The 55,337-nt window shown below is 63.5% G+C and carries 64 protein-coding genes, 1 pseudogene and 1 riboswitch (1 of these 66 running past the window's edge); of the genes and pseudogenes, 12 read left to right on the forward strand and 53 right to left on the reverse strand.

Translation table 11 applies throughout. The features are described 5' to 3' along the window. On the reverse strand, window positions 1-187 hold a 187-nt coding region (locus AR540_RS21935), incomplete at its 3' end, for a pyridoxal-phosphate dependent enzyme (RefSeq protein ID WP_153014302.1). 263 nt (window positions 188-450) lie between these two features. Here AR540_RS21935 and AR540_RS21940 point away from each other — a divergent pair. From AR540_RS21940 to AR540_RS26710, 4 genes and pseudogenes are all read left to right on the forward strand, one after another. Continuing rightward, the gene (locus AR540_RS21940; protein WP_059232123.1) at window positions 451-693 is read left to right on the forward strand and encodes an exodeoxyribonuclease VII small subunit; all 243 of its coding nucleotides are present in this window, start codon (window positions 451-453) and stop codon (window positions 691-693) included. Further along, the gene (locus AR540_RS21945; RefSeq protein WP_059232124.1) at window positions 690-1,568 is read left to right on the forward strand and encodes a polyprenyl synthetase family protein; all 879 of its coding nucleotides are present in this window, start codon (window positions 690-692) and stop codon (window positions 1,566-1,568) included. The genes AR540_RS21940 and AR540_RS21945 overlap by 4 nt, the downstream gene beginning before the upstream one ends. Window positions 1,569-1,718: 150 nt before the next feature. Then, a complete protein-coding gene (dxs, locus tag AR540_RS21950; protein WP_059232125.1) occupies window positions 1,719-3,668 on the forward strand; it encodes a 1-deoxy-D-xylulose-5-phosphate synthase in 1,950 nt (649 codons plus the stop codon). Between the two features lie 1,771 nt (window positions 3,669-5,439). Then, window positions 5,440-5,952 (forward strand): annotated as a pseudogene (locus AR540_RS26710) (methyl-accepting chemotaxis protein); the annotation flags it as partial. Here the strand turns inward: AR540_RS26710 and ribA are convergent. The 10 genes from ribA to nrdR all read right to left on the reverse strand — a co-directional run bounded on the left by ribA (window position 5,953) and on the right by nrdR (window position 13,860). After that, window positions 5,953-6,573, reverse strand: a complete 621-nt coding sequence (gene ribA, locus AR540_RS21960; protein ID WP_059232127.1) for a GTP cyclohydrolase II — start codon at window positions 6,571-6,573, stop codon at window positions 5,953-5,955. 341 nt (window positions 6,574-6,914) lie between these two features. After that, on the reverse strand, window positions 6,915-7,520 hold the full coding sequence (locus AR540_RS21965) for a retropepsin-like aspartic protease family protein (protein ID WP_236712113.1): 606 nt from the start codon (window positions 7,518-7,520) through the stop codon (window positions 6,915-6,917). 53 nt (window positions 7,521-7,573) lie between these two features. After that, window positions 7,574-8,083 (reverse strand): phosphatidylglycerophosphatase A family protein, encoded by a 510-nt coding sequence (locus AR540_RS21970; RefSeq protein ID WP_059232129.1) that lies wholly within the window; start codon window positions 8,081-8,083, stop codon window positions 7,574-7,576. 22 nt (window positions 8,084-8,105) lie between these two features. Further along, window positions 8,106-9,062, reverse strand: a complete 957-nt coding sequence (gene thiL, locus AR540_RS21975; RefSeq protein WP_059232130.1) for a thiamine-phosphate kinase — start codon at window positions 9,060-9,062, stop codon at window positions 8,106-8,108. Between the two features lie 14 nt (window positions 9,063-9,076). Beyond that, window positions 9,077-9,556, reverse strand: coding sequence for a transcription antitermination factor NusB (gene nusB, locus AR540_RS21980; RefSeq protein WP_027599169.1), 480 nt, complete (start codon window positions 9,554-9,556; stop codon window positions 9,077-9,079). An 8-nt stretch (window positions 9,557-9,564) separates the two neighbouring features. Further along, a complete protein-coding gene (ribH, locus tag AR540_RS21985) occupies window positions 9,565-10,041 on the reverse strand; it encodes a 6,7-dimethyl-8-ribityllumazine synthase (RefSeq protein ID WP_007161209.1) in 477 nt (158 codons plus the stop codon). Window positions 10,042-10,150: 109 nt separating this feature from the next. Continuing rightward, window positions 10,151-11,239 carry a bifunctional 3,4-dihydroxy-2-butanone-4-phosphate synthase/GTP cyclohydrolase II gene (gene ribBA / locus AR540_RS21990; RefSeq protein WP_059232131.1) on the reverse strand — a complete coding sequence of 363 codons (1,089 nt, stop codon included), beginning with the start codon at window positions 11,237-11,239 and terminating at the stop codon, window positions 10,151-10,153. Window positions 11,240-11,249: 10 nt separating this feature from the next. Beyond that, a complete protein-coding gene (locus AR540_RS21995) occupies window positions 11,250-11,912 on the reverse strand; it encodes a riboflavin synthase (protein WP_059232132.1) in 663 nt (220 codons plus the stop codon). A 141-nt stretch (window positions 11,913-12,053) separates the two neighbouring features. Continuing rightward, window positions 12,054-12,212: riboswitch (FMN riboswitch) on the reverse strand. Between the two features lie 56 nt (window positions 12,213-12,268). Then, window positions 12,269-13,393: a bifunctional diaminohydroxyphosphoribosylaminopyrimidine deaminase/5-amino-6-(5-phosphoribosylamino)uracil reductase RibD gene (ribD, locus tag AR540_RS22000; RefSeq protein WP_059232133.1), complete on the reverse strand. Its 1,125-nt coding sequence runs from the start codon at window positions 13,391-13,393 to the stop codon at window positions 12,269-12,271. After that, the gene (gene nrdR / locus AR540_RS22005; protein WP_007161213.1) at window positions 13,390-13,860 is read right to left on the reverse strand and encodes a transcriptional regulator NrdR; all 471 of its coding nucleotides are present in this window, start codon (window positions 13,858-13,860) and stop codon (window positions 13,390-13,392) included. The genes ribD and nrdR overlap by 4 nt, the downstream gene beginning before the upstream one ends. A 179-nt stretch (window positions 13,861-14,039) precedes the next feature. Here nrdR and AR540_RS22010 point away from each other — a divergent pair, with 179 nt between their 5' ends. The 3 genes from AR540_RS22010 to trxA all read left to right on the forward strand — a co-directional run bounded on the left by AR540_RS22010 (window position 14,040) and on the right by trxA (window position 16,086). Continuing rightward, complete coding sequence (locus AR540_RS22010) at window positions 14,040-14,504, forward strand: YbaY family lipoprotein (protein ID WP_059232134.1); 465 nt, start codon at window positions 14,040-14,042, stop codon at window positions 14,502-14,504. Beyond that, window positions 14,501-15,148, forward strand: a complete 648-nt coding sequence (locus AR540_RS22015) for a class I SAM-dependent methyltransferase (protein ID WP_059232135.1) — start codon at window positions 14,501-14,503, stop codon at window positions 15,146-15,148. The genes AR540_RS22010 and AR540_RS22015 overlap by 4 nt, the downstream gene beginning before the upstream one ends. Before the next feature lie 68 nt (window positions 15,149-15,216). Continuing rightward, the gene (gene trxA, locus AR540_RS22020) at window positions 15,217-16,086 is read left to right on the forward strand and encodes a thioredoxin (protein ID WP_059232136.1); all 870 of its coding nucleotides are present in this window, start codon (window positions 15,217-15,219) and stop codon (window positions 16,084-16,086) included. A gap of 125 nt (window positions 16,087-16,211) precedes the next feature. On the opposite strand, the gene AR540_RS22025 is transcribed toward trxA, so the two are convergent. Beyond that, window positions 16,212-16,565 carry a hypothetical protein gene (locus tag AR540_RS22025; protein WP_059232137.1) on the reverse strand — a complete coding sequence of 118 codons (354 nt, stop codon included), beginning with the start codon at window positions 16,563-16,565 and terminating at the stop codon, window positions 16,212-16,214. A gap of 122 nt (window positions 16,566-16,687) precedes the next feature. Here AR540_RS22025 and AR540_RS22030 point away from each other — a divergent pair, with 122 nt between their 5' ends. The 5 genes from AR540_RS22030 (at window position 16,688) to AR540_RS22050 (ending at window position 20,504) form a co-directional block, all read left to right on the forward strand. Beyond that, window positions 16,688-17,239: a ZrgA family zinc uptake protein gene (locus AR540_RS22030; protein ID WP_059232138.1), complete on the forward strand. Its 552-nt coding sequence runs from the start codon at window positions 16,688-16,690 to the stop codon at window positions 17,237-17,239. A 7-nt stretch (window positions 17,240-17,246) separates the two neighbouring features. Next, on the forward strand, window positions 17,247-17,954 hold the full coding sequence (locus tag AR540_RS22035; RefSeq protein WP_059232139.1) for an ABC transporter ATP-binding protein: 708 nt from the start codon (window positions 17,247-17,249) through the stop codon (window positions 17,952-17,954). A 1-nt stretch (window position 17,955) separates the two neighbouring features. Then, on the forward strand, window positions 17,956-19,209 hold the full coding sequence (locus AR540_RS22040) for an ABC transporter permease (protein WP_059232140.1): 1,254 nt from the start codon (window positions 17,956-17,958) through the stop codon (window positions 19,207-19,209). A 14-nt stretch (window positions 19,210-19,223) separates the two neighbouring features. Then, window positions 19,224-19,718 (forward strand): DUF3299 domain-containing protein, encoded by a 495-nt coding sequence (locus tag AR540_RS22045; protein WP_059232141.1) that lies wholly within the window; start codon window positions 19,224-19,226, stop codon window positions 19,716-19,718. A gap of 96 nt (window positions 19,719-19,814) precedes the next feature. Continuing rightward, entirely contained in the window at window positions 19,815-20,504 is a 690-nt protein-coding gene (locus AR540_RS22050) for an OmpW/AlkL family protein (RefSeq protein ID WP_059232142.1), read from the forward strand. Window positions 20,505-20,750: 246 nt separating this feature from the next. Here AR540_RS22050 and AR540_RS22055 read toward each other — a convergent pair whose 3' ends face one another. The 41 genes from AR540_RS22055 to rplA form a co-directional block, all read right to left on the reverse strand. Next, on the reverse strand, window positions 20,751-21,680 hold the full coding sequence (locus AR540_RS22055; RefSeq protein WP_059232143.1) for an NAD-dependent epimerase/dehydratase family protein: 930 nt from the start codon (window positions 21,678-21,680) through the stop codon (window positions 20,751-20,753). Continuing rightward, complete coding sequence (locus AR540_RS22060) at window positions 21,673-22,572, reverse strand: sugar nucleotide-binding protein (RefSeq protein WP_059232144.1); 900 nt, start codon at window positions 22,570-22,572, stop codon at window positions 21,673-21,675. The genes AR540_RS22055 and AR540_RS22060 overlap by 8 nt, the downstream gene beginning before the upstream one ends. An 87-nt stretch (window positions 22,573-22,659) precedes the next feature. Beyond that, window positions 22,660-24,849, reverse strand: coding sequence for a YccS family putative transporter (yccS, locus tag AR540_RS22065; RefSeq protein ID WP_236712112.1), 2,190 nt, complete (start codon window positions 24,847-24,849; stop codon window positions 22,660-22,662). A gap of 160 nt (window positions 24,850-25,009) precedes the next feature. Continuing rightward, window positions 25,010-26,467: a catalase gene (locus AR540_RS22070; RefSeq protein WP_059232146.1), complete on the reverse strand. Its 1,458-nt coding sequence runs from the start codon at window positions 26,465-26,467 to the stop codon at window positions 25,010-25,012. A gap of 191 nt (window positions 26,468-26,658) precedes the next feature. Then, the gene (gene rplQ / locus AR540_RS22075; protein WP_007161227.1) at window positions 26,659-27,048 is read right to left on the reverse strand and encodes a 50S ribosomal protein L17; all 390 of its coding nucleotides are present in this window, start codon (window positions 27,046-27,048) and stop codon (window positions 26,659-26,661) included. 44 nt (window positions 27,049-27,092) lie between these two features. Continuing rightward, on the reverse strand, window positions 27,093-28,094 hold the full coding sequence (locus AR540_RS22080; protein ID WP_027599182.1) for a DNA-directed RNA polymerase subunit alpha: 1,002 nt from the start codon (window positions 28,092-28,094) through the stop codon (window positions 27,093-27,095). A gap of 22 nt (window positions 28,095-28,116) precedes the next feature. Beyond that, on the reverse strand, window positions 28,117-28,737 hold the full coding sequence (rpsD, locus tag AR540_RS22085) for a 30S ribosomal protein S4 (RefSeq protein ID WP_059232147.1): 621 nt from the start codon (window positions 28,735-28,737) through the stop codon (window positions 28,117-28,119). Between the two features lie 16 nt (window positions 28,738-28,753). After that, entirely contained in the window at window positions 28,754-29,143 is a 390-nt protein-coding gene (gene rpsK, locus AR540_RS22090; protein WP_003281811.1) for a 30S ribosomal protein S11, read from the reverse strand. Between the two features lie 30 nt (window positions 29,144-29,173). Beyond that, the gene (gene rpsM, locus AR540_RS22095) at window positions 29,174-29,530 is read right to left on the reverse strand and encodes a 30S ribosomal protein S13 (protein WP_059232148.1); all 357 of its coding nucleotides are present in this window, start codon (window positions 29,528-29,530) and stop codon (window positions 29,174-29,176) included. Window positions 29,531-29,660: 130 nt separating this feature from the next. Continuing rightward, a complete protein-coding gene (gene rpmJ / locus AR540_RS22100; protein ID WP_002555468.1) occupies window positions 29,661-29,777 on the reverse strand; it encodes a 50S ribosomal protein L36 in 117 nt (38 codons plus the stop codon). Window positions 29,778-29,807: 30 nt separating this feature from the next. Continuing rightward, the gene (secY, locus tag AR540_RS22105) at window positions 29,808-31,139 is read right to left on the reverse strand and encodes a preprotein translocase subunit SecY (protein ID WP_059232149.1); all 1,332 of its coding nucleotides are present in this window, start codon (window positions 31,137-31,139) and stop codon (window positions 29,808-29,810) included. Further along, window positions 31,140-31,574 (reverse strand): 50S ribosomal protein L15, encoded by a 435-nt coding sequence (gene rplO, locus AR540_RS22110; RefSeq protein WP_007161232.1) that lies wholly within the window; start codon window positions 31,572-31,574, stop codon window positions 31,140-31,142. It abuts the gene before it with no gap. A gap of 3 nt (window positions 31,575-31,577) precedes the next feature. Then, window positions 31,578-31,760: a 50S ribosomal protein L30 gene (gene rpmD / locus AR540_RS22115; RefSeq protein WP_007161233.1), complete on the reverse strand. Its 183-nt coding sequence runs from the start codon at window positions 31,758-31,760 to the stop codon at window positions 31,578-31,580. A 2-nt stretch (window positions 31,761-31,762) separates the two neighbouring features. Then, window positions 31,763-32,263, reverse strand: coding sequence for a 30S ribosomal protein S5 (gene rpsE, locus AR540_RS22120; protein ID WP_058760892.1), 501 nt, complete (start codon window positions 32,261-32,263; stop codon window positions 31,763-31,765). 3 nt (window positions 32,264-32,266) lie between these two features. Continuing rightward, window positions 32,267-32,617, reverse strand: a complete 351-nt coding sequence (rplR, locus tag AR540_RS22125; RefSeq protein WP_007161235.1) for a 50S ribosomal protein L18 — start codon at window positions 32,615-32,617, stop codon at window positions 32,267-32,269. 10 nt (window positions 32,618-32,627) lie between these two features. Continuing rightward, a complete protein-coding gene (rplF, locus tag AR540_RS22130) occupies window positions 32,628-33,161 on the reverse strand; it encodes a 50S ribosomal protein L6 (RefSeq protein WP_059232150.1) in 534 nt (177 codons plus the stop codon). Window positions 33,162-33,172: 11 nt separating this feature from the next. Then, complete coding sequence (gene rpsH, locus AR540_RS22135) at window positions 33,173-33,565, reverse strand: 30S ribosomal protein S8 (RefSeq protein ID WP_059232151.1); 393 nt, start codon at window positions 33,563-33,565, stop codon at window positions 33,173-33,175. Window positions 33,566-33,726: 161 nt separating this feature from the next. Continuing rightward, entirely contained in the window at window positions 33,727-34,032 is a 306-nt protein-coding gene (gene rpsN, locus AR540_RS22140) for a 30S ribosomal protein S14 (RefSeq protein ID WP_059232152.1), read from the reverse strand. A 13-nt stretch (window positions 34,033-34,045) separates the two neighbouring features. Continuing rightward, the gene (gene rplE, locus AR540_RS22145; RefSeq protein WP_007161239.1) at window positions 34,046-34,585 is read right to left on the reverse strand and encodes a 50S ribosomal protein L5; all 540 of its coding nucleotides are present in this window, start codon (window positions 34,583-34,585) and stop codon (window positions 34,046-34,048) included. A 19-nt stretch (window positions 34,586-34,604) separates the two neighbouring features. Further along, the gene (gene rplX, locus AR540_RS22150; protein ID WP_017640283.1) at window positions 34,605-34,919 is read right to left on the reverse strand and encodes a 50S ribosomal protein L24; all 315 of its coding nucleotides are present in this window, start codon (window positions 34,917-34,919) and stop codon (window positions 34,605-34,607) included. A gap of 12 nt (window positions 34,920-34,931) precedes the next feature. Then, window positions 34,932-35,300, reverse strand: a complete 369-nt coding sequence (rplN, locus tag AR540_RS22155; RefSeq protein ID WP_007161241.1) for a 50S ribosomal protein L14 — start codon at window positions 35,298-35,300, stop codon at window positions 34,932-34,934. A gap of 12 nt (window positions 35,301-35,312) precedes the next feature. Next, complete coding sequence (gene rpsQ, locus AR540_RS22160) at window positions 35,313-35,579, reverse strand: 30S ribosomal protein S17 (protein WP_007161242.1); 267 nt, start codon at window positions 35,577-35,579, stop codon at window positions 35,313-35,315. A 2-nt stretch (window positions 35,580-35,581) separates the two neighbouring features. Then, window positions 35,582-35,773 carry a 50S ribosomal protein L29 gene (rpmC, locus tag AR540_RS22165; RefSeq protein ID WP_059232153.1) on the reverse strand — a complete coding sequence of 64 codons (192 nt, stop codon included), beginning with the start codon at window positions 35,771-35,773 and terminating at the stop codon, window positions 35,582-35,584. Next, window positions 35,773-36,186 carry a 50S ribosomal protein L16 gene (rplP, locus tag AR540_RS22170; RefSeq protein WP_017640282.1) on the reverse strand — a complete coding sequence of 138 codons (414 nt, stop codon included), beginning with the start codon at window positions 36,184-36,186 and terminating at the stop codon, window positions 35,773-35,775. The genes rpmC and rplP overlap by 1 nt, the downstream gene beginning before the upstream one ends. Window positions 36,187-36,198: 12 nt before the next feature. Then, window positions 36,199-36,888, reverse strand: a complete 690-nt coding sequence (gene rpsC / locus AR540_RS22175) for a 30S ribosomal protein S3 (protein WP_007161245.1) — start codon at window positions 36,886-36,888, stop codon at window positions 36,199-36,201. A 13-nt stretch (window positions 36,889-36,901) separates the two neighbouring features. Then, a complete protein-coding gene (gene rplV / locus AR540_RS22180) occupies window positions 36,902-37,234 on the reverse strand; it encodes a 50S ribosomal protein L22 (RefSeq protein ID WP_007161246.1) in 333 nt (110 codons plus the stop codon). A 12-nt stretch (window positions 37,235-37,246) separates the two neighbouring features. Then, window positions 37,247-37,522 (reverse strand): 30S ribosomal protein S19, encoded by a 276-nt coding sequence (gene rpsS, locus AR540_RS22185; RefSeq protein WP_007161247.1) that lies wholly within the window; start codon window positions 37,520-37,522, stop codon window positions 37,247-37,249. A gap of 18 nt (window positions 37,523-37,540) precedes the next feature. Next, window positions 37,541-38,362 (reverse strand): 50S ribosomal protein L2, encoded by an 822-nt coding sequence (rplB, locus tag AR540_RS22190; RefSeq protein ID WP_059232154.1) that lies wholly within the window; start codon window positions 38,360-38,362, stop codon window positions 37,541-37,543. A gap of 12 nt (window positions 38,363-38,374) precedes the next feature. Then, window positions 38,375-38,674, reverse strand: coding sequence for a 50S ribosomal protein L23 (rplW, locus tag AR540_RS22195; protein WP_007161249.1), 300 nt, complete (start codon window positions 38,672-38,674; stop codon window positions 38,375-38,377). Continuing rightward, window positions 38,671-39,273, reverse strand: a complete 603-nt coding sequence (rplD, locus tag AR540_RS22200; RefSeq protein ID WP_017640279.1) for a 50S ribosomal protein L4 — start codon at window positions 39,271-39,273, stop codon at window positions 38,671-38,673. Before rplD ends, rplW begins: the two co-directional genes overlap by 4 nt. Before the next feature lie 13 nt (window positions 39,274-39,286). Then, a complete protein-coding gene (gene rplC / locus AR540_RS22205; protein ID WP_007161251.1) occupies window positions 39,287-39,922 on the reverse strand; it encodes a 50S ribosomal protein L3 in 636 nt (211 codons plus the stop codon). A gap of 84 nt (window positions 39,923-40,006) precedes the next feature. Continuing rightward, window positions 40,007-40,318 (reverse strand): 30S ribosomal protein S10, encoded by a 312-nt coding sequence (gene rpsJ, locus AR540_RS22210; protein ID WP_003243886.1) that lies wholly within the window; start codon window positions 40,316-40,318, stop codon window positions 40,007-40,009. A 171-nt stretch (window positions 40,319-40,489) separates the two neighbouring features. Continuing rightward, window positions 40,490-41,683: an elongation factor Tu gene (tuf, locus tag AR540_RS22215; RefSeq protein ID WP_058766819.1), complete on the reverse strand. Its 1,194-nt coding sequence runs from the start codon at window positions 41,681-41,683 to the stop codon at window positions 40,490-40,492. A gap of 28 nt (window positions 41,684-41,711) precedes the next feature. After that, window positions 41,712-43,814, reverse strand: coding sequence for an elongation factor G (gene fusA, locus AR540_RS22220; RefSeq protein ID WP_059232155.1), 2,103 nt, complete (start codon window positions 43,812-43,814; stop codon window positions 41,712-41,714). Between the two features lie 30 nt (window positions 43,815-43,844). Continuing rightward, window positions 43,845-44,318 (reverse strand): 30S ribosomal protein S7, encoded by a 474-nt coding sequence (rpsG, locus tag AR540_RS22225; protein WP_007163088.1) that lies wholly within the window; start codon window positions 44,316-44,318, stop codon window positions 43,845-43,847. 88 nt (window positions 44,319-44,406) lie between these two features. Beyond that, window positions 44,407-44,778: a 30S ribosomal protein S12 gene (gene rpsL, locus AR540_RS22230; protein ID WP_058765563.1), complete on the reverse strand. Its 372-nt coding sequence runs from the start codon at window positions 44,776-44,778 to the stop codon at window positions 44,407-44,409. A gap of 165 nt (window positions 44,779-44,943) precedes the next feature. Continuing rightward, a complete protein-coding gene (gene rpoC / locus AR540_RS22235) occupies window positions 44,944-49,143 on the reverse strand; it encodes a DNA-directed RNA polymerase subunit beta' (RefSeq protein WP_059232156.1) in 4,200 nt (1,399 codons plus the stop codon). Window positions 49,144-49,205: 62 nt separating this feature from the next. Beyond that, the gene (gene rpoB / locus AR540_RS22240) at window positions 49,206-53,279 is read right to left on the reverse strand and encodes a DNA-directed RNA polymerase subunit beta (RefSeq protein WP_059232157.1); all 4,074 of its coding nucleotides are present in this window, start codon (window positions 53,277-53,279) and stop codon (window positions 49,206-49,208) included. A gap of 224 nt (window positions 53,280-53,503) precedes the next feature. Continuing rightward, window positions 53,504-53,872 carry a 50S ribosomal protein L7/L12 gene (rplL, locus tag AR540_RS22245; protein WP_059232158.1) on the reverse strand — a complete coding sequence of 123 codons (369 nt, stop codon included), beginning with the start codon at window positions 53,870-53,872 and terminating at the stop codon, window positions 53,504-53,506. 79 nt (window positions 53,873-53,951) lie between these two features. After that, window positions 53,952-54,452 carry a 50S ribosomal protein L10 gene (gene rplJ, locus AR540_RS22250; RefSeq protein WP_007163093.1) on the reverse strand — a complete coding sequence of 167 codons (501 nt, stop codon included), beginning with the start codon at window positions 54,450-54,452 and terminating at the stop codon, window positions 53,952-53,954. Between the two features lie 208 nt (window positions 54,453-54,660). Beyond that, a protein-coding gene (gene rplA, locus AR540_RS22255) for a 50S ribosomal protein L1 (protein ID WP_059232159.1) crosses the window boundary here: on the reverse strand, window positions 54,661-55,337 show its 3' portion. 19 nt of this gene lie beyond the right edge of the window; the window shows 677 of its 696 coding nt (coding positions 20-696); its start codon lies beyond the right edge, outside the window; it ends in the stop codon at window positions 54,661-54,663.

The following is a 55,337-nucleotide window of genomic DNA, read 5'->3' on the forward strand; positions in this document are numbered from 1 at the left end:
CACGGATCTTGAAGGAGAACACCGGCTGCAGGTCTTCGCGCTTGAGCAGCACCTGGCAGCCCAGCCGCTCGGACAGCGCCCGCGCCGGTTGCAGGGGCGTTTCGATCGCCACGTCGTAGACGGGGGCTTCGAGGATCTTGCGGGCATAGCGCTGCAAGAGATCGGTGGCGGGTTCCTGGACGGTCATGGCGGGCTCCTGGGGTGTTTCGTCGGGGCCCAGGAGTCAGAACGTACAAACCCGCCTCTTGGGCGGGTCTGGTTGCGCAGCTAACGCTGTCCCGCCATCAGGTAATGGCGGTAATAATGCTGGGGCGTAGGCGGCTGCGCGTGTTCATGAGCGCTACCCTAGGGCTTGGCCCGGCACGGCGTCAAGCGGCGCCGATGGCTGTGGCACAATGGCCAACCTGTTGCCCACTTCCCGCGACCCGATCGCCTCTGCCGAGAATCCCGATGGCCCGCAAGAAAGCTCCCGACTTCGAACAATCCCTGGCCGAACTGCAGATCCTGGTGGAGCGCCTGGAAAGCGGCGAGCTGTCCCTGGAAGACTCCCTCGGCGCCTTCGAACAGGGCATCCGCCTGACCCGCGAATGCCAGGGCGCCCTGGCCCAGGCCGAGCAGAAGGTGCAGATCCTGCTGGAGAAGGACGGCGAACTCAGCGCCGCCCCCTTCGCCCCCACCGAGGACGAGGCATGATCGAGGCCTACCAGCAACGCTGCCAGGCCCGCGTCGACAGCGCCCTCGCACCTCTCTTCGCAGCGCCGCGTCCGGAACTCGGTCGGCTTTACGAAGCCATGGCCTACAGCGTCATGGGCGGCGGCAAGCGGGTGCGACCGCTGCTGGTCTACGCCGCTTGCGAGGCGCTGGGCGGCGATCCGGCACGCGCCGATCAGGCGGCCTGCGCCGTGGAGCTGATCCACGCCTATTCCCTGGTGCATGACGACCTGCCGGCCATGGACGACGACGACCTGCGCCGCGGTCGGCCCACCACCCACAAGGCCTATGACGAGGCCTGCGCCATCCTTGCCGGCGACGGCCTGCAGACCCTCGCCTTCGAGACCCTGCTGGCGGCGCCCCAGGACGCCACGGTGCGGCTGGAGATGGTCGCGGTACTGGCCTGCGCCAGCGGCCCGGCGGGCATGGTCGGCGGCCAGGCCATCGACCTGGAGTCGGTGGGCCGGCGCATCGACCAGCCGGCACTGGAGACCATGCACCTGCACAAGACCGGCGCCCTGATCGCCGCCAGCGTGCAGCTCGGCGCCCTCGCCAGTGGCGCCGCCACCGCGGCCGATCGTGAGGCCCTGGCCCGCTACGCCCAGGCCATCGGCCTGGCCTTCCAGGTCTGGGACGACGTGCTCGACATCGAGAGCGACACTCAGACCCTGGGCAAGCGCCAGGGCGCCGATCTCGCCCGCGACAAACCGACCTACCCGGCGCTGCTCGGCCTGGACGCGGCCAAGGCCTATGCCCTGGAGCTGTGCGACATGGCGCTGACCGCCATCGCGCACCTGGGCGAACGCGCCGAACCCCTGCGTGCCCTGGCCCGCTACATTGTCGGGCGGCGCAGCTGAGCCGCTGCTCGCGGAAATCTTCGTGACCCGGGCCGCATTTGCCACCGGGTCCGTTGTCACAGGGGCATAACAAGACGCCCTGCCCGCTGTTGGGATGCCACGCGGGCATCGGGTAAACTGCCGAATTCTCTGCGCAAAGTGATCAGCCAGATGCCCAAGACGTTTCACGAGATTCCCCGCCAGCGTCCCGCGACGCCCCTGCTCGACCGCATCGACTCGCCGGTCCAGCTGCGCCAGCTCGGTGACGCCGAGCTGGAAGCCGTCGCCGACGAACTGCGCGCCTTTCTCCTGTGGACCGTGGGTCAGACCGGCGGTCACTTCGGCGCCGGCCTGGGCGTCATCGAACTGACCGTGGCCCTGCATTACGTCTTCGACACCCCGGAAGACCGGCTGGTGTGGGACGTCGGCCACCAGGCCTATCCGCACAAGATCCTCACCGGCCGTCGCGAAGGCATGGCCAGCCTGCGCCAGAAGGACGGCCTGGCCGCCTTCCCGCGCCGTAGCGAGAGTGAGTACGACACCTTTGGCGTCGGCCATTCCAGCACCTCCATCGGCGCGGCTCTGGGCATGGCCATCGCCGCCCAGCTGCAGGGCATCGAGCGCAAGTCGGTGGCGGTGATCGGCGATGGCGCCCTGACCGCGGGCATGGCCTTCGAGGCGCTCAACCACGCCTCGGACACCGGCGCCAACATGCTGGTGGTGCTCAACGACAACGACATGTCCATCTCGCGCAACGTCGGCGGCCTGTCCAACTACCTGGCGCGGCTGCTCTCCAGCCGCACCTACCAGCACCTGCGCGAGAACGGCAAGAAGGCCCTCTCCAAGCTGCCCGGCGCCTGGGAGATCGCCCGCCGCACCGAAGAAGCGGCCAAAGGAATGCTGGTCCCCGGCACCCTGTTCGAGGAGCTGGGCTGGAACTACATAGGCCCCATCGACGGCCACGACCTGCCGACCCTGGTCACCACCCTGCGCAATCTGCGCGATGCCAAGGGCCCGCAGTTCCTCCACGTCGTCACCCGCAAGGGCAAGGGCCTGTCCATCGCCGAGGCCGACCCCATCGGCTACCACGCCATCACCAAGCTGGAACCGCTGGACGCCAAGCCCAAGCGCCCAGGCGCGCCCAAGTACTCCAACATCTTCGGTGACTGGCTGTGCGACATGGCCGCCGCCGATGCCAAGCTGGTGGGCATCACCCCGGCGATGAAGGAAGGCTCCGACCTGATCCGCTTCGCCGAGCGCTTCCCCGAGCGCTACTTCGACGTGGCCATCGCCGAGCAGCACGCGGTGACCCTGGCCGCCGGCCTGGCCTGCGACGGCATGAAGCCGGTGGTGGCCATCTATTCCACCTTCCTGCAACGCGCCTACGATCAGCTGATCCACGACGTGGCGGTGCAGAACCTGGACGTGCTCTTCGCCATCGACCGCGCCGGTCTGGTGGGCGAAGACGGCCCGACCCACGCCGGCAGCTTCGACCTGGCCTACCTGCGCTGCATCCCCGGCATGGTGATCATGGCGCCCAGCGACGAAAACGAGCTGCGCCGCCTGCTGACCACCGGCTATCGTCACCAGGGCCCCGCCGCGGTGCGCTATCCACGCGGCAGCGGCCCCAACGCCGCCCTGGATCCGGGCCTGGAGCCCCTGCCCATCGGTAAAGGCGTGGTACGGCGCCAGAGCAGCCTGAAGAATGGCCCCAAGGTCGGCTTCCTGGTCTTCGGCGTGCAACTGGCCGAAGCCCTGCAGGTCGCCGAGCGCCTGGACGCCAGCGTGGCCGACATGAGATTCGTCAAGCCGCTGGACGAGGCCCTGATCCGCCAGTTCGCCGCCGACCACGACCTGCTGGTCACCGTCGAGGAGAACAGCGTCATGGGCGGCGCCGGCAGCGCGGTCAACGAATTCCTGCAGGCCAATGCCCTGGTCCTGCCGGTGCTCAATCTCGGCTTGCCGGACAGCTACATCGAACACGCCAAACCGGCCGAGATGCTGGCCGAGTGCGGTCTGGACACTGCCGGCATCGAGCGTGCGGTACGCGAGCGGATGGCGCTGCTGGACGCCACGCCAACCTCCGAGGCACCCCGCCTGGCCCGCGGCGCCTCGGCCTGAGCCAGGCGACCACGCCGCTGGTCCCGCCATCTCGCCGCCTCGTCCAACCCCCTCTAGCTCGGGGTTCAAGCCTCGCTCATGCTAGCCGATAAGGCGTTATCCCTATCGGCTGCAAGGACTTGGCTTCATGAGCGACATGGAATTGAGCGGCCAAGAGCGCCGCTGGCTGCCCTGGCTGGGCCGCAATGGCAAGTTCGCCCGCGGTTGGGCCTGTCTGCGTAACGGGGGTCGCCAGGCACGCCTGGGAAAGACCTTCACCGGCCTGGCCAATACCCGGCGAGACCTGCTGCTGTCCTGGACGCAAAGGCACTGGCAGCAGTTGCAACGTGTCGCCGCCGTGCTCGAAGCCGATTGGCCGAATCTCGATTCGCGTAGCCTGGACGAATCCCTGGCGCATCTCTCCAGTGCCTCGGAGCTCTTCGTGGTCGATGCCCAGGGCCTGATCCTCGCCTCCACCGCACGCCAGCGCCAGGGTAGCCGGCACGACGGCCAGGCACTCGCCCGCGGCCTGCAGGGGCCCTTCCTGCAAGGCCCCTACCGCGATCCGGTCACCCAGGCCCTGGGGCCGACCACCTCGGCCTTCCATGATGCCGTCACCCTCATGTTCCACCAGCCACTGCGCCAGGCGGGCCGGCCGCTGGGCTGCCTCTGCCTGCGCCTGCCCAACGACGTGCTCAGCGATCTCATCCAGCGTGAGGCGGGCCACGTCTTCCCGGACTCCGGCGACAACTATCTGTTCATGATCAAGGCCGTCGCCGATCCCAGCATCGCCGCGGGAACGGCACTGTCGCGCTCGCGCTTCGAAGACGCCACCTTCACCGCCGGTGACAACCTCAAGCAGGGGGTGGCGACGCCCTTCGGCACGGTCCGGGTGCGCGAACACACCGAATTCGAACTGAAATTCACCGCGCCGGCGACCAAGGAGCTGCATCCCGGGGTACGCGAGACCATCCGCAAGGGCCGCAACCTCTTCGTCGCCTATCCCGGCTACTCCGACTACCGCCACGTCCCGGTGATAGGGGCCGGCCTCACCCTGCAACTACCGGGTTCGCCGGACACCTGGGGCCTGCTGTGCGAGGCCGATCTGGAAGAGGCCTATCGCGGCGGCAGCCTGACCCAGCACCTGCTGCTCGGCGCCCTGCTGCTGGCGGGCGGTGCCTGGGGCCTGCAGGCCGCCCTGAGCCTCTGGCAACCGGCCTGGCAGGGCGCCTTCGCCCTGGGTAGTGCAGGCCTCGCCGCCCTGCTCTACGGCACCCTGGTGGTGGCGCCCTGCACCCGCCGCCTGCGCAGGATCTGCGACTTCTTCCTGGACATCGCCGAATGCGGCGGCAGTCTCGAACAACGGCTGGATCGGCAAGGCTTCCGCGCTGACGAAGCCGGCGAACTGGCGACCTGGATCAACAGCTTCGTCGACCGACTGGACAATTCGCTGCAGACCGTCAAGCACGTCACCCAGACCCTCGGCAAGGACGCCGAAGGCCTCCAACGCGGTGCCCAGCACGCCAGCCAGGAGGCCGAGCAACAGCGCCAGGCGGCGGAGGCCAATGCCCAGGCCATGCAGCTCATGCTGCAGGGCAGTCAGGAAATGGCCGCCCACGTTCGCGACAGCAGCGGCCTGTCACAGCGTGCGCGCTGTGGCAGCGACAACGGCAATCTGCTGGTGAGCCAGGTGGCCCGTGACCTGGAGACCCTCGACGGCACCATAGGCACGTCCGCCGGGACCATCAGCGCGCTGAACGAGCAGACCCATGCCGTACGGCATGTCACCGATACCATTCGTGGCATCGCCGAGCAGACCAACCTGCTGGCGCTCAACGCCGCCATCGAGGCGGCCCGCGCCGGTGACCAGGGGCGAGGCTTCGCCGTGGTGGCCGACGAGGTGCGCCGCCTCGCCAATCACTCGGCGGACTCGACTCGGGAGATCGCCAGCATTCTCGACCAGATCCGCGCCCTGTCGGAACAGGCGGTGGCCGCCATGCAGCGCTGCAAGGAAGACGCCCAGACCTCGCGCACCCGCTCGGACCAGGCCCAGGAAGCGCTCGGCGCCATCGACCGCGATGTCGGCCTGCTGCAGGAGCACCTGACCCAGATCAGCCATACCCTGGACAGCCTGGATGCCAGCGGCAGCCAGTTGCAGGTACGGACCGAAGCCAGTCTGGACCAGGCCCGGCGCAGCGCCGACCTGGCCCAGGCCACCCTCGGCGCCAGCCGCAACGTGGATCAGCAGGTACTGGAATTGCAAGAAGCCGCGCAGCGCCTGGAGCCGGCGCGCACGACCGGTTGATCAGGACTCGGCGGTCTCTTCGTTCTGATGCAGATTGCCGAGCATATGGCCGAGCTTGCCGGCCTTGGTCAGTAGATAACGCCGGTTGTGCGGATTGAGACCTTCCTGCAGCGGTACTCGCTCCGCCACCGGAATGCCCAGGGCCTCCAGCGCCTTGACCTTGCGCGGATTGTTGGTCATCAGCCGCAGCGAATTGATGCCGAGGTGCTCGAGCATCGGCTGGCACAGGGCGTAGGTGCGCTGATCGGCGCCGAAGCCCAGGCGTTCGTTGGCCTCCACCGTATCGGCCCCGGCGTCCTGCAGCTCGTAGGCGCGGATCTTGTTGAGCAGGCCGATGCCCCGCCCTTCCTGGCGCAGGTAGAGCAGCACCCCACGTCCGGCTTCGGCGATGGCGCGCAACGCCGCCTCCAGCTGGAAGCCGCAATCGCATCTCAGGCTGAACAGGGCGTCGCCGGTCAGGCATTCGGAATGCAGGCGGCCCAGCACCGGCTCGCCATCGGCCACGTCACCGAAGGTCAGGGCGACATGTTCCTTGCCATCGGTCTCGTCGAGGAAACCGTGCATGGTGAACAGGCCGAAGGGGGTGGGCAGTTGGGAGGCGGCGACAAAGACGACGGACACCTGCGGGCTCCTGGCGGGGAAAGACGTACATTGTAACCTTTTCCCCCGGCCCGGCGTCATCGCCTGGGGTTATGACGATGACACGTCGCGATCTATCAGAGCCTGTTCAAAACCTCGCGAGCTAGAGCCAAGCAAGGCGCAACGACCAACGGGAGTAACAGCCAACGGCTGGCCCGTAGGGTGAGCGCCAGCGAATCAAATGGCTGAGGAAGCGGATCGGACCCGCGCTCGGGTTTACGAGTGGTAAATGAGCATTGCGACGGGGCCGCCTAGGCCGGGCTGGCGACCCAGGCCCTTTTCAACGCAGCTTGGCCGACGCGCAGCAGATTTTGAACAGGCTCTCAGCGCGCCTGGACATAGAAGATACCCTGGGCCTCGCGCCAGCCGACCCGATTGAGGAAGCTCATGCCCAGCAGGCCCTGGCTGGGATAGTCGCCCTCCAGCACCATGGCTTCCACGCCCAGTACCTCGATATCGCCCAGGCGGACCTGGTTGAGGGTGGTGCGCCAGGCGCGGGCATGACCACTGGCGGTCTCCACCCAGCCCGGGGTGCCGTCACGGTACTTGATGCCCAGTTGGTCGGCCTGGGCAGCGCTAAGGGCGACGCTGGTGGCACCGGTATCCACCAGCAGGGCCAGCGAGCGACCATTGATGCTGGCATTGACCTGGTAATGACCGTTGTTGCTGCGCGGCACGCTGAATTCGCGGCGCTGGGGCGCGCTATAGCCGTCGCTGTATTCGCGGTCGAGGGTAAAGGTCTGGGTCCGGCCGTCGATGCGCAGCACCGCCTGCTGGGAATCCGCGCTGACCACCTCGACGTCGTCGAGACGTTGTCCGACCTTGAGCAGCTTGCGCTGGCCATTGACGTTGACCACCGCCGCGCCATTGAACAACCCCACGACCCTCACCTGGGGCTGCGCCCAGGCGAACGTACTGACGGCCAGCATGAGGCCGCAGGTACCGAGTCTTTTCACGCCCTGCTCCTTGGGCCCGTGTCCCGTCAGCCGACGAGATGACCCCAACCGAGATGTAGTCCCTGAACCACCAGCCAGGCGAGGATGCCGGCCAGCACATCGTCGACCATGATGCCGACACCGCCGCGGACATTGACATCCAGCCAGCGGATTGGCCAGGGCTTGCAGATGTCTAGTACGCGGAAGGCGACGAAACCCACCAGCAGCCAGATCAACCCCGGTGGCGCCAGCCAGAAGGTGATCCAGATGCCGACCATCTCGTCCCAGACGATGCCCTCGTGGTCGTGCACACCCAGTTCGCGGGCGACCTTGCCGCATAGCCAGCAGCCGAACAGGGTGAGAGCCACCAGCAACAGCGGATAGCTCCAGCCGGTGAGCAGGTGCCACAGCGGTACGAAGGGCAAGGCGATCAGCGAACCCCAGGTACCGGGCGCCCTGGGCAGGGTACCGGAGCCGAGGCCGAAGGCCAGGAAGTGCCAGGGATCGCGCCAGACCGACAAGGGGGCCGGCTGGGCGGGGGCTTGGTGTTCGCTCAAGGAAGGACTCCGCGCCAGGGCGCTAGAAATGTTGGAAACCGGTGTGTATCGGGGTCAGCGGCTGACCGTCGGCAGCGAGCACCGTGACGCCACTGCCCGCCTCGACCCGGCCGATCACCCGCGCCTCGGGCCAGGCGGCGGCCAGGGCCGGCGCCTGCTCCGCTGGCAGGGTGAAGACCAGCAGATAGTCATCACCCGCGCCCAGGGCCAGGCGCAGCATCTCGTCTACCGGAAACAGCTCGGCCAGTGCCGGACTCACCGGCAGCCGGGCCGTCTCCACCACCAGCCGTACTCCGGAGGCCACGGCGATATGGCCGCAATCGGCCACCAGGCCATCGGAGACGTCCTGGGCCGCCGTCGCCCGTCCCCGCAGCCAGAGGCCCAGCGCGAATTGCGGCTGGGGCGCCCAGTAGCGTGCCAGCAGGTGCCGACTGGCGTCGCCCTCCGGCGCGCGCTGACCGAGGACGAAGGGCAAGGCCCCGCCCGCCTCGCCAGGCGCACCGCCCAGGCACAGCAGATCGCCCGGACGGGCACCACTGCGTAGCAACGCCTGACCGGCCGGCACCTGGCCGAAGACCGTGAGGGTAAGGGACAGTGGGCCGCGGGTGGTGTCACCGCCGACCAGGCGTAGCTCGCACTGCTCGGCCATCTGCGCGAGTCCCGCCGCCAGGCCTTCCAGCCACGTCGGCTCGACGGCCGGCAGGGTCAGCGCCAGGGTGAAGCCCAGGGGCGCGGCGCCCATGGCGGCCAGGTCGCTGGCGCTCACCGCCAGGGCACGCTGGCCGAGGCCGAAGGCATCCGGGCAGGGATCGGGGAAATGCACCCCGGCGGTCAGGGTATCGGTGGACACCGCCAGTTGCTCACCCGGAGCAGGTGCCAGCAGGGCGCAGTCGTCCCCGATGCCCAGGGCCACGCCGGGTCCGCCACGGGCGCAGGGCGCCGTGGCGAAATAGCGACGGATGAGCTCGAATTCACCCATGCCGACGCGAGGTATCAGCGCTTGCCGCGCAACTCGGCGCTGCGCAGCTTGGGCGCCAGCTTGTCCAGCACGCCGTTGACGAACTTGTGGCCGTCGGTGGCGCCGAAGATCTTGGCCAGCTCGATGCCCTCGTTGATCACCACGCGATAGGGCACGTCGATGCGCTTGAGCAGCTCGTAGCAGGACAATCGCAGCACGGCGAGCTCGACCGGGTCGACCTCGTCCATGGCACGGTCCAGGCAGGGCAGGATCAGCCCGTCGATCTCGCCCTTGTTGGCCGGGACGCCATGGAGGATTTCATGGAAATAGGCGCCGTCGACCTTGGCGAAATCGTTGTCGACGCGAAACTGCGCCTCGATCTCGTTGATCGCCTGGCCCGCCATGTGCCACTGGTACAGGGCCTGTACCGATAGGCTGCGTGCTTCGCGCCGCGCCGCCAACTTGCCGGTGGGGGCCTTCTTGCCTGCGGGCTTGCCTGCCGCGGGCGGAGTCAGATCGCCGCTCACTTGGCCTCCAACTGCGCCAGCAGGCTGACCATTTCCAGCGCGGACAGGGCGGCTTCGGCGCCCTTGTTGCCGGCCTTGGTGCCGGAGCGCTCGATGGCCTGCTCGATGGAGTCGACGGTCAGGACGCCGAAGGACACCGGTACGCCGAATTCCATGGAGACCTGAGCCAGGCCCTTGGTGCACTCGCCGGCCACGTATTCGAAGTGGGGGGTACCGCCGCGGATCACCGCGCCGAGGGCGATGATGGCGTCGAATTCGTCGCGCTGGGCGATCTTCTGCACGGCCAGCGGAATCTCGAAGGCGCCGGGAACGCGGATGATGGTCAGGTCGTCCGGCTTGATGCCGTGACGCACCAGCGCGTCGATGGCGCCTTGCAGCAGGCTCTCGACGACGAAGCTGTTGAAACGGCCGACCACCAGGGCGAAGCGGCCCTGGGGAGCGATGAAGGTACCTTCAAAGGTCTTGATATTCATGTGCGGGTCCAGTTGTCAAAGAGCCGGACGGCCGGCAATGCCAGGCCGTCCGTGGAAATCCAGGTGAAGCGCGCCACACCACCCGGGCGAGGCGCGCCAGGCGGAAGGGTCATTCTTCAGGAGGCAGATATTCTACTACTTCCAGGTCGAAGCCGGATATGGCGTTGAACTTCATCGGCGAGCTGAGCAGGCGCATCTGACGAATGCCCAGGTCGCGCAGGATCTGCGAACCGGCGCCGACGGTGCTATAGGTGGACAGCGCCTTGGGCACCGGCAGCGGCTCCCGCAGGTGCGCCAGTAGGTCGTCGCCTTCCAGGGAGTGACCGAGCAAGAGCACCACGCCGGCGCCTTCGCGGGCCACGCGCTCCATGGCGCCACGCAGGCTCCAACGGCCCGGCTGATGGACCTGCAGCAGGTCGCGCAGCGGGTCCATGTTGTGCACCCGCACCAGCGGCAACTCCTGGCTATCGAGGTCGCCACGAATCAGCGCCAGGTGGACGTCACGCTCCACCTCGTCGCGGTAGGTCACCAGCTTGAAGGAGCCGAGTTCGGTCTCAAGCTGTTGCTCGTCGATGCGCTTGACGGTGTGCTCGTGGAGCAGGCGGTAGTGGATGAGGTCGGCGATGGTGCCGACCTTGAGGCCGTGCTGCTCGGCGAAGGCTTCGAGTTCGTCGCGACGGGCCATGGTGCCGTCGTCGTTCATCACCTCGCAGATCACCCCGCTCTCGGCGAAACCGGCCATGCGCGCCAGGTCGCAGGCGGCCTCGGTATGGCCGGCACGGGCCAGCACGCCACCGGGCTGGGCCATCAGCGGGAACATGTGGCCGGGGCTGACCACGTCGCCGGGCTTGGCGTCCTTGGCGATGGCCGCCTGCACGGTACGCGCGCGGTCGGCGGCGGAGATGCCGGTGCTGATGCCCTCGGCGGCCTCGATGGAGACGGTGAACTTGGTGCCGAAGCCGGAGGCGTTGCGGCTGGCCATCATCGGCAGGTTGAGCCGCTCGCAGAGGCTCTTGCTCATGGGCATGCAGATCAGGCCACGGGCATGGCGGGCCATGAAGTTGATGTGTTCGGCGGTGACGCATTCGGAGGCGATGATGATGTCGCCTTCGTTCTCGCGGTCCTCGTCGTCCATGAGGATGACCATCTTGCCCGCGCGGATGTCCTGGATGATGTCTTCGATGCTGGAAAGTGCCACGGTGTCGTCCTTAGCGCTGCAGATAGCCGTGTTCGGCGAGGAAGTGTTCGGTGAGCCCGCCCTTGGCGGATTCGGCGGCCTTGTCACCCAGCAGCAGGCGCTCCAGATAGCGGGCCAGCAGGTCCACCTCCAGGTTCACCCGGCGCCCGGGGCGGTAGTCGGCCATGATGGTCTCGCCAAGGGTATGGGGGACGATGGTCAGCTCGAATTCGGCGCCGTCCACCGCGTTAACCGTGAGGCTGACGCCATCCACGGTAATGGAGCCCTTGAGCGCGATGTAGCGCGCCAATTCAGCCGGGGCGCGCAGGCGGAACTGCACCGCCCGGGCGTTATCGGCACGGGACACCACTTCGCCGAGACCGTCCACGTGGCCGCTGACCAGATGGCCGCCGAGGCGACTGGTGGGCATCAGCGCCTTTTCCAGGTTGACCTTGCTGCCGGGCTTGAGGCCGCCCAGGCTGGTGAGGCTCAGGGTTTCGCGACTGACGTCGGCCCAGAAGCCGTCACCGGGCAGCTCGACGGCGGTGAGGCAGACCCCGTTGACGGCGATGCTGTCGCCGAGCTTGACGTCGGCAAGGTCGAGCTTGCCAGTGGCGACATAGAGGCGTACGTCCCCACCCTTGGGCGTAAGGGCGCGGATCTCGCCGAGGGCTTCGATGATTCCGGTGAACATCAGCTCAGGCCTCCACGAGGCGGAGCCGAAAAGGCAGTGCAGATCGACATCGACGAACTCCTGTTTCGGTGAAAAAACAGGGCGTACGGACAGAAGGGAAATCAGACGGACAGAGGCTTGCACCCCTGCCAGGTGAGGCTATCCCGTTCTCTCTCATCCGGACTATGACCGTCGGCCCCGGAATCCAACCGGGTCTGCTGACCTCCCCCGCCGCAGAGGGCGAAGGAGCGCTCGCGGGCTCGTCCCGACTGATCGGGCGTTACCGCCGGTGGGGAATTACACCCCGCCCTGAGAACTCGCCACCCGAAGGCAGCGCAGGTTTTGTAACACAGTTCGCAGGCGGGGGGCCAGGGGCCTCAGGTGTCGCGGACAGGCCGCGCGATGAGGTGTAGATCCGCGCCTACGGCCGTGGCGCTGAGGATCGTGAGCTGTGGCGCCTCGGCCAGGTGCTCGAGCGACCAGTCCAGCAGCGGTCGGGCGCTGGAGCCGAGGAACCTGGGCGCGAGGAACAGGTGATACTCGTCGACCAGCCCGGCCTGGGCGAAGGCACCGGCCAGACGCGGGCCGGCTTCCACCAGGACGTCATTGACCTGCTCCGAACCCAGGCGGGTCAGCAAGGCCGCCAGGTCGACCTGACCGTTGGCACCCGGCAGTGCCAGGTAGTCGTGACCGGCAAGCGCATAGGCCGGCGCTTCGGCGGCCATACCGGCGACCCGCGCCGCGCCAGCCTGGAAGAAGGGCGCCGTGAGCGGCACCCGGCCGCGGCCATCGACCAGCAGACGCTGCGGCGTACGCAGGGTGGCCAGCTCCAGGTCGTCGCCGGTCAGGCCCAACTCACTCTGCCGAACAGTGAGGCGCGCGCCGTCGGCCAGCACGGTATCGGCGCCGGTGATCACCACGCCCGCCTCGGCACGCAGTCGCTGGACGCTCTGGCGCGCCACCGGACCGGTGATCCACTGGCTTTCGCCATTGGCCATGGCGGTCCGGCCATCCAGACTCAGCGCCAGCTTGACCCGCACGAAGGGCCGCCCGGTGAGCATGCGCTGGATGAATCCGGCATTGAGGGCTCGCGCCTCGGCCTCCAGCACCCCGGCGCGGGTGGCGATGCCGGCGGCGGCGAGACGCGCGAGGCCACGGCCGGCCACCAGCGGATTGGGATCGGTCATGGCCGCCACCACCTCGGCCACGCCAGCCGCGACCAGGGCATCGGCGCAGGGCGGGGTACGGCCATGGTGGCTGCAGGGTTCCAGGGTCACATAGGCAGTGGCGCCGCGTGCGGCCTGCCCGGCCTGGCGCAGGGCATGCACCTCGGCATGGGGTTCGCCGGCCAGGCGATGCCAACCCTCGCCCACTACCTGGCCAGCGCGGACGATCACGCAGCCCACCCGCGGATTGGGCGCCGTGCTGTAGCGGCCGAGGGCCGCCAGCGCCAGGGCGCGGGCCATCCAGAATTCGTCACTCATCCCGTTGGCGACGCTCATACCGGCTGCTTGCCCGGGTCCTGGGCCAGGCGCTCGATCTCGTCGCGGAATTCGGCCAGATCCTGGAATTGCCGATAGACCGAGGCGAAGCGGATGTAGGCCACCTGGTCGAGCTTGCGCAGCTCGTCCATCACCAGCTCGCCCACCACCCGTGAACGGATCTCCCGCTCGCCGGTGGCGCGCAGCCGATGCTTGATCAGGGCGATGGCCTCTTCCAGGCGCTCCACGCTCACCGGCCGCTTCTCCAGCGCACGCTGCATACCGGCGCGCAACTTGTCCTCGTCGAAGGGCTGGCGAGTGCCGTCCTGCTTGATCAGCCGCGGCAACACCAGTTCAGCGGTCTCGAAGGTGGTGAAGCGCTCCTGGCAGGCCAGACACTCGCGCCGCCTACGCACCTGCTCGCCGGCCGCAACCAGCCGGGAATCGGTGACCTTGGTGTCGTGGGCGCCGCAGAAGGGACAATGCATGGGAGAGTCGATCGCTGGAAGGGAAAGCCCTCATGGTACCCGATCACTCCTTGCCGGGAACCTCCGGGTGCCGGACGAATCGACAGCCAGGGGCCGCCGAGCTATAAGAACGCCCTGTGTTCGACGACCTCCCCAGCCTCCCGTGCAGCCCTCGCCGGCCGCGACCTCCGGATCCTGCCATGACCCCACGCGTCCTCCTGCCCTTGCTGTTCACCGGTCTGCTCGCGGCCTGCTCCAGCCCACCCGAAGCTACCCCGCCGCAGCCCACCACCCCGGCCGACGAGCCGGTTCCGGTGGCGGGCGCTCCCACCCCGGCCAATCTGCGCGAGATCTCCGGTGTACTGCGCAACGCCCAGGGGCTGGTCCCGGCCGGCGCCCAGGTGGAGATCGCCCTGCTGGCAGTCAACGCCAAGGGCCTGCCGCAACGCCTGCTGGCCAGCGAGACGGTGACCGGCAAGGGCGCGCCCCTGGCGTTCCGCCTGCCCTTCAACCCCGAGATCTTCCCCTCCCGCCCGGATCTCAAGGTGGAATTTCACGCCCGCCTGATCCAGGCTGGTCAGTTGGCCAGCTATTTGCCGCCGGTGAGTGTGGGGGGGCCCACCACGCAGAACCTCGGCGAACTGGTGCTTAACCAGACTCCGTGACGCCGCCCGCCGATCTCGCCGCCGCCCTAGCGACACTGCTCGGCGACGCCCAGCTCAGGCTGCAGGCCCTGCCCGACAGCGACCTGTCGCTGTGGCTGATCGACCCGGCCAACATGGCTCGAGCCTTCTCTCCCGCAGAAACCCAGCGCCTGTTGGAGGCACCGCCCTACTGGTGCTTCTGCTGGGCCAGCGGCCTGGCCCTGGCGCAGTGGATTGCCGCCAACCCCGACTCGGTCGCCGAGCGCCAGGTGCTGGATTTCGGCAGTGGCTCGGGCGTCGCCGGTCTGGCCGCCGCCCGGGCCGGGGCAGCCCGGGTGGTCTGCTGCGACCTCGATCCGCTGGCATTGAAAGCCTGCCGCGCCAATGCCCAGGCCAACGCGATGCAGATCGAGACGCTGGACGATCTGCATGCCAGCACCGAGCGCTTCGATCTCATCCTGGCCGCCGATGTCCTTTACGACCGTGCCAACCTGCCACTGCTGGACCTCCTGCAAGCTCGCGCCAAGACGACATTGCTGGCCGATTCGCGGATACGGGACCTCGCCCACCCTCGCTTCACCCGGATCGCCATGCTCCAGGTCTGCACCCTGCCGGATCTGGCCGAGCCGGACGAATTCCGCCGCGTGGCGCTCTACCAGGGCTGAACCGGCCTGCCTTGTTTCCAAGCTCGGCGCCCCCACCTATAGTGCATCTTTCGTTTGCCGAGTCCGCCATGAGCCAGGTCCCCTACATTTTCGACGCCACCCTCGATACCTTCCAGCAACAGGTCATCGATACCTCCTTCACTACCCCGGTGCTGGTGGACTTCTGGGCGGAGTGGTGCGCGCCCTGCAAGGTGCTGATGCCGCTGCTGGCCAAGATCACCGAGTCCTACGGCGGCGCCCTGCACCTGGCCAAGGTCAACTGCGACATCGAGCAGGAGCTGGTGATGAGATTCGGCATCCGCAGCCTGCCCACCGTGGTGCTGTTCAAGGACGGCCAGCCGGTGGACGGCTTCGCCGGCGCCCAGCCTGAATCGGCCATCCGTGCCCTGCTCGAACCCCATGTCCAGGCACTGCCACCGGCCGAGGAAGACCCGCTGGAGGCGGCCCAGGCGCTGTTCGCCGAGGGTCGTTTCGCCGACGCCGAGGCGCTGCTCAAGGCCCTCCTGGAAGAAGACAACAGCAATGCCCTGGCGCTGATCCTCTATGCCCGCTGCCTGGCCGAGCGCGGTGAACTGGATGACGCCCAGGCGGTGCTGGATGCGGTCAAGGGCGACGAACACAAGCAGGCCCTGGCCGGAGCCCGCGCCCAGCTGACCTTCCTGCGCCAGGCCGAAAGTCTGCCCGAGGTCGCCGACCTCAAGAGCCGCCTGGCCCGCGATGCCGGCGACGACGAAGCCGCCTACCAGCTGGCCGTGCAGCAACTGGCTCGCCAGCAATACGAGCCGGCACTGGATGGTCTGCTGGAACTGTTCCGCCGCAATCGCGGCTACGGCGACGACCTGCCGCGCAAGACCCTGGTGCAGGTCTTCGACCTGCTGGGCAACGACCACCCGCTGGTCGCCACCTACCGCCGCCGGCTGTACCAGGCGCTGTACTAGACGCCCATCGATAAAGGCTGCCTCGTGCTGGACGCAGCCTTATCCACAGCGGGACCTCACCCGCCGCGGTGGACATTGCGTAGCGTGGAAAACCGCACAGCGTTTTCCACTGCCCACCAGCCAGATCACCCCTGCCAGATATAGAACTGCGCCTCCCCCACCCGCTCCATGCGCACCTGCGGGCTATGCCGCAGTCGTACCAGCAGCTGCTTGGCCACCCCGAGATTGCCGGTCAGCTTCTCCAGCGCCACGAGGATGTCCGGCCCGCTCAGCCGCCCGGCTGAGCTGAGCAACTTCACCACCTGATCCCACAGCATGTCGCCACCCGATTTGGGGCCGCTGGGGGTCGCGGCGGCCATGGCAGCTACGGGTGCCTCCGCTGGGCGCAGGGCGGCGGCCAGGCGCTGCCAGTCGGCATCATCCAGCTCCACCGTCAAATCCACGGGCTGGCTGCCGATGGTTCCGCGAATGCGTACCATGGTGTTCTCCTCGTCGTGCAGAGGCCCATGCTCCCACAGCCACCGGTCGACGCCAAACCAAGGTTGCGGCGCGCAAAAGCTACAACATAACATAGCGCCTTCTCGCTCACCGGAAGCTTCCCATGCGCCTGCCCCTGCTGACCCTCTGCCTTGCTGCCGCGCTCGCGCAACCCGCCTTTGCCCATGGCACCCAGGATGACCACGACGAGCATGAGCACGGCTCACTCGGCGCCCATGTGCATGGCGAATCCCATCTCGATATGGCCCAGACCGACACCGGCCTGGAGCTGCAGTGGCGTAGTCCGGCAGCCGATCTGGTGGGTTTCGAGCACGCCCCGCGCAGCCAGGCGGAAAAGGACGCCGTCGCCGCCCTCCGGCAGGCGCTGGAAAATCCCCAGGCGCTGGTGAAGCTGCCGGCCGCGGCTGAGTGCAAACTGGCCGAAGCCACGGCCGTCAGCCCCCTGTTCGCCGCGGACACCAAGACGAGCGGCCATCTGGACGTGGAAGCCAGCATGAGCTTCAGCTGCAGCAAGCCGGCCGCCCTCGACAGCCTGGATCTCACTGGCTGGTTCGCCCACTTCCCCAACAGCCATAGCGTCGAGGTCCAGGCCATCGTCGCCAGCGGCCAACAAGGCGCCGAGCTGACGGCCAAGCAACCGCAGCTGAAGTGGTAAGGCGGCCTTGACCACGACGCCCCTGGTCGAGATCGAAGGCCTCGGCTTCGCCTGGCCCGGTCAGGCGGAATGCCTGGACATCCGGCGCTTCTCGCTGGCACGGGGCGAGGCGTTGTTCCTCGAAGGTCCCTCGGGCAGCGGCAAGACCACCCTGCTCGGCCTGCTCGGCGGCGTGCAGCGTCCCAGCCGTGGCCAGGTCCGATTGCTCGGCCAGGATCTCGGGCAGCTTGCCACCGCCCGGCGCGATCGCTTTCGTGTCGATCACTCGGGCTTTCTCTTCCAGCAATTCAACCTGCTGCCCTTTCTCTCGGTATTGGACAACGTCCTGCTGCCCTGCCAGTTCTCGGCCCTGCGCCGTGAACGCGCCAGCACGCGCCACGGCACTCCCCAGCGCGCCGCGCTCACCCTGCTCCACGCCCTGGGGCTGAACGATCCCAGCCTGCCCAAGCGCCCGGCCCGCGAGCTATCCATCGGCCAGCAGCAGCGAGTCGCCGCCGCCCGCGCCCTGATCGGCCAGCCGGAACTGGTGATCGCCGACGAGCCCACCTCGGCGCTGGACAGCGATCACCGCGATGCCTTCCTGGAGCTGCTGTTCGCCGAATGCGCTGCCGCCGGTGCCGGCCTGTTGTTCGTCAGCCACGACCGCAGTCTGGCCAATCGCTTCGACCGCCACCTGACCCTGGCCCAGCTCAACGCCGCCCGTCCGGAGACCTAGGATGCCCCTCCTGCAACTGGCCTGGGCCAGCCTGCGCAATCGCCGCGCCACTGCCCTGCTCACCGTCTTCACCATCGCCGTCTCGGTGGCCCTGTTGCTGGGTGTCGAACGCCTGCGCACCGAGGCCAAGGCCAGTTTCGCCAGCACCATCGCCGGTACCGACCTGGTGGTGGGCGCCCGCTCCGGCGCGGTCAACCTGCTGCTCTACTCGGTCTTCCGCATCGGCAACGCCACCAACAACATCCGCTGGGAGAGCTACGAGAAGCTCGCCGCCGACCCCCGCGTGGCCTGGACCATCCCGCTGTCCCTCGGTGACTCCCACCGCGGTTACCGGGTACTGGGCACCGACAGTAACTATTTCGCCCACTATCACTACGGGCGCAACCAGCCGCTACGCCTTGCCCAGGGCCGGCCCTTCAATGACGTCTTCGAGGTAGTGCTGGGCGCCGAAGTGGCCAAGGCGCTGCACTATCGCCTGGGCGAGAAACTCGTGCTGGCCCATGGCGTCGCCACCATCAGCCTGACCGAGCACAGCGACCACCCCTTTACCGTGGTCGGCATCCTCGCCCCCACGGGCACCCCGGTCGACCGTACCCTGCACATCCCGCTCACCGGCATGACCGCCCTGCACCTGGATTGGCGCGGCGGCATGCCTGGCCCCTCGCTGAGCGACGCCGAGGTCCGCCAGCGCGATCTCACGCCCAAGGACCTCACCGCCGCCCTGGTCGGTCTCAAGAGCCGGGTGGCCACCTTCGCCCTCCAGCGCGCGATTAATGACTACGGCGGCGAGCCGCTGCTGGCCATCCTGCCCGGCGTGGCCCTGCAGGAACTCTGGGGCCTGCTCGGTACGGCGGAACAGGCACTGCTGGTGATGTCGCTGTGCGTGGTGCTCACCGGCCTGGTCGGTATGCTGACCGCGCTGCTCGCCAGCCTCAACGAGCGGCGACGGGAGATGGCCATCCTGCGCTCGGTCGGCGCCCAGCCACGCCACCTGTTCGGCCTGCTGCTGGCCGAGGCCCTCGCCCTCACCCTGGCTGGCTGCCTGGGCGGTCTGGCCTTGCTCTACGGCGCCATCGCCATCGGTCGGCCCTGGCTGCTGGCGGAATACGGCCTGGCATTGCCGCTGGACTGGCCCTCGCTCTACGATGGGCAACTGCTCGGCGGTATCCTGCTCGCGGCGCTGGTGCTCGGCTGCATTCCGGCCTGGCGCGGCTGTCGCCAGGCCCTCACGGACGGGTTGTCCGTGCGTTTGTAGACGAGGCCCCCACCATGCGCCTGGCGCTCCTGCTGTTGCTCTGCTGGCTGCCCTGGGTGCAGGCCGAACCCCGCCAGCTCGCCTGGCGCGAATTGGTCCCCGCCGATGCGCCGCGCTTCAATCCCGGCAGCGTCGACCATGGTCTTGGCGAAGACGGCCCGGCCGCCAGCCAGCCCTGGCCGGATGCCCCCACGGTGGCCGCGCTGGATGGCCAGGAAGTGCGCCTGCCCGGCTACGTGGTGCCACTGATGGTTACCGAGGAGGGCGAGGTCACCGAATTCCTGCTGGTGCCCTACTACGGTGCCTGCATCCACGTACCGCCACCACCGGGCAACCAGATCGTCTACGTCAAGGGCAGCCACGACCTCTGGCTGTCCAAGCTGCACCTGCCCTACTGGGTAGAAGGCCGTCTCGGCGTGGGCACCCAGCGCAGCGAGGTGGCCGTCGCCGGCTACTGGCTGCAGGCCCAGCGTATCCTCCCCTACATCCTCAAGGGCGACGGTTCCTGAGGGGATCTGCCCCACGCTTGAGCGAGATCAAGAGTTCGGCGTTTCGGCTTCGCTAGGCTGCTCCCAGCCATTTTTCAATGCTTCGGAGCCCCCGCCATGCGTCCCCTCTTCCGTCTCAGCCTGCTCGCCCTCACCCTGGCCACCCCCCTTGCCCAGGCCCACCAGGCCGGCGATATCATCCTGCGCGCCGGCGCCATCACCGTGGATCCCCACGAGCGCAGCTCCGACGTAAAGATCGATAGGGGCGCCCTGAGCGGCGCCAATCTCGGCGGCAAGGCGACCATGGACAGTGACACCCAGCTGGGTCTGAACTTCGCCTACATGCTCACCGACCACCTGGGTCTCGAACTGCTGGCGGCCACCCCCTTCGAGCACCAGGTCAACATCAAGGGCACCGGGCTGGACGCCGCCAACGGCAAGCTGGGCAGTCTCAAGCATCTCCCGCCGACCCTCAGCCTGGTCTACTACCCCCTGGACGCCAAGGCGACGGTCCAGCCCTATGTCGGCGCCGGCCTGAACTACACCTGGATCTATGACGAACACGTCGGCAGCGGCGCCAGCGCCGCCGGCTTCGACAACTTCCGCGCCGACAACTCCTGGGGCTGGGCGGCTCAGGTCGGCGCCGACGTCATGCTCACCGACCGGGTGATGCTCAACGCCCAGATCCGCTACATCGACATATCCACCACCGCCCACGTCGACAACACCGCCCTCGGCGCCCGCGCCAAGGTCGATCTGGACGTGGATCCCTGGGTCTATATGGTTGGCCTGGGCTATCGCTTCTAAGGGCCTGTGCAAGGTCTGCTGTACGTCGGACAAGCCGGCGCCCAAAAGACCCTGGGTCGCCAGCCCCGCCTGGGCGGCCCCGTCGCAATGCTCATTTACCACTCGTAAACTCGAGCGCGAGCCCGGTCGAGCGCGAGTCCGATCCACTTCCCCAGGTCTTTCGCCTTGTTTGTCTCTAGCTCGCGAGACCTTGAATGAGCTCCAGTCTCGCCCAAACGAAAACCGGCGCCTGGGTGCCGGTCTTGTTCAGTCTCCCAGCAGGGCCGCCAGGCCCGCGCCCATGCTCGTAGGTCGGCTGAAGTCGAAGCGCTCGCGCAGCCGGCTGTTATCCGCCTTCGAATGGCGGATATCCCCCGAGCGCGCCGCGCCATGGGTCACCTGTGGCAAACCGCCGAGCACCTGGCCAATCTCGGCCAGCAAGCCGTTCAGGCTGATGGTCTCGCCACGGCCTACATTCACCGCACCGGCGGCCACCGCGGGGGCTTCCAGCGCCTGCACCAGGATGTCCACCAGATCGGCCACGTAGACGAAATCACGGGTCTGCTCGCCATCGCCGAACACCGTGATCGGCGTCTGGCGCCGCGCGCGTTCGGTGAAGATGCTGATCACCCCCGAATAGGGCGACGATGGGTCCTGACGCGGGCCGTAGATGTTGAAGAAGCGGAAGATAGCCGGCTCCAGCCCGTGCTGGCGGCGATAGAAATCGAAGTAATACTCGCCGGCCAGCTTGTCTGCAGCATAGGGCGTCAGCGGGGCCTTCGGCAGTTCCTCGTCGATGGCCTGGCCCTGGCCATTGGCGCCATAGACCGCCGCGCTGGAGGCGTAGACCACGCGCTTGATCCCAGCCTTGCGCATGGCCTCGCACAGATTCAGGGTGCCGATGAAGTTGGCCCTGTGGGTACCCACCGGATCCTCCACCGACGCCTGCACCGAGGCCACCGCGGCCAGGTGGACCACCGCCGCGCAGCCCGCTACCGCAGCTTCCAGGTTCTCGGCATCGGCCACGTCGCCCACCCGTAGCTCGATACGCTCATCATCCAGCGGTAGATTCTCACGCTTGCCGGTACTCAGGTCGTCCAGTACCCGCACGCGTTTGCCCCGCGCCAGCAGCGCATCGGCCAGGTGCGAGCCGATGAAACCGGCCCCACCCGTGATCAAAATGGGCGCATCACTCATCGAAACCTACCTCGTCCTGCCGAAAGCCCTGCAACAGCGCCGGCAGCTCCTGCTGCCAGCGCCGTGCCTTGATCCCGAAGGTGTTGAGCAGCTTGCGACTGATCAGCACCCCGTGTTGTGGCTCTTCCGCGGCATCGGCGCGCTCCAGGTGCGCCACCTCCTGCCATTCGCAACGCACCGGCCGGTCGAACTCCTGCCAGAGCATGGCGACCGTCTCGGCCAACCCGAGCTCCGACACCGCTTCCTGGGCGCCGTAATGGTAGGTCCCCCATAGCGGCGCCCCGCAGTCAAGCTGCTTGACGACGGCCAGCAGCACCCGTGCAGCATCGCCCACGGTGGTCGGGTTACCCCGCCGGTCGCTGGCCAGAGGCACGACCTGCTCGGTCGTCAGCTGCCCCAACAGGCGGCCCAGGCGCCCATCGCGCGAATCGTCCAGCACCCAGCCCAGGCGCAGCAGGATGTGCATCGGGCACAACGCCCGTACCAGCTGCTCGACGCGCCAAAGTGCCTCGCCGCGCGCCCCAGGAGGTCGCGGAAGATCCTTTTCACTATAGCCGGCCACGCGCGAGCCATCGAAAAGTTGATAGCTGGAGGGTTGGATCAGGGGAATCTGGTAGTGCTGGCAGAGACCGGCCAGCCGCTGCACGGCGAGCGCCTGGCGCTGCATCAGCGCCGGCACGAAGGCCTCCGCCTGCAGCCAGTGATGATAATAGGCGAGATTGATCACCGCTCCCGGCCGCACTCGGTCCAGAACCTCGGTCAGCTCGGCGGCATACCAGCCCTCGGCCGGTGCCGCGGGCGCAATGAGATCGATGCCGGCTTCGGCACCGGCGGTCAACAGCGCCTTGCCCAGGGCGCTTTCCCCGCCCACTACTAGAAGACGCATACGCATGAGTTGGAACAGCCTTCAGACCAGCAGAAACAGACGTCGAGACATTCGACGCACATCGATCAACATAGCGCGTCGCGCCAGCCTTGCTCAAGCATCGGCAGTCCCCGCCGCCGGCTCTTCGCGGGTTTGTTCGCGCAATGTATGGTTGGCGGCGCTCTTGAGATTCGGCAGCAGGCGACAGATCAGCGCCAGCTGGGTACAGACCAGCCGGTAGCCATCGTCATTCACGTCCGCCGCAGCTTCCAGCTCGTCGGCCAGCAGGTTCTCCTCCTCGGCCGTCGGCGCCAGGCTACGTCGCTCCGCCACGGCCGCGGCGATGGCCTCCAGGCCCTCGGCGATACGGGTGACCGCGCGCTCCACCAGGACATCCTGTTCGGCGGCTTCCAGCTGTCGCCGATGCGCGCCCAAGGCCGACAGGTAGCCCAGCAGGGTGTTGGACAGTGCCAGGTAACGGAAACCTGCCTCCAGATTACGGCGGAAATGCCCGGGATCGCGCAACATGTTCGCCAAGGCGGCGGACAGGGTGGCATCGGCATTGTGTGCATTGCGCCGCGCCACTCGATAGTCGAGGTCATCACGCTTGCCGGTGCGGTACTGCTCGTGCAGGCGCCGCAGGTACAGCGCATTGGTACGCAGGGTGTTGGCCATCACCACATGCAGGCGGCGCCCCTGCCAGTCCGGCAGGATGAAGAACACCGCCAACACCGCGATCAGGCAGCCGAGCAGCGTATCGATCAGCCGCGGCCAGATCAGCATGAAGCCATTGCCCACCTGGTTGAAGCAGAACAGCACCATCAGGGTGATGGCTGCGGTGGCTATGGTGTAGCGATCCGTTCGGGTGACGAAGAACACCAGTCCGCCCACCAGGGCCAGCAGCAGCTGGATCTCCGGCTGAGTGAACAGCTCCAGCAAGGCGCTGCCCAGCAGCAACCCGATCACCGTGCCGACGATCCGCTGTACCAGCCGCACCCGCGTGGCCCCGTACTGCGGTCGACAGACGAACACCGTGGTGAGCAGGATCCAGTAACCGTTCACCGGATGGATCAGATGCAGCACGCCATAGCCGGCCATCAGCGCCAGCGCCATCCGTAATCCATGGCGGAACAGCAGCGAGGTGGGCGTGAGCTGCAGGCGGATGCGCTGGAACACCTCGCGCAGGGAGCGCGCCGCGGGATCGAGCAGGCTGGTATCGAGATCCGCCGCGCCTGAGTCACTGGTACCGGCCTCTGAGAACTGCCGCTCCAGGGTCGAAAGGTTGTGGCCGAGCAGGTCCAGGGAACGCAACAGACCCCGCCAGCGCGGATTCTGCTGCTGCTTGAGATACTCCAGAGACGCCTGCAGATCGGTCAGGCCCTGCTGGCTCTGCTGGCCATACTCGAAGGGTTGGCCAAGCCTGATCGCCTCGCCCAGGTTGAAACAGGCAGCGGCCTGCAACTTGAGCAGCCGCTGGCAGCGAAACAGGATGTCGCTGTGGAAGAAGGCCTCGGTGAGCGCGCTGTAGGGATAGTGCGACGAGCTGGCGCGCTCATGGATGTCCTGGGCCATGAAATACAGCCGGAAGTAGCGCCCCGACCGCGCCCCGGGTCGTCCCGAGCGACCGAAACGGCTGAGGATGGTCGCCTTGGCCTGGTTCAGCGCCTGCACCACCTTGCCATTCTGCTGTGCCAGCACCACGCGCCTTTGATGCAGGTCGACGCCGCGCACCGGCTCGAGCATCTCGGCCTTGAGCTTCAGGAAGATCCCCAGCTCGCCATAGAGGGCGTACAGACTCTGGCGCACGGGCTGATGGGCGAAGAGGGTGCACCAGAGCACCGACAACACGCCGTACCACAGGGCCCCGGCCAGCAGATGCACGGGTTCGTACCAGAGCGGCATCTGGGTACCGAGACGCTGGTCCACGCCGATCATGGCGTAGATCGACAGGATGACCGTGGCCTGGGCGATCGACGCATAGCGCTCACCGATGGCCCCCAGCATGGTCAGGCTGAAGGTAGCCAGGCCCAGGCCCAGCGCGAAGATCCAGGGATAGGGGAACAGCAACTCCACGGAAAAGGCCGCCACTGCGAAGCACAGCAGCGTCACCACCAGCGACTTCAGACGTCCCAGCCAGCTGTCGTCGGTCTCCGCCAGGGCACTGGCGATGATGCCGAGAAACACCGGTGACAGCGCCCGCAGATCGTTCAGCGACCAGCAGACGGCCATGGCGCCACTCAAGGCGATGAAGACCCGCACACCGTAGCTGGCCTTCTCGTGCGCCCACAGCTGGCGCAAAGACATTCCAAACAGAGTCATGACGGAAGGGGTAGCCTCGTGTTTTCGCGCTTGTTGCGAACCTTAGCACTGCGACGTCGCAAGCGGCGTCCGAGACAGCCTTTCCTCCATTTTTTTAACCGACGAAAAAAAGCCCGGCATCAACCGGGCTTTCTTCGCCCTCGCGTCAGGCGACTTCGTTGGGCTCTATCCCCAGGCCGACGGCAACGCCCTGGCCATAGGCCGGGTCCGCCTTGAGGAAATGGCCGATCTGGCGCAGCTGGACGTCACGGCTCACCGCGCCCAAGGCACCGGCGATATTATCGATCAGCAGCGCCCGCTGGTCCGCGCTCATCAGGCGGAACAGCGCGCCGGCCTGGCTGTAGTAATCCTCGTCCACCCGATGATCGTAGCGATCGGCCGGGCCGGCGAAGTTCAGCGCCGGCTCGCGGTACTGCGGTGCCTGCCTGGGCGTATGGCCCTGGCTGTTGGGCTCGTAGTTCGGCTGGGAACCGCCATTGCCATCGAATCTCATGGCACCGTCACGCTGGTTGTTGGCATAGGGGCAGCGCGGCGCGTTGACCGGCAACTGCTGGTAGTTGGTCCCCACCCGATAGCGCTGGGCATCGGCATAGGCGAACACCCGGCCCTGCAGCATCCGGTCTGGCGACAGCCCCACGCCCGGCACCACATTGCTCGGGGCGAAGGACGCCTGCTCCACCTCGGCGAAGTAGTTCTGCGGATTGCGGTTCAGCTCCAGCACCCCGACTTCCTGCAGCGGATAATCCCGCTGCGACCAGACCTTGGTCACATCGAAAGGATTCTCCGTGCGACTGGCCGCCTCCTGCTCGGTCATCACCTGGATGCACAGGGTCCAGCGTGGAAAGTCGCCGCGCTCGATGGCCTGGAACAGGTCACGCTGGCTGTAGTCCGGATCGGTTCCGGCCAGCCGCGCCGCCTCGGCGGGCGCCAGGTTCCTGATGCCCTGCTGGCTCTTGAAGTGAAACTTCACGAAATGTCGCTCACCCTGGGCGTTGATCAGGCTGAAGGTATGGCTGCCGAAGCCGTGCATGAAGCGATAGCCATCCGGAATGCCACGATCGGAAAACAGAATGGTCACCTGATGCAGCGATTCCGGCGACAGCGACCAGAAGTCCCACATCATCTGCGGACTCTTCAGGTTGCTCCAGGGATCGCGCTTCTGGGTATGGATGAAGTCCGGAAACTTCAGCGGATCGCGGATGAAGAACACCGGGGTGTTGTTGCCGACGATGTCCCAGTTGCCTTCTTCGGTATAGAACTTCAAGGCGAAACCCCGGGGATCGCGCTCGGTATCGGCCGAGCCCCGCTCACCGCCTACGGTGGAAAAACGCAGGATGGTGTCGGTCTGCTTGCCCACGCTGGCGAACAACTTGGCGCTGGTCAGGTGGGTAATGTCCCGGGTCACGGTAAAGGTGCCATAGGCAGCGGAGCCCTTGGCATGCACCCTACGCTCAGGAATGACCTCACGATTGAAGTGCGCCAGCTTTTCGATCAGATGGAAGTCGTCGAGCATCAGCGGACCGCGCGGGCCGGCGGTGCGGGAATTCTGGTTGTCGGCCACTGGAATGCCGCTGGCGGTAGTGAGGATCTTGGTATCGGTCACAGGCTGTCTCCCTTTGAATAGCGCTTGCTGATCGCGTGGGAGAAGTATCGCCAAGGCAATACTTTAGGACTAATTTATTGATCCTAGCATCCTAATAGAAAATCCAAGTAGAAGTACCCTGCTTGCAGCTCGCTAAACGCCAGGCATGAAAAAGCCGGGCAAGAGCCCGGCTTTTTCCAGAACAGCGCTACTTATTCAGCAGCTTGTTCCACGGTACCGCCGACCGGACGGTCGATCAGCTCGACGTACGCCATGGGCGCATTGTCGCCAGCGCGGAAGCCGCACTTCAGGATACGCAGGTAGCCACCCGGACGGTTGGCGTAGCGCTTGCCCAGGTCGTTGAACAGCTTGCCAACGGCAGCTTTCGAACGGGTGCGGTCGAAAGCCAGACGACGGTTGGCGACGCTGTCTTCCTTGGCCAGGGTGATCAGCGGCTCGGCAACGCGGCGCAGCTCCTTGGCTTTCGGCAGGGTAGTTTTGATCAGCTCGTGCTCGAACAGCGACACAGCCATGTTCTGGAACATGGCCTTGCGGTGTGCGCTCGTGCGGCTCAGATGACGACCACTTTTACGATGACGCATGATTGAAATTCCTTCCCAAACTAACGTTCGGTGAACAATGACGATCAGGCAGTAGCCTTGTCGTCCTTCTTAAGGCTTGCAGGGGGCCAGTTGTCCAGGCGCATACCGAGCGACAGACCACGCGAGGCCAGAACGTCCTTGATTTCGGTCAGGGACTTCTTGCCCAGGTTCGGGGTCTTGAGCAGCTCCACTTCGGTACGCTGAATCAGGTCACCGATGTAGTAGATGTTCTCCGCCTTGAGGCAGTTGGCCGAACGAACGGTCAGTTCCAGATCGTCTACCGGACGCAGCAGGATCGGATCGATCTCGTCTTCCTGTTCAACCACGACCGGCTCGCTGTCGCCCTTGAGGTCGACGAACGCTGCCAGCTGTTGCTGCAGGATAGTGGCGGCACGACGGATGGCTTCTTCCGGGTCCAAAGTACCGTTGGTTTCCAGGTCAAGCACGAGCTTGTCCAGGTTGGTACGCTGCTCGACCCGAGCGTTTTCCACCACGTACGCCACGCGACGAACCGGACTGAACGAAGCGTCGAGCTGCAGACGGCCGATAGCACGGGTCTCGTCTTCTTCGCTCTGGCGCGCATCGGCGGGCTCATAGCCACGACCGCGTGCGATTTTCAGCTTCATGTTCAGCGAACCGTTGTCCGCCAGGTGGGCGATGACGTGCTCACCGTTGACGATCTCGACATCGTGATCGACCTGAATGTCGGAGGCCAGAACTGGCCCCTGACCTTTCTTGCTCAGACTCAGGGTGACTTCGTCACGGCCGTGCAACTTGATGGCCAGACCCTTGAGATTGAGCAGGATCTCGATCACGTCTTCCTGCACGCCTTCGATGGCGCTGTACTCGTGCAGGACTCCGTCGATCTCTGCTTCGACTACCGCGCAGCCAGGCATGGAGGACAACAGGATACGCCGCAGCGCGTTGCCCAAGGTATGGCCGAAACCACGCTCGAGAGGCTCGAGGGTGATCTTGGCACGGGTCTGACTAACCGCCTGCACATCGATATGGCGGGGGGTCAGGAACTCATTTACCGAACTCTGCATGGATGCACCTACTTTCTAGCCCTTACTTGGAGTAGAGCTCGACGATCAGGTTTTCGTTGATGTCGGCGGAGAGATCACCACGGGCCGGCACACTCTTGAAGGTGCCTTCCTTTTTCTCGGTGCTCACTTCGACCCACTCAACCCGGCCACGCTGGCCGCACAGCTCGAGAGCTTGAGCGATACGCAGCTGGTTCTTGGCCTTTTCGCGGACCGCGACGACGTCGCCGACCTTGACCTGATAGGAGGGAATGTTGACGGTCTGACCGTTGACGGTGATCGACTTGTGGGAGACCAGCTGGCGCGATTCCGCGCGAGTGGCACCGAAGCCCATGCGATACACCACGTTGTCCAGACGGCATTCGAGCAGCTGCAGCAGGTTCTCACCGGTTGCGCCCTTGCGACGGGCAGCTTCCTGGTAGTAACCGGCGAACTGACGCTCGAGCACGCCATAGATACGGCGGACTTTCTGCTTTTCACGCAGCTGCAGACCGTAGTCGGACAGACGACCGCGACGCTGACCATGCTGGCCAGGAACGGTTTCCAGCTTGCACTTCGAGTCGAGGGCACGGGAGCCGCTCTTCAGGAAGAGGTCAGTGCCTTCGCGGCGGGACAGTTTGCACTTGGGACCAATGTAACGAGCCATTTCTCACTGTCTCCTATTACACGCGACGCTTCTTCGGCGGACGGCACCCGTTATGCGGGATGGGCGTCACGTCGGTGATGCTGGCGATCTTGTAACCACAGGCATTCAGGGCGCGAACAGCGGACTCACGGCCGGGGCCGGGACCTTTGACGTTCACGTCCAGATTCTTCAGACCATATTCCAGAGCGGCTTGGCCGGCACGTTCAGCTGCAATCTGGGCAGCGAACGGAGTGCTCTTACGGGAGCCACGGAAGCCGGAGCCACCGGAGGTCGCCCAGGACAACGCATTGCCCTGACGATCGGTGATGGTCACGATAGTGTTGTTGAAAGACGCGTGGATATGGGCGATGCCATCAACCACTGTCTTTTTGACTTTCTTACGAGGACGAGCAGCAGGTTTTGCCATGACTAGATTCCTGTCGATTCGCGGATGCGATTACTTGCGGATCGGCTTGCGCGGGCCCTTACGGGTACGGGCATTGGTCTTGGTGCGCTGACCATGGACCGGCAGACCACGGCGGTGACGCAGACCGCGGTAGCAACCCAGATCCATCAGGCGCTTGATGTTCATGTTGATTTCGCGGCGCAGGTCACCCTCGGTGAGGATTTTGGCGACCTCGTTACGCAGCTGATCGACCTGCTCGTCGCTCAGTTCTTTGATCTTGGCGGTCGGCTCGATGCCGGTGGCCGCGCAGATCTTCTGAGAGGTAGTGCGACCGACACCATAGATGTAGGTCAGCGAGATAACAGTGTGCTTGTTATCTGGAATGTTGACGCCTGCAATACGGGCCATTCAGAAAAACTCCAATTGACAGCTACCGACGCCCCGGAAGCCAAGAAAAGGGCGCGCGATATTAACGCTGTAGGAACAAATGATCAACCCGGCAGCACACTAGCTGCCGGGTTAGACGCGTGGATCACACTCAGCCTTGGCGCTGCTTGTGACGCGGTTCAGCGCTGCAGATCACGCGTACGACGCCTTCGCGCCGAATGATCTTGCAGTTACGGCACAGCTTCTTGACCGATGCACGAACTTTCATGACAACTCCTCTAACCTTACGGGTAACGGATCAGCGCATCATGCCGCCGCCGTAGCCCTTCAGGTTGGCTTTCTTCATCAGGGACTCGTATTGATGAGATACGAGATGGGACTGGACCTGGGACATGAAGTCCATGACCACAACCACCACGATCAGCAACGAGGTCCCGCCGAGATAGAACGGCACGTTCGCCGCGACCACCAGGAACTGGGGCAACAAGCACACCGCCGTCATGTACAGGGCACCGAACATGGTCAGCCGGGTCAGCACGCCATCGATATAGCGCGCAGACTGCTCACCTGGACGAATACCCGGAATGAACGCTCCGGATTTCTTCAGGTTTTCCGCCACGTCCTTGGGGTTGAACATCAGCGCCGTATAGAAGAAGCAGAAGAAGATGATCCCTGCACTAAACAGCAAGATGTTCAGCGGCTGACCGGGGGCGATGGCCTGAGCCACGTCCTGCAACCAACCAAGACCTTCGGACTGACCGAACCACGAACCGAGCGATGCCGGGAACAGCAGAATGCTGCTGGCGAAAATAGCCGGAATGACACCGGCCATGTTCACCTTGAGCGGCAGATGGCTGTTCTGCGCAGCGAAGACCTTGCGGCCCTGCTGACGCTTGGCGTAGTGCACCGCAATGCGACGCTGACCACGCTCGATGAACACCACGAAGGCAATGATGGCCACGGCCACCACACCCACCATGATCAGCGCGAAGATATTGATATCGCCCTGCCGTGCCGACTCGAAGGACTGACCGATGGCACGAGGCAAGCCCGCGACGATGCCGGCGAAGATCAGCATCGAAATGCCGTTACCGATACCGCGCTCGGTGATCTGCTCACCGAGCCACATCATGAACAGCGCACCGGCGACGAACGTGGTGACAGCGACGAAATAGAAGCTGAAGCCCACGCTGAACGCGACACCCTGACTGGCGAGTCCTACCGACATCCCGGTGGCCTGAACGAGCGCCAGAACCAGCGTGCCGTAACGGGTGTACTGGCTGATCTTGCGACGACCAGACTCACCCTCTTTCTTCAATTGCTCCAGCTGCGGGCTGATCGCGGTAAGCAGCTGCATGATGATCGATGCCGAGATGTACGGCATGATCCCAAGGGCAAAGATGCTCATCCGCTCCAGCGCACCGCCGGAGAACATGTTGAAGAGGCTAAGAATGGTCCCCTCGTTCTGCCTGAACAGTGCGGCCAGCTGATCGGGATTGATACCCGGAACAGGGATGTGCGCACCGATCCTGTAGACGATGATCGCCAGAAACAGGAATCGGAGGCGGGTCCACAGCTCGGACATACCACCGCTCTTGCTGAGCGCAGAGAGAGCACCTTGCTTAGCCATTTATTCCTCGATCTTGCCGCCAGCTGCTTCGATGGCTGCACGTGCACCCTTGGTGGCACCAATGCCCTTCAGGGTGACGGCACGAGTAACGTCGCCGGACAGCACAACCTTGACACGCTTGATGTCGCGGCTGATCACGTTGGCGTCTTTCAGTGCCTGCAGATCGACGACGTCGACATCAACCTTGGCCAGCTCGGAGGTACGAACCTCGGCACGGTCCAGGGCCTTCAGCGAGACGAAGCCGAACTTCGGCAGACGACGGTGCAGCGGCTGCTGGCCGCCCTCGAAGCCCGGTGCAACCTTGCCGCCGGAGCGGGAGGTCAGACCCTTGTGGCCACGGCCACCGGTCTTGCCCAGGCCGCTACCGATACCCCGACCGGGACGCAGCTTCTCGCGGCGAGCGCCGGGAGCGGAACGCAGATCATTCAATTTCATGACTTAACCCTCCACACGCAGAAGGTAGTAGGCCTTGTTGATCATGCCGCGATTTTCAGGGGTGTCCTGAACTTCGACGGTATGACCAATGCGACGCAGGCCGAGACCCTTGACGCAAGCCTTGTGATTGGCCAGACGGCCATGGACGCTCTTGATCAGCGTGACCTTGACGGTTGCGTTAGCCATGATCAGAGAATCTCCTCGACGCTCTTGCCACGCTTGGCAGCAACAGCTTCCGGCGCCTGCATGTGCTTGAGACCTTCGAAGGTCGCGTACACCACGTTTACCGGGTTGGTGGAGCCGTAGCACTTGGCCAGGACGTTCTGCACACCAGCGACTTCCAGGACGGCACGCATGGCGCCACCAGCGATGATGCCGGTACCTTCGGAAGCGGGCTGCATGTACACCTTGGAGGCGCCGTGGGCAGCCTTGACCGGGTACTGCAGGGTTGTGCCGTTCAGATCCACCTGGATCATGTTGCGGCGAGCAGCTTCCATTGCCTTCTGGATGGCAGCAGGCACTTCACGCGCCTTGCCACGGCCGAAGCCAACGCGGCCCTTGCCATCGCCAACCACGGTCAGAGCGGTGAAGGCGAAGATACGGCCGCCTTTCACGGTTTTGGCTACGCGGTTAACTTGAACCAGCTTCTCGATGTAGCCTTCGTCGCGCTTTTGATCGTTATTTGCCATGACTTAGAACTCCAGCCCGCCTTCACGAGCAGCGTCGGCCAGCGCCTTGACGCGACCATGGTACTTGAAGCCAGAACGATCAAAGGCCACCTGGGTAACGCCAGCGGCCTTGGCACGCTCGGCGACCAGCAGACCAACTTTCTTGGCCGCCTCGACGTTGCTGGTAGCGCTCTCGCGCAGTTCTTTGTCCAACGTAGAAGCGCTGGCCAGGACCTTGCTGCCGTCGGCCGCGATGACCTGAGCATAGATGTGCTGGGAAGAGCGGTACACGCACAGACGGACCACTTCCAGTTCGCGCATCTTCAGGCGAGCCTTGCGAGCGCGACGCAGTCGGGTTTCTTTCTTGACGGTCATTTGCTATGCCCTACTTTTTCTTGGCTTCTTTACGGTGGACGACTTCGTCGGCGTACCGTACACCTTTGCCCTTGTAAGGCTCCGGCGGACGGAAACCACGAATCTCAGCCGCAACCTGGCCAACCAGCTGCTTGTCGATACCCTTGATCAGGATGTCGGTCTGGTTGGGGGTTTCTGCGGTGATGCCTTGCGGCAGTTCGTAGTCCACGGGGTGAGAGAAGCCCAGAGCGAGGTTCAGCACCTGACCTTTGGCCTGGGCCTTGTAGCCCACACCGACCAGTTGCAGCTTGCGCTCGAAGCCCTGGCTGACGCCGATCACCATGTTGTTGACCAGGGCACGGGTAGTGCCGGCCATCGCACGGGTCTGCTGGTCACCATTGCGAGCGGCAAAACGCAGCTCACCGGACTCTTGGGTCACTTCGACCGAGGGATGCACCTTCAGCTCCAGAGCGCCCTTGGCACCCTTGACCGAAAGAGCCTGACCGGCCAGATTCACTTCGACGCCCGCAGGCAGTCTTACGGGGTTTTTAGCAACGCGAGACATGCTGATTCCCCTTAGAAGACTGTGCAGAGCACTTCGCCGCCAACACCAGCAGCACGGGCTGCGCGATCAGTCATCACACCTTTGTTAGTGGAAACGATCGACACGCCCAGACCACCGCGCACTTTCGGCAGCTGGTCAACGGCTTTGTACTGGCGCAGACCGGGACGGCTGCTACGCTTGAGTTCTTCGATGACAGGCTTGCCTTCGAAGTACTTCAGCTCGATGGACAGCAACGGCTTGGATTCCGCGCTGACCTGAAAATCCGCGATGTAACCTTCGTCCTTGAGGACTTTGGCAACGGCTGCCTTCAGTTTGGAAGAAGGCATGCTTACGACGGTCTTTTCAGCCATCTGGGCATTACGGATACGAGTTAGCATGTCTGCTAACGGGTCCTGCATACTCATGGGCTATTAGCTCCTAATACAGAAACGAGCCTTCCGGCTCTCAAAATCACCCCTCGGCAATAGGCCGATTCGGGCGAGCCGAGCATTCTAGTGATCGGCCTGAAACGAATCAAGCCCCAAAAGGGGCTTGATTCAATTACCGCGATGAAAGGCGCTCGCTGTTACCAGCTGGCCTTCACCAGGCCGGGCACGTCACCGCGCATGGCTGCTTCACGCAGCTTGATGCGGGACAGACCGAACTTGCGGTATACGCCGTGCGGACGACCGGTCAGGCGGCAGCGGTTACGCAGGCGGCTGGCGCTGGCGTCACGGGGCTGCTTCTGCAGGGCGACCTGGGCGTTCCAACGGTCCTCGGGGGATGCGTTGACATTACCGATGGTCGCCTTCAGCTCAGCGCGCTTCTTGGTGTACTTGGCAACCGTCTGCTGACGCTTCAGCTCGCGGTTGATCATGCTTTGCTTAGCCATCTGAAGACCTCAATCAGTTACGGAACGGGAAGTTGAACGCGCGCAGCAGCGCACGGCCTTCCTCGTCGGTACGAGCGGTGGTGGTCAGGGTGATGTCCATACCACGCAGCGCATCGATCTTGTCGTAATCGATTTCCGGGAAGATGATCTGCTCTTTCACGCCCATGCTGTAGTTGCCACGACCATCGAAGGACTTGGCATTCAGGCCGCGGAAGTCACGCACGCGCGGCAGGGAGATGGACAGCAGACGATCCAGGAATTCGTACATGCGATCGCTACGCAGGGTCACCTTGACGCCGATCGGCCAGCCTTCGCGGATCTTGAAGCCAGCAATGGAATTGCGGGCATAAGTCACGACCGGCTTTTGACCAGCGATCTTTTCCAGGTCAGCTACAGCGTTGTCGATGATCTTCTTGTCACCGACTGCCTCGCCCAGACCCATGTTCAGGGTGATCTTGGTGATGCGCGGAACTTCCATCACGTTACCCAGCTGAAGCTGCTCTTTCAGCTTGGGCGCGATTTCCTTCCGATAAATCTCTTTCAATCGTGCCATGGTGATCTACCTAGCAGCTTCAGGCCTGGACCGCTTTTTGGGTCGACTTGAAGATACGAATCTTCTTGCCGTCTTCGACTTTGAAACCAACACGGTCAGCCTTGTTGGTCTCGGAGTTGAAAATGGCAACGTTGGAGACATGCAGAGGGGCTTCTTTCTCTACGATGCCACCCTGAACGCCCAGCATGGGGTTAGGCTTGGTGTGGCGCTTGATCAGGTTGACGCCACCCACGACCAGACGGTCATCGGCGAGTACCTTCAGCACCTTGCCACGTTTGCCCTTGTCCTTGCCGGCAATGACGATTACCTCGTCGTCACGACGAATCTTTTGCATGTCGGCTACTCCTTACAGCACTTCGGGGGCAAGGGAGACGATCTTCATGAACTTCTCGGAGCGAAGTTCACGGGTCACCGGCCCAAAGATACGGGTGCCAATCGGCTCTTGCTTGTTGTTCAGCAGAACCGCGGCGTTACCGTCGAAGCGGATGATGGAACCGTCGGTGCGGCGGACGCCGTGCTTGGTACGCACGACGACAGCGGTCATCACCTGACCTTTCTTCACCTTGCCGCGCGGAATTGCTTCCTTGACGGTGACTTTGATGATGTCGCCGATGCCGGCGTAACGGCGGTGGGAACCGCCGAGCACCTTGATGCACATCACGCGACGAGCGCCGCTGTTGTCGGCGACGTCAAGCATGGATTGAGTCTGGATCATGGCTCTCTACCCTTATACCTGAACGGCGCGCTCGACGACGTCAACCAGGGTCCACGCCTTGGTCTTGGCCAGGGGGCGGGTTTCGCGAATGGTGACCAGGTCACCAATGCGGCACTGATTGGTTTCGTCGTGGGCGTGCAGTTTGGTGGAACGCTTCACGTATTTACCGTAGATCGGGTGCTTGACGCGACGCTCGATCAATACGGTGACGGTTTTGTCCATCTTGTCGCTGACCACTCGGCCGGTCAGCGTACGGACAGTTTTTTCAGCTTCAGCCATGATCACTTACCTGCTTGCTGGTTCAGCACAGTCTTGACGCGAGCGATGTCGCGCTTCACTTGCGAGAGCATGTGAGACTGACCCAACTGGCCAGTTGCCTTCTGCATACGCAGATTGAACTGGTCACGCAGCAGGTTGAGAAGCTGCTCGTTCAGCTCCTCTACGGATTTCTCACGCAATTCTTTCGCTTTCATCACATCACCGTCCGCTTAACAAAGGAGGTTTCGAGCGGAAGCTTGGCAGCGGCCAGGGCGAATGCCTGACGAGCCAGATCCTCGGAAACACCCTCGATCTCGTACAGGACCTTGCCCGGCTGGATCTGGGCTACCCAGTACTCGACACTACCCTTACCTTTACCCATCCGCACTTCGAGAGGCTTCTTGGTGACAGGCTTGTCAGGGAAGACGCGGATCCAGATCTTGCCGCCACGCTTCACGTGACGGGTCAGCGCACGACGTGCGGATTCGATCTGGCGAGCGGTCAGACGGCCACGGCCGACAGCCTTCAGCGCGTACTCGCCGAAGCTGACCTTGCTACCACGATGAGCCAGACCACGGTTGTGGCCGGTCATCTGCTTGCGGAATTTTGTACGCTTGGGTTGCAGCATGTTGCGTACTCCTTACTTAGCAGCAGCTTTTTTGCGCGGAGCCGGGGCGACGGGCTTCAGTTCTTCCTGGCGGCCACCAATGACCTCACCTTTGAAGATCCAAACCTTCACACCGATCACACCGTAGGTGGTGTGGGCTTCCGCAGTGGCGTAGTCGATGTCGGCACGCAGGGTGTGCAGGGGCACACGACCTTCGCGATACCACTCGGTACGGGCGATTTCCGCGCCGCCCAGACGACCGCTCACCTGAATCTTGATGCCTTTGGCACCAATGCGGATCGCGTTCTGTACGGCGCGCTTCATGGCGCGACGGAACATCACACGACGCTCAAGCTGCTGCGCAACGCTCTGCGCAACCAGGGCACCGTCGAGCTCCGGCTTGCGGATCTCTTCGATGTTGATGTGCACGGGCACACCCATTCTTGCGGTCAGGTCCTGACGCAGCTTCTCGACATCCTCACCCTTCTTGCCGATCACGATACCGGGACGGGCGGTGTGGATGGTGATGCGTGCGGTTTGAGCCGGGCGATGAATATCGATACGGCTTACGGACGCGCTTTTTAGTTTGTCCTGGAGGTACTCACGAACCTTCAGGTCGGCCAGCAGATAGTCCGCATAAGTGCGCTTATCCGCGTACCAGACCGAGGTGTGCTCCTTGACGATGCCCAGGCGAATGCCATTGGGATGTACTTTCTGACCCATCTGATCGACTCCGTTACTTGTCCGCAACCTTGACCGTGATATGGCAAGACCGCTTCACGATGCGATCAGCACGACCTTTGGCACGCGGCATGATGCGCTTGAGCGAACGACCTTCGTTTACGAAGACAGTGGAAACCTTCAGGTCGTCCACATCGGCGCCTTCATTGTGCTCGGCGTTGGCCACGGCCGACTCGAGCACCTTCTTCATGATTTCAGCGGCTTTCTTGCTGCTGAAAGTCAACAGGTTGAGCGCTTCGCCCACCTTCTTCCCGCGAATCTGGTCGGCGACCAAGCGGGCTTTCTGGGCGGAGATACGAGCGCCCGACAGCTTAGCGGCTACTTCCATCTTCCTTACCCCTTAACGCTTGGCTTTCTTGTCAGCCGCATGACCGCGATAGGTGCGGGTAGCAGCGAACTCGCCGAGTTTGTGGCCGACCATGTCTTCGTTCACCAGAACGGGGACATGTTGACGACCGTTGTGCACAGCGATGGTCAGGCCGACCATTTGCGGCAGGATCATCGAACGACGCGACCAGGTCTTGATCGGTTTGCGTTCGTTCTTTTCCACCGCGACTTCGATCTTCTTCAACAGGTGAAGATCGATAAAAGGACCTTTCTTCAGAGAACGGGGCACAGTCGAATCCTCTACTGATTACTTGCCGCGACGGACAATCATCTTGTCGGTACGCTTGTTGGAGCGCGTCTTGAGACCCTTGGTCTTGACGCCCCACGGCGAAACCGGATGACGGCCACCGGAAGTACGACCCTCACCACCACCATGCGGGTGATCAACCGGGTTCATGGCAACACCACGAACGGTCGGACGCACGCCACGCCAGCGAGTGGCACCGGCCTTACCCAGCGAACGCAGGCTGTGCTCGCCATTGGACACTTCGCCCAGGGTAGCGCGGCACTCGGACAGCACCTTGCGCATCTCACCGCTGCGCAGACGCACGGTGACGTAGGCGCCTTCACGGGCGACCAGCTGAGCGGAGGTACCGGCGGAACGAGCGATCTGAGCGCCCTTGCCAGGCTTCAGTTCGATGCCGTGGATGGTGCTACCGACCGGTACGTTACGCAGCGGGAGGTTGTTGCCGGCCTTGATGGGAGCGCCAGCGCCGGACATGAGCTGATCACCAGCAGCAACGCCCTTGGGGGCGATGATGTAGCGACGCTCGCCGTCGGCGTACTTCAGCAGAGCGATGTGCGCGGTACGGTTCGGATCGTATTCGATACGCTCAACGACGGCAGGGATGCCATCCTTGTTGCGACGAAAATCGACCAGACGGTAGTGCTGCTTGTGACCACCGCCGATGTGGCGAGTGGTGATACGACCGTTGTTGTTACGGCCGCCGGACTTGCTCTTCTTCTCCAGCAAAGGAGCGTAAGGAGCGCCCTTGTGCAGATCAGCGTTGACCACCTTGACCACAAAGCGGCGGCCAGCGGAGGTCGGCTTGCATTTTACGATTGCCATGATGCCCCCTGATTACTCGGCGCTGCTGGAAAAGTCGAGATCCTGGCCCGGCTGGAGCGCGATGTACGCTTTTTTCCAGTCGTTACGCTTGCCCAGACCACGAGCGGTGCGCTTGGTCTTGCCCTGGACGTTCAGGGTGCTGACGCTGCGAACCTTGACCTCGAACAGCTGCTCGACGGCCTTCTTGATTTCCAGCTTGGTTGCATCGGTGGCAACCTTGAATACGAACTGCTTCTGGCTGTCCGCCAGCATGGTGGCCTTCTCGGAGATGTGCGGGCCAAGCAGCACTTTGAATACGCGTTCCTGGTTCATGCCAGCAGCTCCTCGAATTTCTTCACGGCGGACACAGTGACCAGCACCTTGTCGTAGGCGATCAGGCTGACCGGGTCGGAACCCTGGACATCACGCACGTCGACGAAAGGCAGGTTGCGGGCGGCCAGATACAGATTCTGGTCGACAGCATCGGTCACGATCAGCACGTCGCTCAGGCCCAGACCGTCCAGCTTGCTGACCAGGGTCTTGGTCTTGGGTGCGTCGACGGCGAAGTCGTCAACCACGACCAGACGATCCAGACGGACCAGCTCGGCGAGGATGGAGCGCAGTGCAGCGCGGTACATCTTCTTGTTCAGCTTCTGGCTGTGATCCTGGGGCTTGGCTGCGAAAGCCACGCCACCGGAACGCCAGATGGGGCTGCGGATGGTACCGGCACGGGCACGACCGCTGCCCTTCTGACGCCAGGGCTTCTTGCCGCCACCACGGACTTCGGAACGGGTCTTCTGGGCACGGGTGCCCTGACGACCGCCGGCCATGTAGGCCACGACTGCCTGGTGAACCAGGGTCTCGTTGAATTCACCGCCGAAGGTGTGCTCGGAGACTTCGATAGCTTGAGAGCCATTCACATTGAGTTGCATGTTCTCTCTCCTCTCAACCACGGGCCTTGACAGCGGGACGCACGATCACGTCACCACCCGGCGCGCCGGGGACGGCACCCTTGACCAGCAGCAGGTTGCGCTCGGCGTCTACACGCACGACTTCCAGCGACTGAACGGTTACACGCTCCGCACCCAGGTGACCGGACATTTTCTTGCCCTTGAACACACGACCAGGAGTCTGGCACTGGCCGATGGAACCAGGTGCACGGTGGGAAACGGAGTTACCGTGGGTGTTGTCCTGACCACGGAAGTTCCAGCGCTTGATGGTACCGGCGTAGCCCTTACCCTTGGACTGACCAGTGACATCAACCATCTGACCGGCTTCGAACAGGGCGACAGTGACTTCGTCACCGGCCTTGTACTCACCGTCTTCCAGGCGGAATTCGAGGACGCTACGACCAGCAGCAACGCTGGCCTTGGCGAAGTGACCGGCTTGCGCCTTGGTCACGCGGGAAGCACGACGCTCACCCACGGTCACCTGAATGGCACGATAGCCATCGGTTTCTTCGCTTTTGAATTGGGTTACACGATTCGGCTCGATCTCAATGACCGTAACCGGAACGGAAACGCCTTCTTCGGTGAAAACGCGGGTCATGCCGCATTTACGACCGACTAAACCAATCGTCATGTTGAGAACCTCTTGAGTGTACGGGGCTTTCACCCGCTATGGCCGCCCATTTCAGAGCGTTACACGACTGAAACCTTGACGGTCTCAGCCGAGGCTGATTTGCACTTCAACGCCAGCGGCGAGATCGAGCTTCATCAGCGCATCGACGGTCTTGTCGGTGGGCTGAACGATGTCGAGCACGCGCTTGTGGGTACGAATTTCGTACTGGTCACGAGCATCCTTGTTGACGTGCGGAGAAATCAGCACTGTGTAACGTTCCTTGCGGGTAGGCAGAGGAATCGGACCACGCACCTGAGCACCAGTACGTTTCGCGGTTTCCACGATTTCCTGGGTGGATTGATCGATCAGGCGATGATCAAAAGCCTTCAACCGAATACGGATTTGTTGATTTTGCATTTGACCTCAGACTCCAAGCTTTCCCCTCGGGCAAAAAGGTGCCCGATTAAAGGAGGCGCAATTCTAAGGATGTCGCTCACGCCTGTCAAGAACGCCTCTTTTGCCATCTGTCAATTTCGTGAGGCAAGAAAAAAGGCCCCGAAGGGCCTTTTTTCGTTTCAGATCAACCGATTACTCGATGATCTTGGCAACCACGCCGGCGCCGACGGTACGACCGCCTTCACGGATGGCGAAACGCAGACCGTCCTCCATCGCGATCGGCGCGATCAGGGTGACAACCATTTTGATGTTGTCGCCCGGCATCACCATCTCGACGCCTTCCGGCAGCTCGCAGTTACCGGTCACGTCGGTGGTCCGGAAGTAGAACTGCGGACGGTAGCCCTTGAAGAACGGGGTATGACGACCGCCTTCTTCCTTGGACAGCACGTACACTTCGCACTCGAACTTGGTGTGCGGCTTGATGGTGCCCGGCTTGGCCAGAACCTGGCCACGCTCGACGTCTTCACGCTTGGTGCCACGCAGCAGCACGCCGACGTTCTCGCCAGCACGGCCTTCGTCCAGCAGCTTGCGGAACATTTCAACGCCGGTGCAGGTGGTCTTGACGGTGGCCTTGATGCCCACGATCTCGACTTCTTCCTGGACCTTGACGATGCCACGCTCGACACGACCGGTTACCACGGTGCCACGACCGGAGATCGAGAACACGTCTTCGATCGGCATCAGGAACGGCTTGTCGATGGCGCGCTCGGGCTCGGGGATGTAGGAGTCCAGGGTCTCGACCAGCTTGCGCACGGCAGAAACGCCCATCTCGTTGTCGTCCTGGCCGTTCAGGGCCATCAGCGCGGAGCCGATCACGATCGGGGTGTCGTCGCCAGGGAAGTCGTAGGTGTTCAGCAGATCGCGAACTTCCATCTCGACCAGTTCCAGCAGCTCGGCGTCGTCGACCATGTCGGCCTTGTTCAGGAACACGACGATGTAGGGAACGCCTACCTGACGGGACAGCAGGATGTGCTCGCGGGTCTGCGGCATGGGGCCGTCAGCAGCCGAGCAAACCAGGATCGCGCCGTCCATCTGGGCCGCACCGGTGATCATGTTCTTCACGTAGTCGGCGTGGCCGGGGCAGTCGACGTGCGCGTAGTGACGGATCGCCGAGTCGTACTCAACGTGGGAGGTGTTGATGGTGATACCGCGAGCCTTTTCTTCCGGCGCGTTGTCGATCTGGTCGAAACCACGAGCGGAACCGCCCCAGGTGTCGGCACAGACCTTGGTCAGCGCTGCGGTCAGCGTGGTCTTGCCATGGTCGACGTGACCGATGGTGCCCACGTTCAGGTGCGGTTTGTTACGTTCGAATTTTTCTTTAGCCACGAGATAAAACCTCTAGTCAAAGCGCTGATTAAGCTTGTTTCTTGATGATGGCTTCGGCGATGTTCGACGGAGCTTCGGCGTACTTGGAGAACTCCATGGAGTAGCTTGCGCGACCCTGAGACATGGAGCGGACATCCGTAGCGTAGCCAAACATCTCGCCCAGCGGAACCTCGGCACGGATGACCTTGCCGGTCACGGTGTCTTCCATACCCTGGATCAGGCCACGACGACGGTTCAGGTCGCCCATGACGTCACCCATGTAGTCTTCCGGGGTCACGACCTCGACCTTCATGATCGGCTCGAGCAGCACGGCACCACCCTTCTGGGTGAGCTGCTTGGTCGCCATGGAGGCAGCGATCTTGAACGCCATCTCGTTGGAGTCGACGTCGTGGTAGGAACCGTCGAACACAGCGGCCTTCAGACCGAGCAGCGGATAGCCGGCAACGATGCCGTTCTTCATCTGCTCTTCGATGCCTTTCTGGATCGCCGGGATGTATTCCTTCGGAATCACACCACCCACGACTTCGCTGACGAACTCCAGACCTTCCTGACCTTCGTCAGCCGGTGCGAAGCGAATCCAGCAGTGACCGAACTGACCACGACCACCCGACTGGCGAACGAACTTGCCTTCGATCTCGCAGGTGTTGCGGATGGTTTCGCGGTAGGCGACCTGAGGCTTACCGATGTTCGCTTCCACGCCGAATTCGCGCTTCATGCGGTCCACCAGGATGTCCAGGTGCAGCTCGCCCATGCCGGAGATGATGGTCTGACCGGACTCTTCGTCGGTCTTGACGCGGAACGAGGGATCTTCCTGGGCCAGCTTGCCCAGTGCGATACCCATCTTCTCCTGGTCGGCCTTGGTCTTCGGCTCGACGGCAACCGAGATCACCGGCTCCGGGAAGTCCATGCGCTCGAGGATGATCGGCTTCTCGATCGAGCACAGGGTGTCACCGGTGGTGACGTCCTTCATGCCGATCAGGGCGGCGATGTCGCCAGCACGAACTTCCTTGATCTCTTCACGGGTGTTGGCATGCATCTGCACCATACGGCCGACGCGCTCTTTCTTGCCTTTCACCGAGTTGATGACCGAGTCACCGGAGCTCAGCACGCCCGAGTAGACGCGAGCGAAGGTCAGGGTACCGACGAAGGGGTCGGTAGCGATCTTGAACGCCAGAGCCGAGAAGGGCTCGTCGTCGTCCGCATGACGCTCGTCGGTGATTTCCTCGTTATCAGGGTTAGTGCCCTTGATCGCGGGAATCTCGATCGGCGCCGGCAGGAAGTCGATCACGGCGTCCAGAACCAAGGGCACGCCCTTGTTCTTGAAGGACGAACCGCAGACGGCCGGGACGATTTCGCAGGCGATGGTACGCTGACGCAGGCCGGCCTTGATCTCGTCGATCGACAGCTCGCCGCCTTCCAGGTACTTGTTCATCAGCTCTTCGTTGGCCTCGGCAGCGGCCTCGACCATGTTGGAGCGCCACTGCTCGGCATCGGCCAGCATCTCCGCAGGAATCTCTTCCTCGCGGTAGGTCATGCCCTGATCTTCGTCATTCCAGAAGATGGCCTTCATCTTCAGCAGGTCGATCTGGCCCTGGAAGTTCTCTTCCGAGCCGATAGCCAGCTGAACCGGGACCGGAGTGTGGCCCAAGCGCTTCTTGATCTGCTCGACAACGCGCAGGAAGTTGGCGCCGGCACGGTCCATCTTGTTGACGTAGACGATGCGCGGGACGCCGTACTTGTTGGCCTGACGCCATACGGTTTCGGACTGAGGCTCGACACCGGAAGTGCCGCAGAAGACCACGACCGCACCATCCAGCACACGCAGGGAACGCTCCACCTCAATGGTAAAGTCCACGTGGCCGGGGGTATCGATGATGTTCACGCGGTACTTGTCGTACTGCTTGGTCGAACCGGACCAGAACGCGGTGGTAGCAGCGGAGGTGATGGTGATACCACGCTCCTGCTCCTGCACCATCCAGTCCATGGTCGCAGCGCCGTCGTGAACCTCACCCATTTTGTGGTTCACGCCGGTGTAGAACAGAATCCGCTCGGTGGTAGTCGTCTTACCTGCGTCCACGTGGGCGCAGATACCGATGTTCCGATAGCGGTTGATAGCGGTTGTACGAGCCATAAGGTCCTCGCTTGATTGGAAGCGCTAGGCTTAGAAGCGGTAGTGCGAGAAGGCCTTGTTGGCTTCTGCCATGCGATGCACGTCTTCGCGCTTCTTGACTGCGGCACCCTTGCCTTCAAAAGCGTCCATGAGTTCACCCGCCAGGCGCAGAGCCATGGATTTCTCGCCACGCTTGCGCGCGGAGTCCACCAGCCAGCGCATGGCCAGGGCATTACGACGGGAAGGACGAACCTCAACCGGCACCTGGTAGGTAGCACCGCCAACACGGCGGGACTTCACTTCGACCAGCGGAGCGATGGCGTCGAGCGCTTTTTCGAAAACTTCCAGGGGTTCGGCATTCTTGGAACGCTCTTTGACCTTGTCCAGAGCACCATAAACGATACGCTCGGCAACGGCTTTCTTGCCGCTTTCCATCACGTGGTTCATGAACTTGGCCAGGATCTGGCTTCCGTATTTCGGATCGTCAAGTATTTCGCGCTTGGCCGCTACACGACGTCTTGGCATTGATAAGCCCTCAAAACGGTCTTCAGGTTAGCTCGGGACACGCTGCCCGACCTTACTCTTATCGACTCGAACAAAAAGAAAGTGGTGGTTACTTCGGACGCTTGGTGCCGTACTTGGAACGGCCCTGCTTGCGGTCCTTCACACCGGTGGTGTCCAGCGAGCCGCGCACGGTGTGGTAACGCACACCCGGCAGATCCTTGACCCGGCCACCGCGGATCAGCACGACGCTGTGTTCCTGCAGGTTGTGACCTTCACCACCGATGTAGGAGGTGACTTCGAAGCCATTGGTCAGACGCACACGGCAGACCTTCCGCAGTGCGGAGTTGGGCTTCTTGGGAGTGGTGGTGTACACGCGAGTGCACACGCCACGACGTTGCGGGCAGTTTTGCAGCGCAGGCACGTCGGATTTCTCGACGAGACGCTTGCGTGCACTACGCACCAGCTGGTTGATAGTTGCCATCTATAGCTCCACTGATTGTCTTGCGACATAAACGAAATGACAGGACGTTAGTCCTGCCCATTTTCGGGGAACGAAAGTCTAAAGAGCTTACTAGCTCCAGTCAAGACAAAGCCCCCGGACGCCAGGGGCGCCGGGGGCTTGGTCAAGCGACGCAGGCTACCGAACTCAGCTGGCGCTGGAGTTCAGAGCTTCGGTCAGGGCGGCTTCGGCCTCGCTCGCGCTGACGCGCTGCGGCTTGCCGAGTTCGCGCTGACGCTTACGCTCGCTGTGGTAGGCCAGACCGGTACCGGCCGGGATCAGACGACCCACCACCACGTTTTCCTTCAGGCCGCGCAGGAAGTCGCGCTTGCCGGTCACGGCGGCTTCGGTCAGGACACGGGTGGTCTCCTGGAAGGAAGCGGCCGAGATGAAGGACTCGGTGGACAGCGAGGCCTTGGTGATACCCAGCAGCACGCGCTCGTACTTGGCGACGAAGCGATCATTGCCGACCAGTTGCTCGTTCTCTTCCAGGACATGGGTCAGTTCGACCTGGTCACCCTTGATGAAGCTCGAGTCACCGGTGTCGCTCACCTCGACCTTGCGCAGCATCTGCCGCAGGATGGTCTCGATGTGCTTGTCGTTGATCTTCACGCCCTGCAGGCGGTACACGTCCTGGATCTCGTTGACGATGTACTTGGCCAGCGCGCTGACACCCAGCAGGCGCAGGATGTCGTGCGGGTTGCTCGGACCATCGGAGATGACTTCGCCGCGGCTGACCTGTTCGCCTTCGAAGACGTTCAGGTGGCGCCACTTCGGAATCAGCTCCTCGTAGGGATCGGTGCCGTCGGTCGGAGTAATGACCAGGCGACGCTTGCCCTTGGTTTCCTTGCCGAAGGAGATGGTACCGCTGATCTCCGCCAGGATGGCCGGCTCCTTGGGACGACGCGCTTCGAAGAGGTCGGCCACGCGGGGCAGACCACCGGTGATGTCGCGGGTCTTGGAGGTTTCCTGGGGGATACGGGCGATCACGTCACCCACATGCACCTTGGCCCCGTCGCTCAGGTTGACCAGCGCGTTCGGCGGCAGGAAGTACTGGGCCGGTACGTCGGTACCCGGCAGCAGCAGGTCCTTGCCGTTGGCGTCGATCAGCTTCACGGCCGGACGTATGTCCTTGCCGGAGGTCGGGCGATCCTTGGCGTCGAGCACCTCGATGTTGGTCAGACCGGTCAGTTCGTCGGTCTGGCGCTTGATGGTGATGCCCTCCTCCATGCCGACGAAGGCCACGGTACCGTCCATCTCGGTGACGATGGGGTGGGTGTGCGGGTCCCACTTGGCGACGATGGCGCCCGCGTCGACCTTGTCGCCTTCCTTGACCGAAATCACCGCACCGTAGGGCAGCTTGTAGCGCTCGCGCTCACGACCGAAGTCGTCGGCGATGGCCAGCTCACCGGAACGGGACACGGCTACCAGGGCGCCGTCGGCACGTTCGACGTGCTTCAGGTTGTGCAGGCGGATGGCACCGCCGTTCTTGACCTGGACGCTGTCGGCCGCGGAGGTCCGGCTGGCCGCACCACCGATGTGGAAGGTACGCATGGTCAGCTGGGTACCCGGCTCACCGATGGACTGGGCGGCGATGACGCCGACCGCTTCACCAATGTTGACCTGGTGACCACGGGCCAGATCGCGACCGTAGCACTTGGCGCAGATGCCATGACGGGTTTCGCAGGTGATCGGCGAACGCACCACGACTTCGTCGACGCTGTTGAGTTCGAGGAACTCGACCCAGCGCTCGTCGACCAGGGTGCCGGCCGGCACGATGATCTCTTCGGTACCCGGCTTGGGCACGTCACGGGCGATGACTCGACCGAGGACGCGCTCACCCAGGGGCTCGACCACGTCGCCGCCTTCGATGTGCGGGGTCATGATCAGGCCGCGCTCGGTACCGCAGTCGACCTCGGTCACCACCAGGTCCTGGGCCACGTCGACCAGACGACGGGTCAGGTAACCGGAGTTCGCGGTCTTCAGGGCGGTATCCGCCAGACCCTTACGGGCACCGTGGGTGGAGATGAAGTACTGGAGTACGTTCAGGCCTTCACGGAAGTTGGCGGTAATGGGCGTCTCGATGATGGAGCCGTCTGGCTTGGCCATCAGGCCACGCATGCCAGCGAGCTGACGAATCTGGGCCGCGGAACCCCGGGCGCCGGAATCGGCCATCATGTACATGGAGTTGAAGGACTCCTGATCGACTTCCTTGCCATGACGGTCGATGACCTTCTCTTTCGAGAGGTTGGTCATCATCGCCTTGGACACTTCGTCGTTGGCCTTCGACCAAAGGTCGATCACCTTGTTGTACTTCTCGCCCTGGGTTACCAGGCCGGAGGCGTACTGGCTCTCGATCTCCTTCACCTCGGCGGTGGCGGCATCGATGATGCGCGCCTTCTCGTCCGGGATGACGAAGTCGTTGACGCCGATGGAGACGCCCGACAGGGTCGAATAGGCGAAACCGGTGTACATCAGCTGGTCGGCGAAGATGACGGTGTCCTTCAGACCCACCACGCGGTAGCAATGGTTGATCAGCTTGGAGATGGCCTTCTTCTTCATCGACTGGTTGACCACGTCGTACGGCAGGCCGGCAGGCACGACCTGGAACAGCAGCGCGCGGCCGACGGTGGTGTCGACGATGCGGGTGTTCTTGGTCAGGCTGCCGTCCTTGTGACGGATGGTCTCGTTGATGCGCACCTTGACCTTGGCATGCAGCGCGGCTTCGCCGGCACGGAAGACGCGATCGACTTCCTGCAGGTCGGCGAATACGCGGCCTTCGCCCTTGGCGTTGATGGCTTCACGGGTCATGTAGTACAGACCCAGGACCACGTCCTGCGACGGCACGATGATCGGCTCGCCGTTGGCGGGCGACAGGATGTTGTTGGTCGACATCATCAGGGCGCGCGCTTCCAGCTGGGCTTCCAGCGTCAGCGGCACGTGCACGGCCATCTGGTCACCGTCGAAGTCGGCGTTATACGCGGCGCAGACCAGCGGGTGCAGCTGGATGGCCTTGCCTTCGATGAGGACCGGCTCGAACGCCTGGATGCCCAGACGGTGCAGGGTCGGGGCACGGTTGAGCAGCACGGGGTGCTCGCGGATAACTTCGGCCAGAACGTCCCAGACCTCGGGCAGTTCGCGCTCGACCATCTTCTTGGCGGCCTTGATGGTGGTCGCCATGCCGCGGGCTTCCAGCTTGCCGAAGATGAACGGCTTGAACAGCTCCAGGGCCATCTTCTTGGGCAGACCGCACTGGTGCAGACGCAGGGTCGGGCCCACGGTGATCACGGAACGACCGGAGTAGTCGACGCGCTTGCCCAGCAGGTTCTGCCGGAAACGACCCTGCTTGCCCTTGATCATGTCGGCCAGGGACTTCAGCGGGCGCTTGTTGGAACCGGTGATGGCACGGCCGCGACGGCCGTTGTCCAGCAGGGCGTCAACGGCTTCCTGCAGCATGCGCTTCTCGTTGCGCACGATGATGTCGGGCGCGGCGAGGTCGAGCAGCCGCTTGAGGCGGTTGTTCCGGTTGATGACGCGACGATAGAGATCGTTCAGGTCGGAGGTCGCGAAGCGGCCGCCATCCAGCGGTACCAGCGGACGCAGGTCCGGCGGCAGCACGGGTAGCACGGTCATGACCATCCACTCCGGCTTGTTGCCGGAGCCCTGGAAGGCTTCCATCAGCTTCAGGCGCTTGGACAGCTTCTTGATCTTGGTCTCGGAGTTGGTCTGCGGAATCTCTTCGCGCAGGCGACCGATCTCGTGCTCCAGATCGATGGCGCCGAGCAGCTGGAATACGGCTTCCGCACCCATGCGGGCGTCGAAGTCGTCACCGAATTCTTCCAGTGCCTCGAAGTACTGCTCGTCGTTGAGCAGCTGGTACTTCTCGAGGGTGGTCATGCCCGGATCGATCACCACGTAGCTCTCGAAATAGAGCACGCGCTCGATGTCACGCAGGGTCATGTCCAGCAGCAGGCCGATACGCGACGGCAGCGACTTCAGGAACCAGATGTGGGCGACGGGCGAAGCCAGCTCGATGTGACCCATGCGCTCGCGGCGCACCTTGGCCAGGGCGACTTCCACGCCGCACTTCTCGCAGATCACGCCGCGGTGCTTGAGGCGCTTGTACTTTCCGCACAGGCACTCGTAGTCCTTGACCGGGCCAAAGATCTTGGCGCAGAACAGACCATCGCGCTCGGGCTTGAAGGTACGGTAGTTGATGGTCTCCGGCTTCTTCACTTCACCGAACGACCAGGAACGAATCATCTCGGGCGAGGCCAGACCGATACGGATGGCATCGAACTCCTCGAGTTGACCCTGGTTTTTCAACAGATTGAGCAAGTCTTTCAAGGCCTTTCCTCCTCACGGACCGGAGGCGACCGCCGCGCGGTCGCCTCCCCTAGGGTCTCGTGTTATTCGGTTTCCAGTTCGATATCGATGCCGAGCGAGCGGATTTCCTTGATCAGTACGTTGAAGGACTCGGGCATGCCGGCCTCCATGCGGTGATCCCCGTCCACGATGTTCTTGTACATCTTGGTCCGGCCGTTCACATCGTCCGACTTCACCGTCAGCATTTCCTGCAGGGTGTAAGCCGCGCCATAGGCCTCCAGTGCCCAGACCTCCATCTCCCCGAAACGCTGACCACCGAACTGCGCCTTACCACCCAGCGGCTGCTGGGTGACCAGGCTGTAGGAACCGGTGGAACGGGCGTGCATCTTGTCGTCCACCAGGTGGTTCAGCTTGAGCATGTACATGTAGCCGACGGTGGTGGTGCGCTCGAAGGCATTGCCGGTGCGGCCGTCGTACAGACGCATCTGGCCGCTCTCCGGCAGATCGGCCAGCTTCAGCATAGCCTTGATCTCGCTCTCCTTGGCACCGTCGAACACCGGGGTGGCCATGGGAACACCGCCACGCAGGTTCTTCGCCAGGTCGAGGACTTCCTTATCGCTCAGGTCGTCGAGCTTCTCCTGACGGCCACCGATCTCGTTGTAGATCTCGTGCAGGAAGCTGCGCAGTTCGGCAACCTTGCGCTGCTCCTCGATCATCACGTTGATCTTCTCGCCCAGGCTCTTGGCCGCGAGGCCCAGGTGGGTTTCGAGGATCTGACCGACGTTCATCCGCGAAGGTACGCCCAGCGGGTTCAGCACGATGTCCACCGGCGTGCCGTTGGCGTCGTAGGGCATGTCTTCGACCGGCATGATCACCGAGACCACACCCTTGTTACCGTGACGACCGGCCATCTTGTCGCCCGGCTGGATGCGGCGCTTGATGGCGAGGTAGACCTTGACGATCTTCAGTACGCCCGGCGCCAGGTCATCGCCCTGCTGCAGCTTGCGCTTCTTGTCTTCGAACTTGTCGTCCAGCAGCTGGCGACGGTCGGACAGGTAGGCCTGGGCCTTTTCCAGCTGCTCGTTGTGAGCATCTTCCGCCATGCGCAGCTTGAACCACTGACCACGCTCGAGGCCGTTCAGGTACTCGTCGGTGATGACGGCACCCTTCTTGACCGCCGGGCCGCCTTCGGCGACCTGACCGACCAGGGCCTGACGCAGACGCTCGAAGGTCGCGCCTTCGACGATGCGGAACTCTTCGTTCAGATCCTTGCGGATCTCGTCGAGCTGGGACTTCTCGATGGCCAGAGCGCGGGAGTCGCGCTCGACGCCGTCACGGGTGAAGACCTGGACGTCGATGACGGTACCCTTGGTGCCGGTGGGCACGCGCAGGGAAGTGTCCTTCACGTCGCTGGCCTTCTCGCCGAAGATAGCGCGCAGCAGCTTCTCTTCCGGGGTCAGCTGGGTTTCGCCCTTGGGCGTGACCTTGCCGACCAGGATGTCACCGGCACCGACTTCGGCACCGACATAGACGATACCGGCCTCGTCCAGCTTGTTCAGCGCAGCCTCACCCACGTTCGGGATGTCGGAGGTGATTTCCTCCGGGCCGAGCTTGGTGTCACGAGCCACACAGGTCAGTTCCTGGATGTGGATGGTGGTGAAGCGATCTTCCTGGACCACGCGCTCCGACAGACAGATGGAGTCTTCGAAGTTGAAGCCGTTCCAGGGCATGAAAGCCACGCGCATGTTCTGACCCAGTGCCAGCTCGCCCATGTCGGTCGAGGGGCCATCGGCCAGGATGTCGAACTTGGCCACCTGATCACCCTTGCTCACCAGCGGACGCTGGTTGATGCAGGTGTTCTGGTTGGAACGGGTGTACTTGGTCAGGTTGTAGATGTCGACGCCGGCTTCACCGGTCTCGACTTCGTCATCGTTGACGCGCACCACGATACGGCTGGCATCGACGGAGTCGATCACGCCACCACGACGGGCCACGACACAGACGCCGGAGTCACGGGCGACGTTGCGCTCCATGCCGGTCCCCACCAGCGGCTTGTCCGAACGCAGGGTCGGCACGGCCTGACGCTGCATGTTGGAACCCATCAGCGCACGGTTGGCATCGTCGTGCTCGAGGAACGGAATCAGCGAGGCAGCGACGGAGACGACCTGCTTGGGCGAAACGTCCATCAGGGTGACGTCTTCGGGCGCCTTCACGGTGAATTCGTTCAGGTGACGCACGGCCACCAGCTCGTCGATCAGCCGGTTGTTCTCGTCCAGGCCGGCGGAGGCCTGAGCGATCACATGGTTGGCTTCTTCGATGGCGGACAGGAAGACGATCTCGTCGGTGGCCACGCCGTCCTTGACCATGCGATACGGGCTCTCGAGGAAGCCGTACTGGTTGGTGCGGGCATAGGCAGCCAGGGAGTTGATCAGGCCGATGTTCGGACCTTCCGGCGTTTCGATCGGGCAGACCCGGCCGTAGTGCGTCGGGTGTACGTCACGGACTTCGAAGCCGGCACGCTCACGGGTCAGACCGCCCGGGCCGAGTGCGGAGACGCGGCGCTTGTGGGTGATCTCCGACAGCGGGTTGTTCTGGTCCATGAACTGGGACAGTTGGCTGGAACCGAAGAATTCCTTGATCGCGGCAGCCACCGGCTTGGCGTTGATCAGATCCTGCGGCATCAGGCCCTCGCTTTCGGCCATGGACAGGCGTTCCTTGACGGCACGCTCTACCCGCACCAGACCCACGCGGAACTGGTTCTCGGCCATTTCACCGACGCAACGGACACGACGGTTACCCAAGTGGTCGATGTCGTCGACGATGCCCTTGCCGTTACGGATGTCGACCAGGGTCTTGAGCACATCGACGATGTCTTCGCGGCTCAGCACGCCCGAGCCTTCGATGGCGTCGCGACCGATACGACGGTTGAACTTCATGCGACCAACGGCGGACAGGTCGTAACGCTCGGCGCTGAAGAACAGGTTGTTGAACAGGGTTTCGGCAGCTTCCTTGGTCGGCGGCTCGCCAGGACGCATCATCCGGTAGATCTCGACCAGGGCTTCCAGCTGGTTGCCGGTGGAGTCGATCTTCAGGGTATCGGAGATGAAGGGACCGCAGTCGATGTCGTTGGTGTACAGCGTCTCGAGCCGCACGACATTGGCCTTGGCCATCTTGGCCAGCATGTCCAGGGTCAGCTCGGTGTTGCACTCGGCGATGATCTCGCCGGTGGACGGGTGCACGATGGCCTTGGCAGTGGTACGGCCAATGACGTAATCGAAGGGCACTTCCAGCTCGGTGATGCCGGACTTCTCCAGCTGGTTGATGTGGCGAGCGGTCACGCGACGGCCCTGCTCCACGATCACCTTGCCGGTTTCGTCCTTGATGTCGAAGCTGGCGATGTCACCACGCAGGCGCTGGGGCACCAGCTCCAGATTCAGGGTCTCGCCCTTAATGTGGAAGACGTTGGTGTCATAGAAGGCATCCAGCACTTCTTCGGTGCTGTAGCCGAGCGCGCGCAGTAGTACCGAGGCCGGCAGCTTGCGGCGACGGTCGATACGAACGAACACGGCGTCCTTGGGATCGAACTCGAAGTCCAACCAGGAGCCACGGTAGGGAATGATGCGTGCCGAGTACAGCAGCTTGCCCGAGCTGTGGGTCTTGCCGCGGTCGTGATCGAAGAACACGCCCGGGCTGCGGTGCAGCTGGGACACGATGACGCGCTCGGTACCGTTGATGATGAAGGTACCGTTTTCGGTCATCAGGGGGATTTCCCCCATGTAGACTTCCTGCTCCTTGATGTCCTTGATCGCCTTGTTCGACGACTCGCGGTCGAAAATGATCAGGCGAACCTTGACCCGCAGCGGGACGGCGAAGGTCACGCCGCGCAGGACGCATTCCTTCACATCGAAAGCCGGCTCGCCCAGGCGATAGCCGACGTATTCCAGGGCCGCATTGCCGGAATAGCTGATAATCGGGAAAACGGACTTGAAGGCCGCATGCAGGCCGATATCGCGGAACTGGTCTTTGCCTGCGCCCGCCTGCAGGAATTCGCGGTACGAATCCAGTTGGATAGCCAGCAAATAGGGCACGTCCATGACGTGCGGCAACTTGCTAAAGTCCTTGCGGATACGTTTTTTCTCAGTGTATGAGTAAGCCATCAGCGTTCCCCAGCTTGGTCACCAGCTTGTTTGGCCTCTCCGACGGGAGCAGCCGGAAAATCGTGCAAACCCTTGGTTTGCCGCACCCCGAAAGCGAGGTGGATACAGCACGTTCTGTCAGGCGGATCTGCTCGCCCTGTACAAAACGGCAAAAGGCCGGTGGCGTTCGCCACCAGCCATCAGCCGAACGTGAGACGTTCCGGCTGTAGACGCAAGAACCGAACTTACTTGAGCTCGACCTTGGCGCCTGCTTCTTCCAGAGACTTCTTGGCAGCTTCGGCTTCCTCTTTGGAAACGCCTTCCTTGACCACGCCCGGGGCGCCGTCAACGACAGCCTTGGCTTCTTTCAGGCCCAGACCGGTCAGTTCACGAACGACCTTGATGACGTTCACTTTCTTCTCACCGGCTTCGGTCAGCATGATGGTGAACTCGGTCTGCTCTTCGACGACGGCAGCGGCAGCAGCCGGGCCAGCGGCAACGGCAGCAGCGGCGGTCACGCCGAACTTCTCTTCCATCGCCTTGATCAGTTCCACCACTTGCATGACGGACATTTCGGATACGGCGTTGATGATGTCTTCGTTGGTCAGAGCCATGACTCTAGATTCCTATAACAGGGTGCGGTTTCAGGCCGCAAATAATAAGAAAGACTTGCAGGAAACGCAGCACGCAGCATTAGGCGGCAGCAGCTTCCTTTTGGTCGCGAATGGCGGCGAGGGTACGAGCCAGCTTGCTGGTAGCGCCCTGGATGACGCTCATCAGCTGGGACACAGCTTCGTCGTAGGTCGGCAGCGATGCCAGTACGTCGATCTGGTTAGCCGGGATGAGCTTGCCTTCGAACGCGGCGGCCTTGATCTCGAACTTGTCCTGACCCTTGGCGAAATCCTTGAAGATACGGGCGGCAGCGCCCGGATGCTCCTGGGAGAACGCGATCAGGGTCGGGCCCTTGAAGGTGTCGTTGAGGACGTCGAAAGACGTACCTTCAACGGCACGACGCAGCAGGGTGTTACGTACGACACGTACATAGACACCAGCCGCGCGGGCCTCTTTACGGAGTCCGGTCATGGCACCCACAGTCACGCCACGGGCATCGGCCACGACAGCGGACAGGGCACCTTGGGCAGCCTCGTTGACTTCAGCGACGATAGCCTTCTTGTCTTCGAGTTTGATTGCCACGGGTTCAACTCCTGGATGTTACCGTTTCGCCCGATGGACTGGGCGGCGTTTTGGTGTCTGACTCGGTAACCGAATCGGGAGCACCATCTGCGTAGGCTAGGGTTTCCCCGGTTTAAGACCTGCGTCCCCTACGGTCTTGGACAGCCCCCGCCAGGCAGGGACCCCAATCTTGGCGCCGTGCCCTAGGACACGGCGACTTGTAACTTGCTTAGGCTTCCAGGGAAGCCTGGTCGATCTGCAGACCCGGGCCCATGGTGGAGCTCAGGGTGATGCGCTTGACGTAGATGCCCTTGGAGGTCGAGGGCTTCAGGCGCTTCAGATCGGCCAGCAGAGCTTCAACGTTCTGCTTCAGCTTCACGGGCTCGAAATCAATCTTGCCAACGGAAGCGTGGATGATGCCGTTCTTGTCGGTACGGAAACGCACCTGACCGGCCTTGGCGTTCTTGACGGCAGTGGCCACGTCGGGGGTCACGGTGCCGACCTTCGGGTTCGGCATCAGGCCGCGCGGACCGAGGATCTGGCCCAGCTGACCGACAACGCGCATGGCGTCCGGCGAAGCGATGACCACGTCGTAGTTCAGGTCGCCTGCTTTCATCTCGGCAGCCAGCTCGTCCATGCCGACTTTCTCGGCACCGGCGGCCAGCGCGGCTTCGGCGTTGGCACCCTGGGTGAACACGGCAACGCGAACCGACTTGCCAGTACCGTTGGGCAGCACGGTGGCGCCACGGACGACCTGGTCGGATTTACGCGGATCCACACCCAGGTTCACGGAGACGTCGATGGACTCCTTGAACTTGATGGTGGACAGCTCGGCCAGCAGGGCCGCAGCTTCTTCGAAGCCGTACTGCTTGCCGGCCTGGATTTTTTCGGCGATCGACTTTTGAC

It is taken from the genome of Pseudomonas sp. EpS/L25 (genome assembly GCF_001512295.1).
GTDB lineage: Bacteria > Pseudomonadota > Gammaproteobacteria > Pseudomonadales > Pseudomonadaceae > Chryseomonas.

Coding starts and splice junctions, on each gene's coding strand:
- rplR (WP_007161235.1), bottom strand. CDS start 32,617: ATGACCGTCAAGAAAGAAACCCGACTGCGTCGCGCTCGCAAGGCTCGC.
- rplF (WP_059232150.1), bottom strand. CDS start 33,161: ATGTCTCGCGTTGCTAAAAACCCCGTAAGACTGCCTGCGGGCGTCGAA.
- AR540_RS22060 (WP_059232144.1), bottom strand. CDS start 22,572: ATGCGTATGCGTCTTCTAGTAGTGGGCGGGGAAAGCGCCCTGGGCAAG.
- rplB (WP_059232154.1), bottom strand. CDS start 38,362: ATGGCAATCGTAAAATGCAAGCCGACCTCCGCTGGCCGCCGCTTTGTG.
- rplL (WP_059232158.1), bottom strand. CDS start 53,872: ATGGCTCTGACCAACGAAGACATCATCAACGCCGTATCCGAAATGTCC.
- yccS (WP_236712112.1), bottom strand. CDS start 24,849: ATGTCTTTGCGCCAGCTGTGGGCGCACGAGAAGGCCAGCTACGGTGTG.
- AR540_RS21995 (WP_059232132.1), bottom strand. CDS start 11,912: ATGTTCACCGGAATCATCGAAGCCCTCGGCGAGATCCGCGCCCTTACG.
- rpmD (WP_007161233.1), bottom strand. CDS start 31,760: ATGGCTAACGCAACCGTCAAGGTCACGCTGATCAAGAGCGTCCATGGC.
- AR540_RS22010 (WP_059232134.1), top strand. CDS start 14,040: ATGACCCCACGCGTCCTCCTGCCCTTGCTGTTCACCGGTCTGCTCGCG.
- rplV (WP_007161246.1), bottom strand. CDS start 37,234: ATGGAAGTAGCCGCTAAGCTGTCGGGCGCTCGTATCTCCGCCCAGAAA.
- rpsH (WP_059232151.1), bottom strand. CDS start 33,565: ATGAGTATGCAGGACCCGTTAGCAGACATGCTAACTCGTATCCGTAAT.
- secY (WP_059232149.1), bottom strand. CDS start 31,139: ATGGCTAAGCAAGGTGCTCTCTCTGCGCTCAGCAAGAGCGGTGGTATG.
- rpsJ (WP_003243886.1), bottom strand. CDS start 40,318: ATGCAAAATCAACAAATCCGTATTCGGTTGAAGGCTTTTGATCATCGC.
- rplX (WP_017640283.1), bottom strand. CDS start 34,919: ATGCAAAAGATTCGTCGTGACGACGAGGTAATCGTCATTGCCGGCAAG.
- rpsK (WP_003281811.1), bottom strand. CDS start 29,143: ATGGCAAAACCTGCTGCTCGTCCTCGTAAGAAAGTCAAAAAGACAGTG.
- rpsD (WP_059232147.1), bottom strand. CDS start 28,737: ATGGCTCGTTACATTGGTCCCAAGTGCAAACTGTCCCGCCGCGAAGGC.
- rplQ (WP_007161227.1), bottom strand. CDS start 27,048: ATGCGTCATCGTAAAAGTGGTCGTCATCTGAGCCGCACGAGCGCACAC.
- dxs (WP_059232125.1), top strand. CDS start 1,719: ATGCCCAAGACGTTTCACGAGATTCCCCGCCAGCGTCCCGCGACGCCC.
- AR540_RS22055 (WP_059232143.1), bottom strand. CDS start 21,680: ATGAGTGATGCGCCCATTTTGATCACGGGTGGGGCCGGTTTCATCGGC.
- thiL (WP_059232130.1), bottom strand. CDS start 9,062: ATGGGTGAATTCGAGCTCATCCGTCGCTATTTCGCCACGGCGCCCTGC.
- nrdR (WP_007161213.1), bottom strand. CDS start 13,860: ATGCATTGTCCCTTCTGCGGCGCCCACGACACCAAGGTCACCGATTCC.
- rpsQ (WP_007161242.1), bottom strand. CDS start 35,579: ATGGCTGAAGCTGAAAAAACTGTCCGTACGCTGACCGGCCGAGTGGTC.
- rplC (WP_007161251.1), bottom strand. CDS start 39,922: ATGACGATTGGTTTAGTCGGTCGTAAATGCGGCATGACCCGCGTTTTC.
- rplO (WP_007161232.1), bottom strand. CDS start 31,574: ATGAAATTGAATGATCTGCGTTCCGCTCCCGGCGCTCGCCGCGAGAAG.
- AR540_RS22080 (WP_027599182.1), bottom strand. CDS start 28,094: ATGCAGAGTTCGGTAAATGAGTTCCTGACCCCCCGCCATATCGATGTG.
- rplE (WP_007161239.1), bottom strand. CDS start 34,585: ATGGCACGATTGAAAGAGATTTATCGGAAGGAAATCGCGCCCAAGCTG.
- rplD (WP_017640279.1), bottom strand. CDS start 39,273: ATGCAACTCAATGTGAATGGCTCTCAAGCTATCGAAGTCTCCGAGCAC.
- AR540_RS22040 (WP_059232140.1), top strand. CDS start 17,956: ATGCCCCTCCTGCAACTGGCCTGGGCCAGCCTGCGCAATCGCCGCGCC.
- AR540_RS21940 (WP_059232123.1), top strand. CDS start 451: ATGGCCCGCAAGAAAGCTCCCGACTTCGAACAATCCCTGGCCGAACTG.
- AR540_RS22030 (WP_059232138.1), top strand. CDS start 16,688: ATGCGCCTGCCCCTGCTGACCCTCTGCCTTGCTGCCGCGCTCGCGCAA.
- rpsE (WP_058760892.1), bottom strand. CDS start 32,263: ATGGCAAATAACGATCAAAAGCGCGACGAAGGCTACATCGAGAAGCTG.
- rpmC (WP_059232153.1), bottom strand. CDS start 35,773: ATGAAAGCGAAAGAATTGCGTGAGAAATCCGTAGAGGAGCTGAACGAG.
- ribH (WP_007161209.1), bottom strand. CDS start 10,041: ATGAATATCAAGACCTTTGAAGGTACCTTCATCGCTCCCCAGGGCCGC.
- rpsM (WP_059232148.1), bottom strand. CDS start 29,530: ATGGCCCGTATTGCAGGCGTCAACATTCCAGATAACAAGCACACTGTT.
- AR540_RS22050 (WP_059232142.1), top strand. CDS start 19,815: ATGCGTCCCCTCTTCCGTCTCAGCCTGCTCGCCCTCACCCTGGCCACC.
- AR540_RS21965 (WP_236712113.1), bottom strand. CDS start 7,520: ATGCTGGCCGTCAGTACGTTCGCCTGGGCGCAGCCCCAGGTGAGGGTC.
- rpsN (WP_059232152.1), bottom strand. CDS start 34,032: ATGGCTAAGCAAAGCATGATCAACCGCGAGCTGAAGCGTCAGCAGACG.
- rpsG (WP_007163088.1), bottom strand. CDS start 44,318: ATGCCAAGACGTCGTGTAGCGGCCAAGCGCGAAATACTTGACGATCCG.
- rpsC (WP_007161245.1), bottom strand. CDS start 36,888: ATGGGTCAGAAAGTACATCCCAATGGCATTCGCCTGGGCATCGTCAAG.
- rplP (WP_017640282.1), bottom strand. CDS start 36,186: ATGCTGCAACCCAAGCGTACAAAATTCCGCAAGCAGATGACCGGCCAC.
- rpmJ (WP_002555468.1), bottom strand. CDS start 29,777: ATGAAAGTTCGTGCATCGGTCAAGAAGCTGTGCCGTAACTGCAAGATC.
- rpoB (WP_059232157.1), bottom strand. CDS start 53,279: ATGGCTTACTCATACACTGAGAAAAAACGTATCCGCAAGGACTTTAGC.
- AR540_RS21945 (WP_059232124.1), top strand. CDS start 690: ATGATCGAGGCCTACCAGCAACGCTGCCAGGCCCGCGTCGACAGCGCC.
- AR540_RS22025 (WP_059232137.1), bottom strand. CDS start 16,565: ATGGTACGCATTCGCGGAACCATCGGCAGCCAGCCCGTGGATTTGACG.
- fusA (WP_059232155.1), bottom strand. CDS start 43,814: ATGGCTCGTACAACCGCTATCAACCGCTATCGGAACATCGGTATCTGC.
- rpsL (WP_058765563.1), bottom strand. CDS start 44,778: ATGGCAACTATCAACCAGCTGGTGCGTAGTGCACGCAAGCGTCTCGTC.
- rplN (WP_007161241.1), bottom strand. CDS start 35,300: ATGATCCAGACTCAATCCATGCTTGACGTCGCCGACAACAGCGGCGCT.
- ribD (WP_059232133.1), bottom strand. CDS start 13,393: ATGAGCGTCGCCAACGGGATGAGTGACGAATTCTGGATGGCCCGCGCC.
- trxA (WP_059232136.1), top strand. CDS start 15,217: ATGAGCCAGGTCCCCTACATTTTCGACGCCACCCTCGATACCTTCCAG.
- AR540_RS22045 (WP_059232141.1), top strand. CDS start 19,224: ATGCGCCTGGCGCTCCTGCTGTTGCTCTGCTGGCTGCCCTGGGTGCAG.
- rplW (WP_007161249.1), bottom strand. CDS start 38,674: ATGAACCAGGAACGCGTATTCAAAGTGCTGCTTGGCCCGCACATCTCC.